Origin of the sequence: Thermobifida sp. (genome assembly GCF_017577275.1) — a bacterium.
Taxonomy (GTDB): Bacteria; Actinomycetota; Actinomycetes; order Streptosporangiales; family Streptosporangiaceae; genus Thermobifida; species Thermobifida fusca.
Map to the genome: position 1 here is coordinate 1 of NZ_PITY01000013.1, position 57,671 is coordinate 57,671.

The following is a 57,671-nucleotide window of genomic DNA, read 5'->3' on the forward strand; positions in this document are numbered from 1 at the left end:
TGTTCGACCGCAGTGTTACAGCCACCCGAACAGTATACAGCTTGGATCTATCTAATGTCTGAGGATCGAGAGGGATGGGCTAACCCCACGGCTGAAGCCGGGGGTCTGCGCCCAAGAATTTCGATCATGGTGGCTGCGCAGCGGTTGTACGCCTCCGAAGGGTTTGTCCGGCTACCGGAACGGGACTGGAGTCCCCAGCCGGGGGTGCCGCTGCTCGCCTACGGGCTGCGGCTGTCTGCCCGCGGGCAGGAGTGAACGGCTCGTCTGCGGCGGGGCGCGACGGACCACTGCCCGGTCTAGTAGGGCACCATGGTGAGCTGGTCGAGCAGGGTGCGGTATTCCCGCAGTGCCACACGCAGCCGTTCAGTGTCGCTTCCGCCTTCGCTGCGCCGCTGCCAGCTTGATTCGATACGGCGGCGGCGCTCGTTGAGGCGGGCGGTGAACTGTTCGATTGCTTCTCCGACGAGACTGTCCGCGGCAGCGACACTGGCCCGCGGATCGTCGACGAAACTCTTTTGGATCCGGTTCCAGCGGTCGTGGAATCGCTGCACGTCAGTGAACGCCTCCGGCTCGCTGCGGGGCAAGGGTCCGGAGAACGCTTGAGTGGTATCGGTGCCTTCCGGGGCATAGGGCTGTTCTTCCCCGTGGCGCGGTTCCGGGGTGTGAGCAGCAGCGTAGACGTTGCGGGATTCGTCGCTGTGGTGCTCCACGGTGGTCGTCTCCCTTAGTGGTGTCGCGGCCGCTACCGGCGGCGGTGGCGGCCGGTGTTGGCGGTGGCAGGGTGTGCGACGGCGTCGGCATACTCCGGGGCAGCGTGCTTCCCAAAGACCCGTTCACCCGGGGAGACGTGTCCCAGCACTTCAGCGAAGAGTTCGCGGTAGCGGGCCATCGCGTCACCGAGTTCTTCGGTGGTTGCTGCTCCGGTCCGGCCGCGTTCCGCGGCCTGGTGCACGCGCTGGTATTCGTCGACGGTGGCCGCGGGTGCGACAGGCTGGTCCACGGGATAGCCGCGGTCGGCCATCGCCTGGGCGAGGAGCCGGTCGGCGGTGGCGACGGCGGCGGCCGGGTCGTCGACGAAACGCTCCTGGGCGCGCGCCCACTCGTTCTCGTAGTAGGCGCGTTCGCTCTCGGTGAGGGTGCGCAGGCTGGGGGCGGGTGGTCGGTGCCCTGAGTCCTGGTGCTCGGGCTGTTCCCGCTGGCGGGGCACGTGGGCGGTGTCAGTGCGGGGCTGCCGGTGCCGCGGTCCGCCGCGACGGGTTTCCCGGAAGACAGCGATCGCGGCGGCGGCGATCAGCACCAGGCCGAGGAACACTGCGAGACCAATGATGTCGTCGGTATCCATCGTGGTGCCTCTCGACTGGGGTGGTTCCTTGGCGGGCAGGTGCCCGACGGTAGGTCTTCACGCTCTGCGTCTGCCCGATCCAAGCCCATAAAAACCCGAAAGACCTGCGGTAACGAGAATTGCCACCAGAACGGAGCGGGAGGAACACGGAAAGATACCCACAAAAACCGCACGGAAATGTGTTCCGCAGCGGCCCGCATCCGCATCAGGTGGTGGCGGGCTCACCCCCAGTCGCTGCCCCGTCGGCCCACAAGGAAAAAGCTCTCCCTTTCCTGGCGGAAAGGGAGAGCCGGTTATCCCTTGACGCACACCACTTGCCGCAGGTGCGTCACCACTTCCACAAGATCAGTCTGGGCGGCGATCACCTCGTTGATGTCCTTGTACGCCGCGGGGATCTCATCAAGGAAATACCGACGGGCACCTACTAAGCCCTGAGGGCAGCCACCCACGACCGCCCCACGGATGACCTGCACAGGAGCCCCTCAATGACCGACACCACCTCGCCTGCCCTCACCGGGCAGCCCACCAACTACCCCCTCGGGCGTCTACCGGTCGAAATCGACCCCCGTCGACGAGCGCCAGAACCAGACGAAGTCCACCATGACGCGCTGGCCCCTGCTCCTCATCGCTGCCCCGCCGCAGTAGCCACCTGGTCTGGCTGGGTCGAGTTGGGACGCATGACCGGTTTCGGCGAGGTAGCTCCCCTGCCCGGTATCTGGGACGAGCTGGTGATCAACACCGCCATCACGCTCCCGATCGGTGTGGAAGCCTATGCCGTATATGCGATCGGAGCGTGGATGTCCCTCCGTCGTCTCTCCAGGGGAACCCGCCGGTTTGCGGCTATCTCCGGCAGACGCTGCGTGGCCGAGTGATCCGGTTCCCGGTCCAGGCCGCCCCCGGTGGCATGCCACCCGAGGAACGGCACGGCACGGCACGGCAGCCGGTGGCATGCCACCCCCGCCCTCTGTTAGGCGCTGGCAACCGTGCCGGTTGGCACGTGCGTTTGGCAGGCATGGTTTGGCGGAGGGGCGTGCCGACGATTACCGGCGTGTCATCGCGACCGGGCCTGTGTTCGTGGAGAGCGTGCGGTACCGCCGCCGTCGCACGGCATGGGTGGCTGCCGGGGTTGTGGCAGCCGGTGGCATGGTCGACGTCCTGGAGGTGGGCGTGGTCGTGCCAGTTGGCATGCTGGCTGCCGTGGCTGCCACTGGCACCGCCATCGAGGCTCGCCGCCGCCTGCTAGTGGCGAGCCGTTCTCACTGCTTCCTGGCAGGCGTGGCATGCCGACTGAGAACGCGGTGGCGCATGCCCTGCCGCCGCTCGCCTAGGTGGCAGTGTCGCCCCTGCCAAGTACCGGCTGGCAGCTCCGGTCTTGGCGGGCGCTGCCGCCGAGGGGGCGGTTCTACTGGAGCACTTCATTGGTGCGTTCGGTGGGGAGGATCGGCTGTGGGCCGAGGAACTGCGGCAGCGGAACCGGTCCCCGTACCGGAGAGCGACAGCGCTCTCGCGAAGATGCTGCCCCTATGGGATCGGTCCTCGGCAGACGTGGTGCGCGGACGAGACGGGGCGGGGTCGCAACCGGCAGGGGGTACCACCGCGCCGGCTTTGAGCAGGCCCTAGACCGAGCCCTGGGTGGACGCTAGAGGTGGGCTGGCCCTCTAGCTCCTCGATCTCGCCTGACCTGGGTTTTAGGGGGTATGGGTGGCTGGTGGATCTAGTGTGGAAGCCGGGTTCGGGCGTTGAGTCGGAAACGGTGAAGCCCTCCCACAAACACCTAGTGGGAGGGCTTCACCGTGCCCATGGCTGGACAGCCCTTCGCGGCCTAACAGGCCCGACGACGAGACCCTGTCCCTATCCTGGGAAGTTGCCACACTTTTCAGGAAAGGCAGGACCTCTATGTCCGAAGGGTACCAAGAGGCGTCATTCGGAAAGCGTGTCCAGGCTATTCGAGAACGGAACGGCATGACCCGTGCCACCCTTGGCGGACTCGTGGGTCGCTCTGCTGAGTGGGTTAAGAGCATCGAAAAGGGGCGTCTTCAGATGCCGCGCCTCGACATGCTCACCCAGTTGGCTGCGGCACTTGGGTGCGACCTTGCGGAGCTGGTCGGCGGAAAGCACCCGATCATCGTCGCCCCCTATGTGAAGGAGGCGCATCCCGCCCTTCTGGAGATACGGGAGGCGCTCACCTCCTATCCGATCGGGCGGGATGAGGAGCCTGCTACTGCGGCAGAGCTTGCCGAGCGGGTGCGGCACGCCTGGATGGTGTGGCATGGCAGCCGCGCCAACCACCGGACCCGTATCGCTGCGCTCCTGCCGCCGCTGCTGGCAGACCTGCGATACGCCGCTCGCGTGCATGAGGGCAAGGAGCGGCGTTCGGTGCTGGCGTCGCTGGCCGAGGCGTACCACCTTGCGCAGTTGTTTCTCAGCTTCCAGCCTGCCCCGGACCTAGTGCTGCTGACGGGTGACCGTGGCATGGAGGCCGCGTTGGAGGCCGACAACCCGAGAGCGATCGCGTCGGCGGCGTGGTACATGAACCACGTCTTCCGTGACGCTGGGGAGAGGCACGAGGCTCGGGTTGAGCTGGCCATGCAGGCCGCACGCCTGCTGGACCCCGAGAAGGACTCCGACGAACTGGCGCGGTGGGGACTGCTGCACCTGGCGGTCGCCCTGTCCTACGCGAAGGTTGGACGCGCTGGCGATGCGTGGCGCTACTGGGACATCGCGTATGAAGCGGCCCAGAAGCTGGGGCGGTCGTATGCGCACCCGTACCTGATCTTCGGTATGGGCATTGTCGAGGGCTATGCGGTGACGATGCATGACGACCTCATGCAGGGCGGGAAGGCGGTGGAGGCCGCCGCGAAGGTCGACCTGGGGCTGATCCCGTCGGCGACCCGGCGGGCGTTCCACATCATCGAGACGGCGCGTGGGCACTGGCAGCGCGGCGAACAGGCTGCCGTGGTTCACCTGCTGAACAAGGCTCATCGAGAGAGCCCGGAGACGATTAGGTTCAACATCTTCTCGCGGAGGGCCGTGTCGGACATGGTGTCGAACCCTCCGTCGATGTTGCGCGAGGACGTGGACAGTCTGGCCCAGAAGCTGGGGGTCGTAGCCCGGTAGGAGTCCAAACTGTACCCCTTGAGGTAGGGGTACCGACTGTCCCTTGAGCCGCCTGGTTCAGCCATACGGTCTTGGCATGGCCATTATTGGTTTAGGAGCAGTAGTGCGTTCCGACCCGGACCGGGCGGCTCGTGCTTTCTGCCGCCGCACTCCTGGGTGGAAGTGCCGATGGATTCCAGAGTCGGGGGTGTTCGAAGCGTGGACCTTCCGGCGTGGTCAACGGATCGTTCTCCGCGATGCTGATCTGAGCGTCTTGGAGGCTGTCGCCGACGGACGCTTGAGCTTGGAGGAGAGGCTCACCGAGGACCTCGCCAAGTTGATCCGCGAGGGGATCGAGAAGGGCGTGTTTGCGTCCTCCGAGGTCCCGGAAAGCCTGCTTGGTTCTTGGGGTGATGTCTTGCACCCGAGCGCCGGGGAGGGTTCGGGTTGATGCGCTTCGTAGCTTTGTACGGAGGTCCCCTCGACGGCGCTTGTGTCCCTGCCACGCCGATTGAAGCCTACGTTCGCCAGGGGGTTACCCGCATCCTGTTCCGGGAGCGAAGACCGGGAGGAGCTGCCGGGTTGTATCAGCTCGTCCACGGCCGGTGGACCTTTGACAGCAGGACGCCTCTACCCGATTGACGACAAGGAATCATGGAAGACATCCCCTGGGAAGACGAGAACCGCGCTGACCTGATCACCACGGACGAAGCCTTGGAGCTGCTCGCGTACTACGACATCCCCGAAGAAACCATGCAGGAGTGGGTGAAGAGCGGAACGCTCGAACAAGTCCTCACTTCTGACGGTGCGGTCCGGTATCGCCGGAAGGATATCCTCGCACTTCAGCAGCACTACTTTCCTGCCGGTGGGGAGCCGGTACCGGTTCCCTCGGCATTGATCGATCTGCGGTCCGCTGTCCTGCGCACCCTGGTGGTTCCGGGGGCGGTGCACATCGAGGTCACCGGTGACGACAGCGTGCACCTCTACCTCGGGGAGAGTGTCCTGGTCGTCCGGGAAAGGGAGCTCGGCAAGACCGGGGTTGACCTTCTCTACCGAATCGGCCAGGCGTTCATCGAAGCGGCAGCCCTCGCCCGCGATCCCGACCGCCTGAAGTCGTGGAAGAGCAACAAGCAGCTCCTCCGCTTGTTGACCAAGGAAGCCACCCGGAAAGGGCCCACCCAGGAGGGAGGGTAGGGTGCCAGCGGCCACGGCCGCCACCGCGGTCCTGCTGTGCCGGGGCCCGTGACGCCGGCGGGCGCCGGCGCCGCGGGCGGGGCGGGTCACCCCTTGACGCACACCACTTGCCGCAGGTGCGTCACCACTTCCACAAGATCAGTCTGGGCGGCGATCACCTCGTTGATGTCCTTGTACGCCGCGGGGATCTCATCGATCACCCCTGTGTCCTTGCGGCACTCCACCCCCTCGGTCTGTTTGATCAGATCCGCCTGGGTGAACCTCTTGCGGGCCTGGCTGCGGCTCATCTTGCGTCCCGCGCCGTGGGCCGCCGAGTTGAACGACGCCGGGTTGCCGAGGCCGCGCACAATGTAGCTTCCTGTCGCCATCGACCCGGGGATGATCCCCAGGTCGCCGCGGCCGGCGCGGATCGCGCCCTTGCGGGTGACCAGCAGGTCCACGCCGTCGTAGGTTTCTTCAGCCACATAGTTGTGGTGGCAGGAGATCCACTCGGGGAACTGCACCCCCGGGAACTGTTTCCGCATCACCGCGCACGCCAAGCCCATCATCACGTCCCGGTTGCGCCGCGCATACTCCTGCGCCCAGAACAGGTCGTTGCGGTAGGACTCCATTTCGGGGGTGCCGGTGAGGAACACCGCAAGGTCCCGGTCGGGCAGGTCCTGGTTGTGCGGCAGCTTCTGGGCCTCTTCAATGTGGTAGCGGGCAAGCTCGTTGCCGATGTTGCGGGACCCGGAGTGCAGCACCACCCACACCGCGTCGTTCTCATCAAGGCACACTTCGAGGAAGTGGTTGCCGCCGCCGAGGGTGCCGAGCTGGTGCAGGGCCCGCTCCCGCAGTCTCTGCACGCGGTCGGTGAGGGTGTCAAAACGGTCCCAGAACTCGTCCCAGTCGCGGCTGCGCACCTCGGGCAGGCGGCGCGGATCCACCGGGGTGCGGTGCGAGGCGTGGCCCACAGGCACTGCTTCTTCCAGGCCGCTACGCAGCTTCCGCAGGTCGTCGGGGAGATCCTCGGCGCGCAGCGAGGTGCGTACCGCGGTCATGCCGCAGCCGATGTCGACCCCGACCGCGGCCGGGGAGACCGCGTCCCGCATCGCGATGACCGACCCCACGGTCGCGCCTTTCCCGTAGTGCACGTCCGGCATGACCGCCAAGCCGTGGATCCACGGCAGCTTGGTGACGTTGTACAGCTGGGCCATGGCTTGCGGTTCGACCGTGTTCGGGTCGGTCCACATGCGGATCGGAACCCGATTTCCGGAAACCTCGGTGTAAGCCATGGGCTACCTCCTCATGGGTGACGACACGGGAGCATGCCGACTGCTGCAGCGTGGGCAGACGCCCCACTATGACGCCAGATCCGCCTTTGCAGAGCAAATGGTTTTCCCCGCCCCTACCCGTGGTCTGCCGAGGCGCACCCGCGGGCGGTACCGTGGGTGCGGCACGCTCCCGGGTGCCAAGGGTGTGGACGGGGTGCTGATGGGGCCGGTGCCTGGCTGCCCCGCACGGGCACGCCGCGGGGCACGGCCTGGTCGTCGCGGCGGACGTCCGCCGTCGGGGTTAATGATCAACGCCGCGAAAGCCGCGAATCTTCCCTTCTCTTGGGGCTTCCGCACCTCCAGCAGACCTGCCCTCTCCCCCACTGCGGACTGCGGGAGCCCGCCCGGCTGGCTTGTCTGTTTGAGGCTCTGCTTGGTTCGTGGTTTCCCTCATTCTGGACGGCGACGCTGTCCGCCGCATGACGAGCGTATGGAGCGTGGCGAGGACTGCGAGCTCCCCTCCACCTTGGTTGCGTCTGCTTACGCACGTGCGCTTCCTCAGCGGCAGGCGTGGCACTGCGGAGCGGCTCTGTGGAGGCCAACGACGCCTGCTTCCCGGTGGGGACGATCCTTATTTCTCCCCTGCACGTGCGGCAGCGGATCAGCGAGAGTTCCCCTGCCCGGGCCACACACGGCAACACCGAGCGTTACACGACCAAGTGCTGTCGGGACTGTGACTCTGACTCTCTCAACCTGACCGCCTCGACGGGCAGGGAGGGCTGCGACCTGGATGGCGTGTCACCGTCGCTACGAACCGCCACCCGATGTCGATCAACGTGCGGTGGGTGATCGCTCCCAGTTGTGGGGAACGTATCCGTGGCCTTCCAGCCAGGCGCGGATCCCTTGGGCTGGATAGTCAATGGTGTTCTCGGGCAGGTGGTGCGGATCGGCCCACACGAGTGGGCCGCACTTGTGCGGTTCGGCGTTGACCGGTTCGCCTTCCCAGTGGGTGGCAACGAAGAACGCGCCGAGTCGCGCTCGTCCGGGACGTCGATAGTGGTGGACGATGGTGGCGAGGCGGAGCGTGTCGGGGTCGACGGTGATGCCGACTTCTTCTCGAAGTTCGCGGGCCGCGCCCTGGTGGAGGGGTTCTCCTTCTTCCAGGTGGCCTGAAGGAAGGCGCAGCATCCCGTCGCAGTATCCGGTGTTCTGCCTTCGATGAGCAGGATTTTCCCTGCGCGGCAGGATCACGTGGACGTCGACGATGCTGCGGTAACGCTCCGGCATGGCTGGTTTCGAGGGCAGTGAGGGGTTGTGTCGGTGGGACGACAGCGCTTCACGGGTGCCTCAGAGGCCAGAAACCGCATTTTCCCATCTGTACTGCGGTTATGGACCATTAAGGACACCAAAAGACCTTAATATGGGTTTTGCGCTTGTTGTCGACCAGTGGGGAGGCCTCAGCGGCCGCATGGCCGCAGGCTGGAGAGTCTGCTGTCGACGCCAAGACTGTGCTTGGGGCGTACTGAGGCGGTACACCTTGGCAGGTGCCGTACCCGGCCGGCCGTCTTGCCTGCGCTGGGGTGGTGGGTCGGGTCGCTCACCGCTTCCCGATCGCGTGACAGCCTGGACAAGCAGAGCAGTCGCTTCGCTTGTGGGCCCCGTGGAGTACCCGTGCCTTCGACACCCACTCCCCTCGTGTGACACACTGCCACACTTCACTCACAAAAAGTTTGAGTGTCTCGGTGACTTCTTTCGCATCTCTCTTTCACGAGATGCAAGACACGTTTTCTTTTCGTCGGAGACGCGATTTTCCCACCGCGGCACTGCCTAGCGCTCTGTGACATCCTTCATCGCTAAAAAATCAACAACCACGCCCAAAGTGTGCAAGCAGCGCAAATAGTGCGGCACAATAGATCCCGTCAGCGATCTCAAGTGTTGGTGTTGAGGGCGGACAATCGCTGACAAAGCTCTGGGGGGTATATACCCCCCAGAGCTTTTCTCTTTTGGGCTGCGCGACGCGCTGGGGAGGCCGTGGAGTTCTCGGGTTCGCGCCCGCGACTTTCCGCGAATGGGCAATGGCGCGGTGCAGCGCTGCACCGGAGACTGCGGGGTTACCCCGGCCGGCACGACTCCCCCGACCTCTCCCGCTGACGGAACCCGCTGGCCCGCCCAGGGCACGGGACGCGCTCCCCTCGCCCCCAGCAGAGTAAGCGTGTTGCGGTCCGTCTTACTGGACGCACCCTCCGCAGCGCTCACCGCCAGGAGTCAGAACACGGGAGTACCGCAACGGATCAAACCCCGGATTCCACGGCGGCGGCACTGGACAAAAACACACTCATCACGCTCCGGAAAAGGAGCACACGACCAGACATACCCTCATCTCCTTACTCAGGACCAAACTCTCTCCTATTCGCTGTGAATCGGACTTCAAAAATCACGCATTATTCCCTCCGCCTCGTTTACTGAAATACGATACTCCGGTAGTGCTCTAACGAACGGGATATCCAGTCGCCGTGCGCGCGGCAGCGCTCCCCCTGCTCCTATTTCCGAAAACTCCTCCAACGGGAACGGAGTCAGCCCGCTTTTCCCTCACGTCGGCAGTGCAGCCAGAGCACGGCGGCAGCACCCCGGAACGGGGTCGGGGAACGCGCCGACTACGCATGCGCGCTGGATACTCAAGGCAGCCTCAAAGACCACATCCAAGCGCTGCAGAACTGGATAACTACAGGTCAACTCCAGGAATCTCGCGTTCCTGCCCCTCTTCCCGACGACGGCTCCCAGCCCTCCCGAAACGGGCTCGGCCACGAGTCCGGCACAGCCTGTCCAGGCATGCCACCAACGCACCACCCCTCTCCATCAGGAGGGACCGCAGGGGTTTCCCCTTCTCACATCGCTTCGCATCAGGATTTTCTCGAAAAACGAGAAAATGTCTCATACTCACCGTTTCACACCGGCGACAACTTTCCGTAACCGCACCCCGACACAGCGGAATAAACCCCTGGTGTTGAGCTTTCGCCTCAAAACACAGACATGCTGCAGGTCTGACCTTATTCAGAGAATCTGGCATTCAGCAGCATTCCTGGCAGGTCCACAAAATCGTCTCTTTCCTAAGACGGGAGAAGCGTCGGAAACCTTGCCTCCCCTGCCCTGGTTTTCCACCGCCTCCCGGCCGGTATTCCGTTTTAGGCTGTTCACGACCTCCGCTTGCGGAACAGTGCCGCGACCGGGAAGAGCACCGCGAACCCTACAAGCGAGGTGACGACCACCATCACCACGATGCGGGGGTCGGCGAAGCTCTGGGTGGCCACTACGGTGGCCGCCGCAATGTTCCGCTGCGAAGTTCCCAGTCCGAGCACCTCCCGGAACCGGGCATCCGAGCCGCCGAGCAGGTAGCCGATCCCGAACGCGCCCCCGATAACCAGCAGCGCGGGCAGCAGCGCCCCCTGCACCACCAAGTCGGTGATGGCTGTGGAGTTCGCTAGGACTGTGGCCGCCACGAGCAGCAGCAGGGCGACCGTCGACGTTTTCGTCAACACGGGCCGCAGCATCTGCTCCCATGTCGGACGCCACTCCCGCAACACCATTCCCACCGCGAGCGGCAGCAGCATGGTCACCAGCAGCGGGACCGCGATCGCTCCCGCAGAAACCGTGGTTCCCGACACGAGCAGCGGCACCACGATCGGCATGGTGAGGACGGTGACCGGCAGCAGCACCACGAGCAGTGCGGTGCTGGAGCCCATCTCCCCTTCCGCGACTTCGGTGAGTTTGATGAGGAACGGCGCCCCGGCCGCGGTGGCGACGAGCAGCAGCCCGGTTGCTAGCGGCGGGGCGAGCGGCATCAGCCGGGTCACGGCGACGGCGAGCAGCGGCACCAGCACGAAGTTGGCGGCCACGGCCCGCACCACGCGGGAGGTGGCGCGCAGCCGCTGTACAAGCTCTCTTGCGGGGTTCCCCAATCCCACGGACAGCATGGAGGACACGGAGAACACCACGACTGCCGCGTCGATGAGGACGGGGAGAAGACGCATCAGTCCGGCTCGCTCACGGCCGGGGCTCCTTCGGTGCGGGGCCGCGGCAGGCCCACGTGGGTGGTCGGGAAGGGCAGCAGTTCCGCGTCGATCCGCTCCCAGGCTTCCCGCAGTTCGGCGAGCACTTCGGGATGCTGTCCGGCAATATCAGCTCGTTCCCGGCCGTCCACGGTCACGTCGTAGAGCAGGTGGTAGTCGCCGTAGTGGCGCGGCCAGTTGCCGAGCACGGCGCGGTCCCGCCGGTCACGCAGGTATTTGAACCGGCCTCGCCGCAGCGCCCCCTGGTTGGAGGTGCGCCAGAACAGGTCGTGGGCGGGAAAGTCGGCGCCGTCGACCAGCCACGGCAGCAGGTCCACACCGTCGAGCGGCCAGTCGGGGTGCGGTTCGGTTCCCGCGGCGGCGAGCAGGGTCGCTGTCCAGTCCATGGTGATGACGGGATGGTCGCTCACCTGGTTTCCGGCTATCGCTTCCGGCCAGGCCACGATGAGCGGGACACGGATGCCGCCTTCGGTGAGGTCGCCTTTCTCCCCCACGAACGGCCAGTTTTTCGACCAGCGTTCCCCACCGTTGTCGGAGGAGAAAACGACGATAGTGTTGTCGGCGGCCCCGGCCCTGTCGAGAGCGGCCAGGACCTGTCCGATGCCCGCGTCCATGGCTTCCACAAGTTCGCCGTATTTAGCGATCGAACCGCCGTCCAGGTGCATCAGCGGGGAGTGCTCCCATCTCTGCTGGTAGCGGCGGCGGATTTCTTGTCCGACTTCGTGGTCGTCGGGTCCTTCCCACGGCCAGTGGGGCGCGGTGTAGTTGAGTTGCACGTAGAACGGCCGGTTGCGGTGCGCGGTGATGTATTCAGCGGCCCGCTCGGAGATGATCTCCGTGTAGTAGCCGACTTCCTCAACCGGGGTCTCCCCTTCGTACAGGTCGGCTTTGCCAAGAGTGTCGACGTGTTCGAAGTAGTCGAGGGCCCCGTCGAAGTTCCCGAAGAAGGTTTCGAAGCCGATCCGCAACGGGCTGTACCACGGCAGCCAGCCGCAGTGCCATTTACCGAACATGGCGGTGGCGTACCCGGCCTCAACGAGAAGTGAGGAAAGGGTGGGGTGGCCTTCCGGGATGCCGTTTTCCGGGGAACGGGTGACGAGCGGTTCTTCGAGGCCGGCTTGCAAGCGTCCCGGGTAGCGCCCCGTGTACAGACTGATCCTGGTGGAGGAGCACCAAGGTGATCCCGCATAGCCGTGGGTGAACCGGATGCCTTGGGCGGCCAGCTGGTCGAGGTTGGGAGTGCGGATAGTGGTGGAACCGTAGCAGCCCAGGTCGGCCCAGCCGAGGTCGTCGGCGAGGATGAACAGGATGTTGGGGGGTTGGTCGGGCCGTCCCTGGCGAGTGCTTTCGAACGCGCGTTCCCTGTTTCCAGGCACGGTGACTCCCTTCATTCCCAACTGTCGGTGCCGCCCCGGCTACCCCGGTTGGGAAGTGGTATGCGCCGCCACCGTGCAGACTCAGCGGGGCTGCTGATGGAGTGGGCTCGCGGGCTCCGCGGACGGTTTCGCCGCCATCATCCGCTCGTTGCCACCTGGGATGGGTGCTGGTTTCGCGGCGTTGGTTTCTCTCGGGGGTTCTGGTGCGATGGTGGACACTGTTCTTCGGGGAGCCCTGTTTGCGGACCATAAGCAACCCACGAGCCGCTGGTGTCCTCCATCGTTGTCGCGTTTGCGGTGTAACCGTTCTGCGAGGTTACTGGCCTGCTCGCTTATTTCCGGTGCAGGGATTCCCCGTAGCGAGGGCCGCGATGAGGAGGAGGCCGCGTCCTGTTTCGGCTTCGACCCATTCGGCCGCGGTGCGCTCGCAGGGGATGCGGGGCGTGGTGTCGGTGGTGCCGTCGTCGACGACGGCTAAACGCAGCCGGTTGTGGGCGGGCCGGGTGAGGGAGCGCACGACCCGGCCGCCTTCCTGACCGGAGCGGGTGTGTTCGACAGCGTTGGCGAAGGCTTCGCTGGCGCACAGCTCCACCGCGTCAACGAGGCCGGCGGGCAGGTGCGGGAGTGCGGCCAGGTCAGCGCGGATCTCAGCGCGCACCCGGGAAGTGTGGGAGAGGTCGCCGGGGTAGATCCGGCACGGCCAAACCCCCTTCACGGAAGGCGCGGATGGTGGATGATGCGGCATCATGGACATGTCGGCAACTCCTGTCTGAGAGCGGTTGGTTGCTGGCCACGCTCCGGGGGTGGGGCCAACACCCGCCGGAGCCCTAGCCATGCACGAAGACGGGTCGCTGTTCGGATTCGCGGATCGTTCATAGCGGCCACGGACACGGGTGCGGCGTGTCCGATGCCTGCTCGGTGAGGCGGTGCTGCACAGTCCCGCTCAGAGGTAGAGAACAGCAAGGACGGCGTGGCGGAGAGGTCGAAGCGGTTTCTCGCGGTGTTTCTGGTGTTGGTGACGTTGAACCCGTTGCCACGCGGGAACCCAGAAGACCTGGAAATCAGGACAGGAAGATCAAATCTCGTGTGTATCCGAGCACGCGATTACCGACGTCTCTAGACTCCGTTCCTGTCTCGAGCAATCCGCTGCTCTTCCTCCCGCTGTCCTGATACAGATCTGCCTGATCTACAGCAAGAAGCCGCCGTTCCTGCAAGTAGTTGCTGCTCTCCAGCCATGAGCTTTCTCCCGCAGCTCGAGAGTGAGATCCCCTCTCGAGATCATTTTTTCACCTACAGTAAAGTGAATGAGAGTTACAAATACAAGTCTCATTTGAGAGTTGTCCAAGTTGTACCCACATGCGAAGAACAGGCAGGATTCAGGGATGGACCGCAATCCGACACTCGCCCAGTGGCAGCTCGCGCAGGAACTGAGGCGATTGCGCGGCGATCGCAAGTTCAGCGAAGTCGTGAAGGCAGCCAGAACCACTGGTGGCAGCCTGGCGAGATGGGAGACGCCGGGAGATCGCGGTGCTGTCCCAGGCCCAGCCGCGTTAGAGCGCCTTCTCCAGATCTACGGGGCCGAAGACCAACTAGAACGCCTGCTCTCCTTGCGAAAGGAAGCGCGGCAACCAGACCGATGGCAGCCCTACGGCCTAGAGCGTAGCTACCGGACATACGCGAATATCGAGTCTCAGGCGACCTCGATCGAGTACTACCAATCCCAGATCGTTCCTGGAATTGCCCAAACTGAGGCGTATGCTCGCGCGGTGATTGAAGCGACACTCCATCCCAGCAGTGATGTGGACCGCGAGGTCCAGGCCCGAATGGAGCGTCAGCGTGTTCTCTCAAAGCCGGAGCGTCCCGATCTTTGGTTGATCATCGCCGAAGGAGCTCTTCGGCAACAGGTGGGAACGTCTCAGGTGATGGCAGATCAGATTGACCGACTGATCGAGTTGTCTCAGGAACCGGGTATCACCTTGCAGGTGTTGCCTTTCACTGCAGGCGCACACGTAGCGATGCGCCTAGCTGGGTTTGTAATCATGAGTATTGCTCAACATGGGATCACCACCGTATACATCGAAGGTCAGAACTCAGGCATGTTCTTCACAGACTCAGAAGATCTCGCTGAGTACGGGATGATCTTCAACCGGCTCCGCGCAGCTTGTCTGGATGAAGGACGGCCGACTCGTACCCTGCTGGAACGCATTGCACGTGATCATCGGAGAGGAGAAGGGTAAATGCATCCTGTTCCTGAGAGCGATTGGTTTAAATCCAGCTATTCCCAAGGTGAAGCTGCCTGTGTCGAAGTTGCTCACCTTCCCACCATCCCCTCCCGCAAGCTCTCACACAGTGCTAGCTCGGCGGCTGGGGCGGCGATCCGTGACAGTAAGCATCGGGAACTCGGCTCACTGGTGTTTCCTCACTCCGAGTGGCAGGCGTTCCTCGACGCGGTGAAGGAACGCGGTTTCTGACACCCTCACAGAGCTTCCTTCACAGCAATTTTCCTTCCTAATGCTTGCTGTGGTACGGCTATATCTCTGGGGCCATGACCGTCCGTGACGATACGTTTGAGGAGGTCGATTATGTAACGAGGATTGTCAGCCCAGTCGTTGGGATCGTTGACGATTCCTGATGCCTTGTCAGTCTTAAATTGGCAGCGGTCAATAATCCATTCAATTGCGGATCGTGCACCGAGCTGGTAGCGATAGGCTTCTTCCGGGATATTGGGAAGCGTAATCCAAGTGTTGTAGATAATTGTAGAGCGGCCCACCTTTCCCTTTACTCGGGGAAATTCCATCTTGGCAACTCGGTACAGTTCTCTTAGAGGAATTTCCAAAGATCTCGGTTTTACTTCCTCAAGAATACCACCATAAGGCTCAACTTTTTCATGATTTAGATGCAAATCGGTTGATTTACGTCCAGCCTCAACAAATCCGTAAAAGTTTTGAACTTTAGGAATGCAAGGAAGAGACTTTTTCAAATCAGACGTAAAAAGATTCCTATATTCAGGAGAGCGAAGAATACTATAAATATAGTAGAAAATTTCGTCTTTGACTGTGTTAGGATTATTATAAACAGCTCGATGCCCTATTAGAGCAGCATTGGTAATGTTATCTACTCGCTCACATCTTTCATTCCCCAAAGTTTAAACCACTGTCAACACTTAGATCTCGATAGGTGTATCGAGCAAAGTACAGACCGACACTCTTCGCACCGACAGCAAGAAGATCAGGAACAACATGGGAATCAGACAAGATTGACATCTTTTCCAGGAAACACCAATTCAACAATTCGAAACTGCAACCAACAAAATAAAGATTGCAATTAATGATTCATTCATCCCAATAGAACAAAAATAAAATTAATCAAAACATTAGAATCAAAACCCGCAACCCACATCAAACATATGGATGTTAACGCAGCACACATACGTGTACTGTGGTGGCATGGACAGGACCGCGCACTCTGCTGACGAACAGTTGGTCACCGCGGCGGACATTGCCCGGCTCGCCAGGGTGACCAGGGCTGCCGTGTCGAACTGGCGGCGCCGCCACGACGACTTCCCCGCTCCGGTCGCGGGTACCAAGTCCAGCCCGCTGTTCGCACTGTCGCAGGTGCGCGCCTGGCTGGACCGCCAGAACAAGGGGTACGAGGAATCCGGGGAGGTCCGGCTGTGGCATGCGCTGCGTGCCGAATACCCGGACTCGATGGCCCGGGGGATCTGCGACATTGTCGAAGCGCTGCGCGACGACGCAGAACGCGACTCTGCTGCCCTGCAGATCGCCCGGGAACTCGCCAAGGAAACCTCGACCACCGAAGTGCTCACCGCCCTGGTGGACCGGCTGCGCAACTCTCCGCAGCGCGGCGATACCGACACCTCCTCCACGTCCCGCCTGGTGCGGGCCATCACCCAGGTGGCGGGGAAGGACGCGACCAGCGTGTTCGACCCGGCGTGCGGACTGGGGTCGCTGCTGCTGGCTGTGGGCGCGCCCGACGCGCAGCGCACCGGACAGGACATCGACCCGCATGCGGCTCGGCTCGCTCAACTCCGCGCCGAGCTGGAGTACTCCACGACCGCCGAAGTGCGGGTCGGTGACTCGCTGCGTGCCGATGCCTGGCCGGACCACCGGGTGGAGCTTGTCGTCTGCGACCCGCCGACCTCCAACGCGGATTGGGGGCGTGAAGAGCTGCTGCTGGACACGCGGTGGGAGCTGGGGCTGCCGCCGCGGGCCGAGGCTGAACTGGCCTGGCTGCAGCACGCCTACGCGCACACCGCACCCGGCGGGCGGGCCATTGTCGTCATGTCCACGTCGGCCGCCTACCGCCGCACGGGTCGTCGGATCCGTTCCGAGATGGTGCGGCGCGGCCTGCTCACGGACGTGATCGCGCTTCCCGCCGGGTTGGCGTCCGCGCACTCCCAGCCGGTGCACTTGTGGGTGTTGCGGCGCCCCACTTCGGAGTCGGATGCCGCCACCGAGGTGCGCATGGTCGACATGTCGGATGCCGACCTGGAAGGGCCGTTGGAGCCTGCAGAGCACCAGCAGGCCACGGTGCCCTTGATCGACCTGTTGGACGACCTGGTCGACTTGACGCCGGCGCACCACATCGTCCAACCGGTTCCCGACCACTTTGCGGAATACCAGGCAGTCTGCGACGAGCTGCGCGAGGTTCTCGACGCGTTGGCGCAGACCCTGCCCGCGTTGGCGGAAGGGGACCGGGATCTGGGCGGTGCCCAGCTGCGGGTCGGTGAGCTCATCGACAACGGCCTGGTCGAAGTGGCCGGGGACAAGCTGCGGTCCACCAGCGACCAGTTGGACACCGACTTCCTCAACGGGTTCCTGCGGAGCGCGGCGAACGTGCGCCGGTCGACGAGCGCCAGCGGCGTGTTCCGCACTGATGCCCGGTCGGCGCGCATGCCGCAGATGGATGTGGCGGAGCAGCGCCGCTACGGGGAAGTGTTCCGCACGTTGGACGAGTTCGAACGGCAGGCGAAACGCGCGGCGGAACTGGTGTCGCAGACGGTGCGGCTGGCACGTGAAGGCCTCACGAACGGGGCCCTGGTACCCACTGATCCGGAGCGGGAGTAGTCGCCCCGCCCTGTGCGGGTGGACACGGCCCATTGGGTAAGCGCTCTCCGCGGTCTTCTCGGCTGGGAAGGCCGCGGGGGCGCTTTTCTGTTGCGTGGGCACCCCGGCCGGGGTGCGCCGGTGTCTGCGCGGAGTGGTCAGCCGCCGATCGCGGACATGGGGCGGCTCGGCTGCAGGAAACTGGGGTCGTTGATGCCGTGGCCGGGCAGTTTCGTGGCGACGGCGGCCCGCCATCGTTCGGCGAGTTCGGTGTCGCTCGCGCCCGCGCGCAGCGGGCCGCGCAGGTCGGATTCTTCGCGGGCGAACAGGCAGTTGCGGACTTGACCGTCCGCGGTGAGCCGCACCCGGTTGCAGGCTCCGCAGAACGGGCGGGTCACGGAGGCGATCACGCCGACGGTGGCCGGGCCGCCGTCGACCAGGAACAGTTCTGCGGGGGCGCTGCCGCGCTGGGCGGTGTCTGCCGGGGTGAGGGTGTAGGCCTGGCTGAGCCGGTCCAGGATCTCGTCGGCGGTGACCATGGTGGCGCGCTGCCAGCGGTGCTGGGCGTCGAGCGGCATCTGTTCGATGAACCGCAACTGGTAGCCGTGTTCCAGGCAGTAGGCGAGCAGGTCGGGTGCTTCGTGGTCGTTGATGCCGCGCATGAGGACCGCGTTGACTTTGACCGGGGTGAGTCCGGCGTGTGCGGCCGCGGCGAGCCCGGCGAGCACGTCGTCCAGCCGTCGGCGGCGGGTGAGTTTTTCGAAGGTGTCGGCGTCCACCGTGTCCAGGGAGACGTTGACCCGGTCCAGGCCTGCCTCGGCAAGGGCGGGGGCGAGCCGGGCGAGGCCGATCCCGTTCGTGGTAAGCGCTATCCGCGGGCGGGGTTCCAGGGCGGCGGTGGCGGCGACGATGCCGGGCAGGCCGCGGCGCAGCAGCGGCTCCCCGCCGGTGAACCGCACTTCACGGATCCCCAGCAGGGTGACCCCGATCCGGATGAGGCGGACCACTTCGTCGTCGGTGAGCAGCTCCGGCGCGGGCAGCCAGTCCAGTCCTTCCGGCGGCATGCAGTAGGTGCACCGCAGGTTGCAGCGGTCGGTGAGGGAGACGCGCAGGTCGGTGGCGACCCTGCCGTAGGAGTCGGACAGCACCGGGGTCACCTCCTCGGAAGCGGCGGCTGGGCCCCTCTACCTTAGACAGCCCGCTGGCGGCGCACACGTGGGCGGTGGTTGGGGTGGAATGCCCCGTTATCGTCGGTGGGCGACAAGGCACGGACAACAGGAAGGGGCGTGGCGTGATCAGCGTGCGCGACTGGAACCTGCCCGGCGGGCCCAAGGGCGCAGAGCGCCTGCACGTGCGGGCGTGGGCCCCGGCTGCCGGCGACCCCGCCTTCTTGGTGGTGCTGGTGCACGGCTACGGCGAGCACATCGGGCGCTACGAGCATGTGGCGCGCTGGCTGTGCGAGCATGGCGCGGTCTGCTACGGGGTGGACCACCGCGGGCACGGCACCTCCTCGGGGGAACGGGTGCTCATCGACGACTTCGCGGGGATTGTGGAGGACGTGCACCGGGTGGTCACCCAGGCGCGCACCGCCTACCGGGCGCTGCCGCTGGTGGTCGTCGGGCATTCCATGGGCGGGCTGATCGCGGCCCGCTACGTGCAGACCCATCCAGAGGAGGTGTCCGGGCTGGTGCTGAGCGGGCCGGTGCTCGGCGAGTGGGCGGTCGTCGACGAGCTGCTGGCCCACGACGAGATTCCCGAGGTGCCGATCGACCCGGCGACCCTGTCGCGTGACCCCGAGGTGGGCGCGGCCTATGCCGCCGACGAGCTCGTGTGGCACGGCCCGTTCAAGCGGCCCACTCTGGAGGCCTTCCGCGTGGAATTGGCGCGCGCTACGGCGGCGGGGAAGGTGGAGGCACCCCTGTTGTGGCTGCACGGCTCTGACGACGCTCTGGTGCCGTTGGAGGGCACGGTGCGGGGGATTCTCACCCTGGCGGGGCCGGACACGACGGCGCGGATCTTCCCGGGGGCGCGGCACGAGGTGTTCAACGAGACCAACCGCGACGAGGTGCTCGGGGAAGTGGCGCGGTTCGCGGCGCGGATCGCCGCGCAGGCGCGCGACAGCGGGTGAGCTGGTATTTCCCTACCCCGGTTGGCGTTGCCGGAAGCGGACACGCCAGGATCGTCCCCATGACGCGACCGATAACCCCCGGTGAGTCCCCCGCTTTTTGGCGGTCGCTAGTCCACCGGACCCTCATCACTCCCCTGCTGCCGCAGCCGAGGCTGCGGCGCCTCGTCCAACTGTGTGTCGGCTTGTACCTGTTCGGGCTCGGCCTGGCCGCCCAGGTGGCGTCCGGGCTGGGTGCCGCCCCGTGGGATGTGCTGCACCAAGGCCTGCACCTGCGGACCGGCTGGTCGATCGGCACGTGGGTGATCATCACCGGCGTCATCGTGATCCTGCTGTGGATTCCGCTGCGGCAGCGCGCCGGGTTGGGCACTCTGCTCAACGCGACGGGGATCGGGGTGGCGTTGGACGTCTCGCTGCTGTGGCTGCCTGCCCCGGACGGGCTCGTGGGGCAGGTTGTGCTGCTCGTCGTGGGGATTGTGGCTGTGGCGGCGGGCGGCGGCATGTACATCGGTGCCGGGCTCGGCCCGGGGCCGCGGGATGGTCTGATGACCGGGCTGGCGGAGCGCGGCATGTCGATCTCGGTGGCCCGCACCTTGATCGAGGTGTCGGTGGTGGCGGCCGGGTTCGTCCTGGGCGGCACGGTGGGGGTGGGCACCCTGGTGTTCGCGCTGGCAATCGGGCCACTCACGCAACTCTTCTTGCCGCCATTCCACGTGGATCGGCGTGTGGCGGGATAGCGTGGAGGCGGTTCCCCGGAACCTTCACTATCAGCGAACAGGACATTACACGCGAACTACGCAATGAGATTCTTTCATACCCTTCTTTCCACCGAAATCTCCCCCTTCCGGGGCGTTGTGTCGGGAACGTGACCTATACATCGGTCTAGGTGGCAGCAGACGCTCTCCGGCAGGACTAACGTTGCCTGCAACGGAGTCCGGGAGCGCAACACGGAGATCCTCCGCTACCGCGTCCCCGTTTTTCAGTGACCCGTCCATACGGGGCCATCCACGAATGTTTGATGGGGGTGATCGGCGTGTCCGCACTGATCGAGGACTACGCAATGATCGGCGACATGCAGACCGCTGCCCTGGTCGGGCGGGACGGGTCAATCGACTGGATGTGCCTTCCACACTTCGACTCCCCCGCATGTTTCGCCGCTTTGCTGGGAGACGAACAGAACGGCCACTGGTGGATCCGTCCTGTCGGGGTTGACCCCAGGTCTACTCGCCGCCGCTACCGCCAGGACACTCTGATCCTGGAAAACGAGTGGGATACCCCAACCGGTACCGTGCGCCTCATTGACTTCATGCCCCCACGCGGTGGCCACCCCCACCTGGTGCGGATCGTCGAAGGCGTCAGCGGCACCGTGCAGATGAAGACCGCTATCCGCCTGCGCTTCGACTACGGCAACGTGGTGCCGTGGATCCACCGCGTCGACAGCGAGGTGGTAGCTGTCGCCGGGCCCGACTCGGTGTGGCTGAGCGGCCCCGTACCGCTCGAAGGCCACAACTTCATGCACGACGCCGTCTTCACGGTCACGGCAGGCCAGCGCATCCCCTTCGTCATGGCCTGGCATCCCTCCCACGTCGAGGAATCCGACCACCTCGACGCGGAGAAAGCCCTCGCCCAAACCGAGCGTTTCTGGCGCGACTGGGTGTCCAAGTGCACCTACCAGGGCCGCTACCGGGAAGCCGTGGTGCGCTCCCTCATCACCCTCAAGGCGCTCACCTACCGGCCCACCGGCGGTATCGTGGCGGCGCCCACCACGTCGCTGCCTGAAGACATCGGCGGGGTCCGTAACTGGGACTACCGCTACTGCTGGCTGCGGGACGCCACCATTACCCTGGAGGCGCTCATCCGCAGCGGCTACACCGACGAGGCGCACGCCTGGCGGGAGTGGCTGGTGCGGGCCGTGGCCGGCGAACCCCAGCACATCCAGATCATGTACGGGGTGCGCGGCGAACGGCGACTCGCCGAATGGGAAGCCGACTGGCTGCCCGGCTACGAGAACTCTCGGCCGGTGCGGATCGGCAACGCCGCCGTGAACCAGTACCAACTGGATGTCTACGGCGAAGTCATGGAAGTGCTCTACCTGGCGCAAAAGGCGGGCATGGCCGCGGGAGAGCACGTGTGGGGCCTGCAGCGTTCCCTCGTCAACTACTTGGAATGGTGTTGGTCGGAACCCGATGAAGGCCTGTGGGAGGTGCGCGGGCCGCGCCAGCACTTTGTGCACTCCAAGGTCATGGCGTGGGTGGCGGCCGACCGGGCTGTGCGCATGATCGAAGAGTACGGCATGGAAGGCCCGCTGGAGCGGTGGAAGGCGCTGCGGGACACCATCCACGCCGAGGTGTGCGAATACGGCTACGACGCGGAACGCAACACCTTCACCCAGTACTACGGCAGCCGGGAGCTGGACGCCGCACTGCTGCTCATCCCTGAAGTGGGCTTCCTGCCCTACGACGACCCGCGGGTCATCGGCACTATCGAGGCGATCCGCGAAGAGCTCATGGTCGACGGTTTCGTGCTGCGTTACCGCACCGGCATCGAAGACGGTGCCGACCAGTTGCCGGGTGACGAAGGTGCCTTTCTCGCGTGCAGTTTCTGGATGGCGAACGCGCTGCTGTCCATTGGCCGGGAAAAGGAAGCGCGGGAACTGTTCGAACGGCTGCTGTCGCTCCGCAACGACGTGGGACTGCTCGCGGAAGAATACGATCCGCGGCTGGGCCGCCAGGTCGGCAACTTCCCACAAGCGTTCAGCCACTTCCCGCTGGTGACCACGGCACTCAACCTGTCCCACCACGACGGATACCGGCGCAGCGAAACTGACTGATTAAATTCCGCCACAATGGGTTAGTAGGGGTGGCCATGGGAGTGATCACGGCCATGGCCACCAATCTCACAGATTTCGCGGTACAAAGCTGGCCGCAAGGGGTCGCGCTGCTCAGCGCGCTTGTGCTCTGCTCCCTGATCGGTTTAGAACGGGAATGGCGTAACAAGAACGCCGGCTTGCGTACCAACACGCTCGTCGGGCTAGGGTCCGCGCTGTTCATGCTCGTCGGTAAGTACGGGTTCGGCGACGTGATCGTCGACGGGCTGATCATGCTGGACCCCTCCCGGGTCGCCGGGCAGATCGTGTCCGGTATCGGCTTCATCGGCGCCGGGCTGATCTTCGTGCGCCGCGACATGGTGCGCGGGCTCACCACCGCTGCGGCCGTGTGGGTGTCGTGCGCGGTCGGTATGGCGTGCGGTGCCGGACTGTGGCTGCTCGGCCTGTGGGTGACCGTCGCCTATTTCATCGTCGTACTCGGCTATCCCCCGCTGCTGCGGCTGCTCACCCGTTCCCAGCCCGCCATGTCCCTGTTCCGGGTCACCTACGACGACGGGCGCGGCATTCTGCGCTCGATCCTGGCACAGGCCACCCAGTACGGGTTCACTGTCCACAATGTGGCCACCCAGCGGCAGATCACCCGTGACGGGCGAGCCGTCGTCGACGTGGATTTGGTCCTCGCGGGGAAAACCCCCACAAGAGACCTGGCCACGGGACTGTCGGAAACCGACGGGGTGCACCGGGTACGGGTCCTCCGCCCGGACGAGGCCGACTAAAGCCTCCACACGCTCAACCACACTCCCACGGCCAGGCAGGGCACGACCAACAGCGCGAACAGCAGTCCCGGCCCCGCCCACAACGCCCCGGTGCCGTAGGCGGCGTAGACCAGCAGCGCCACCACGCTCCGCCCCGCCTCCGCCAGGGACGCGACCGTGGCACGTACTCGGCTGCTGACCTGCTCGTGCATCCGGTTTTCCACGGCCACGGCCGCCCATGCACCCGCCCCGAACCCGGCCGCGACCCCTACCATGCCTGCAGGGTGGCCGCTGAGCGCTCCAGCCACGAGCAGCAGCACGCCCGCGCACAGGATCGGACCCGTCCACCGGGTGCCGCGGCCCGCACACCACTGGCCTAGGGCAGTGCCCGCACTCACCAGCACCACCAGTGGGGCCACCGCCCAGTCCGCGGCCCCGGTGGCGCGGGCCAGCAGCGGAAGATACTCGTCCAACGCGTCCACCACGGTGAGCGCTGCCAACGCCCCCATCACACCTACCAGGGCGGGGGTGTGGCGCAGGCGCGTCCACGCACCACTCCAGGCTCCCCGCTGCCGCTGTTCGCCGGCGACGGGACGTGGCGGGGAGTCTCAGGGAGGAGCCCTGCAGCAAGCGCGGCGAGCACACACGCGGCGACACTCGCTGCCCCCACTGCGGCATAGCCGCCGATGAGCAGCAGCGGTCCAGTGAGCAGGCCGGAGGCGAGCACAGCCCCCGTAGCCAAAGCTCGGGAGCGGCCGATCAGCCGCGGATAGTCGGATGTCCTGCCCGCGGCGGCGAGAGTGTCGTAGACGAGCGCCTGGAACGCGCCGGAGCCTAACGCGCCACCCGCACCCCACAGCACGAAACCCGCGGCGAACACGGGAAAGGAAGGGAATAGGGTCCACAGCGCGAACGCCGCACCGGCGAGCAGCGGTGCTGCAGCCACCAGGGGGCGGCGCGCCCACCGGTCCGCGAGCAGCCCAGACGGAACCTCGAACGTGAACGCCACCAGCGTCCACAGCGCAAACAGCGCGGAAATCTGCCCGTCAGTTGCCCCGGTGTCGGCGAACAGCAGCGCATACACCGGGTAGAGCGGAATCAAGTCCTGGAAGAACGCGTAGGCGTAGACGCCCCACGTCAACCGGGCTTCGGGTGCGGGTCAATACTGCCAAGCCATGGGCCCACTCTAATCCACAGTTTGGTGGGCAGGAGACGGCGCCACGCCACCTCAGCTTCCCCTTCCGCCCTGCAGCCAGGCAGGAGCGTTTTGCTACCAATTCCGGACGCTTTTGAACCTATCTCGAGTGTCACAGTAGTCCTGGCATGTCCCGACGACGGCACACCGACTCCCCAGTAACCGGGGTGCGGCACCGAACACACGGCCCGCCCGTCGGATCTGACTGAATAGGTTGAGCACACCCCGCAGGCTCCCGCTGGAGGGCTGACGTGACAGGGCAGGTACTAGACGGCCGCTACCGGCTCGTCGAACGACTGGGCTCTGGAGGCATGGGAGAAGTCTGGCGCGGCCACGACGAACGGCTAGGCCGCACAGTGGCGATCAAACTCATCCACCCGGGGGCGAGCGTAGACGACGAAGCCGTCGCCCTCTTCCGCCGGGAAGCGCAAGTGACCGCACGACTCGCCGGACACCCCAACATCGTCATCCTCTACGACTACGGCACCGACGGGGACACCGTGTACACGGTCATGGAACTCGTCACCGGCTGCTCGTTGAGCGCCCTGCTGCGCGAACGGGGACGCCTCCCCGTGGAATTAGCGGTGCGGTGGGGCGCCCACGTGTGCGCGGGACTGGCCGCCGCGCACGCGGTCGGCGTGGTCCACCGTGACATCAAACCCAGCAACCTCATGGTGGTGGACGCGGACGCCCCTGACGGAGGCACCGTCAAACTCGTGGACTTCGGCATCGCGGGATTCCACGAAGCCGCGTTGCACCAGCGCACCCTGCCGCCCACCGGGGAACCGTTCGGCACCCCCTTGTACGTGTCGCCCGAGCAGATCCAAATGCTTCCCGTGGGGGCCTTCAGCGACCTGTACTCCTTCGGGGCGGTGCTGTTCCACATGCTCACCGGGCAGCCCCCGTTCCACGCCGCCGAACCGATGCCGGTGCTGCGCATGCACTTGACGGAACCTCCGCCCAACCCGGCTGAGCTGCGCCCCGACGTGCCAGCGGAACTCGCGGAGCTCGTGCTCATGCTGCTCGCAAAAGACCCCGGCCAGCGGCCAGACAACGCCCTGTGGGTCCGTGACCGGCTGCTGTCCCTGTCTGGCACCTCTCCCCCAGCCTCAGCGGCCTCCCCGACCGAATCAGCGTCGCGGGAGGCCCAGATGCGACGGCTCGAGCAGAGCTGGGTGGAAGCAGAACGTCTCGCTGCAGCGGGGCAGGCCGCTGCAGCAGCGCAGCGGATCGGTGCCCTCCTCGGCGAGCTCGCCGCCATCTACGGGGCTGACCATCCCGCCACGTTGGAGGCCCGCCGTCGCCACGCTTCCCTCACCAGCCGAGCCGGGGACCCGGAGCGGGCCGCCGCCCTCTTCGACACTCTCGTCGCTGACCTGGACCGGATCTACGGCCATGCCCACCCGGAAACGTACGCTGCCCGGCACCATCTCGCTGCCGCCACCGAGCAGGCGGGGCGCCGGGCCGAAGCCGCGGTCCTCCGCAGCGAACTCGTTGACGCGCTGACCGCCCAGTACGGGCCGCAGGCCGCCCGCCTTCTCCACCCTCGGCTGTTTTACGCCGTGGACCTTGCCGAAGCAGGCGATTTCACGGGCGCCGAAAAACTGCTGCGGGATCTCGCCGCCGCACTAGAGCAGCAGCTTGGTGCCCACACTCCCGCGCTCCAGATCGTCCACCACTACCTGGATGTGGCCGCTGCTTTCGCATCAGAGACGGCTGGCGCGGAGCCGCCCCACCCCAACCGGTTCAGGGAGAGCACGCGGCTGGACGGCCGACCACCGCCCCACCCGCTGCGGCAGCGGCTGACCCGCTGGCTGCGCTCCACCACTGAACTGTGACCAGTGTCCGACTTGGCGCGAAACCGCCGCTGTTGTCTTAGCCCGCCGCTATGGTTTCCGCCATGCCACGACCGTTGCACGAAATCATGGAGAGCGGGTGGGCCGAGGCACTGGAGCCCGTGGCCGACCGTATCGCGCAGATGGGTGACTTTCTGCGGCAGGAGGTGGCCGAAGGCCGCACCTACCTGCCTGCTGGGGAGAACGTGCTGCGCGCCTTCCAGCAGCCTTTCGACCAAGTGCGGGTGCTCCTTGTCGGCCAGGACCCCTACCCCACGCCGGGGCACGCTGTCGGGCTGAGCTTCTCCGTCTCCCCCGAAGTGCGCCGCCTGCCGGGCAGCCTGCGCAACATTTTCCTCGAATACACCCAAGACCTCGGGTATCCGATGCCGTCCAGCGGGGACCTCACCCCGTGGGCGGAACGCGGCGTGCTGCTGCTCAACAGGGTGCTGACCGTGACCCCGCGCAAACCGGGATCGCACCGCGGCAAAGGCTGGGAAGCCGTCACCGACCAGGCGATCCGCGCCCTCGCTGCACGCGGCAAACCACTCGTGGCCATCCTGTGGGGCCGGGACGCGCGCAGCCTACGCCCGCTCATGCCGGACGTGCCGTGCGTAGAGTCCGCCCACCCCAGCCCCATGTCGGCGCACCACGGCTTCTTCGGTTCCCGCCCGTTCAGCCGCGCCAATGCCCTGCTGGAACAGCAGGGCGCCGAACCCATGGACTGGCGGCTGCCCTAGCCGAGTCCAAGGGCTGCGGCCCTAGGCGCGAGGAAGCCTTGCTGGCTGGGGTAGTGAAGGGTACCGCCCGATCTGCCCTCGCACCCCAGCCGAAACAGCAGAAGGTCCGCGGCGGCACGTTCTGCCCGTGCGGAAGCAGGCCCCGTGGACCGCAGCCTCCCCCTGGCCAGCAGGGTTCGCCAAGAATCCCCGCGTGCGGGACGTGCGGAGTCCCGTTCCCGGTCAGGGGGAGGTCACGCACAGTTCGTTGCCTTCAGGGTCGGCGAGCACCACGGTCCCCTCGCCGTCGGGTGTGCGGGTGTCGACCACGAAAGTGGCGCCCAATTGGATGAGCCGGTTGATCTCCTTGTCCCGGTCGTCTTCCACCGGACTCAAATCCAAGTGGAGTCGGTTTTTCACCATTTTGCTCTCCGGTACCCGCTGAAACGTGAGCTTCGGCTGACCGTCGGGGGTGTCCACGCACACCCGGGCATCACCGGGCCTGCTCCCCGGAGCGATCACGGCGCCCAGCGCTCCCGCCCAGAATTCGGCCAGCGCGTAGGGATCAGCGCAGTCGAAGGTCACTGCCCGGATCACCGATCGCATTCCTATTTCCTTCCAAAAGTGGACGCAGCCGCATGAGCTTGTGCCCATCATGGAATTTGGGCAACCGTCACGGAAACGCCACAATAGAGAGCCCCTCCCACGCCATCGTCGGAAGGCAGCATCGTAGTGAAGAAAACCCTCTCCTATGCCGACGCCCTGCGGATCCTCGGCGGGGAAGACGGCTCGTCCCTCGGGGAATTAGGAGAAGCACTCACCAAAGGGACCCTGAGCGCGCTGGGTGTCCCAGACGTGCTGGGGTTGCACGATCGCCTGATCCGACACGGCCAAAACGCCATAACCGGCATCCGGGAGAAACTCACCGGGGTCAGCCGGTGGGACCGCACCGAACGTGTCGCCGCCGCTGACCTGATCCTGCGGATCACCGCGTTCTTCAACGCGTTAGCGGAGCTCCTGGAGCAGCACCATTGCCCGTTCACGCTGCGGGACCTGCGTTTCACCCGGGACGAGCAGTACCGCCTGTTCTCCGATGTGCTGCGCGGGATCGAGCAGGACACGCCGACGCTGCCTCCAGCGTCGGGCGGCCCTGAGCTGGCCACGCCTTACCGTAAGGCCGCAGGCGTCCTCCTTCTGTTCCTCCGCGGACTCGAGGTGTGGGATCGTCTCGACGACGCTGAACGCACTCGCGTCACTGAGACTCTGGAAGAACTCCCTTCGCGAGCGTGCCGCCGCCATATCGAGCTGTACCGAAAGCTCGCCGCGGACGTTCCGGAATTCGGGGTGTGGGCCAATTTTTCTGCTCATGAGAAAACCCAGGAGCAGATTACGGAAATCAGCACCGGACTGGATGAACTAGCCCAAATACTCCAGAAACTGACGACATCCCGGAGTCGACGCCGACTTACCGAACTGGAAAACCTCTACCAGGCGGTACTGGACAAACCAATACTCGACGCCAGTGAAGCCCCCAATGGGGTCGTTCTGCCATCGGTGCGCGACGCCTACCTGGACCTGGGAGGTCTTCTCCGATTCACCGACGAGAACGCCACCCCTTCGTCTGAGGCGTGGTGGCACGAAGCCACCCGATACGACAACTTGCAGCCCCTGTTGGCGTCGCTGCTCACCCAGCGCGAATGCCTGCTGCGGCCGATCGTTCTACTCGGCCATCCCGGGGCAGGCAAGTCACAGCTCACCCGGATGCTTGCTGCTCGGCTGCCGCTCGGGAACTTCCTGCCGTTGCGCGTGGAACTGCGCTCGGTTCCCGCTGATGCTCCCATCCACACCCAGATCGACGAGGGAATCTCCGCAACCTTGCACGCCCGCACCTCATGGCGGGATCTGGCCGACGAAGCCCAGGATGCGCTGCCCGTGGTGATCCTCGACGGCTTCGACGAACTCCTCCAAGCCACCGGGGTCAACCGGTCCGACTACCTCGAACAGGTGCAACGCTTCCAGGAGCACCAAGCCGACCTGGGTCGTCCCGTTGCTGTGATCGTCACTAGCCGAACCGTGGTAGCTGAACGCACCCGCTTCCCCTTCGGGATACCGGTGATTCGTCTGGAGCCGTTCACCGACGCGCAGATCGCCCATCTGACAGACGTCTGGAATCGGGCCAATACTGCCGCGCTAGCCGAGCGGGGCTTGCACCCGATCACTGCCGACAGTCTGCTGCGCTACCGAGACCTTGCGGAGCAGCCGCTGCTGCTCTTCATGCTGCTGATCTTCGACGCCGATGCGAACGCACTCCAGCGGGAGACTGCCGACCTAGGTCGGGCAGGCCTCTATGAGAAGCTCCTGACTTCATTTGCGGAACGCGAGGTCCGCAAACACCATCCTCACCTGTACGGAGAGGAGTTGGCTCAGGCTGTCGAAGATGAACTGCGCAGCCTCGAAGTCGTGGCCATCGCAATGTTCGCTCGCCACCAGCAGTGGGTGAGTGCCGAGCAATTGGAAGCCGACCTGGCAGCACTGTTTCCCGGAGCCGGGGTCCATGCCGAAGAAACTGGATTAAGCGGTCATATCACGACGTCTCATCAAGTCCTGGGCCGGTTCTTCTTCGTACACGAAGCACGCGCCATTCAACAGGGAGATACTCGCAGCGTCTACGAGTTCCTCCACGCCACGTTCGGGGAGCACCTGGTCGCGCGGGCCGTCGTCAATGAACTCGCCCGCTTGGTCGAGGACCGCGCCTACTACGCGCGTAGGCGCGCCCCGCTCCCGGAGAACAGCGACTTCCTCTTCTACGCCTTCACCTCGTTTGCCGCACTCGCGGGACGCGCAGCCATCGTTGAATCTGCCGCGGAACTGCTCGCTGTGAAAGCCGCCGATGCCCGGGAACGCGCCGCATACCGCTCCCTGTTGGTGGACATGTTCCGGGAGGCTCCTTATCCGCGTCCCTTCCCGAAGCGGGATTACCAGCCCTTTAAGGCGACCATCACGCACCGTCTTGCTGCCTACACTGCTAACCTCGTCACTCTGCTTGTGCTCATCGCCGACGAGATTGACCTGTCCGAACTGTTTCCTGACTCCGGGCCTCCCTGGCTGCCCTGGCGAGAACTGGTCGGAACGTGGCGGTCCCTGCCCGGTGATGACTGGTACGGCTTGTTGGACACGGTACGGATGCGTCACCTGGGGCACTGGGGTGAGGACGAGACGCCGCGTGCCTTGCTCTGCCGAGAACAGCGGACACCCGTGAATGTCGGCGAATGCGTGGGCTTCGAGCTGCGGGTCAACGCCAGCGGACGGTTGGAGATCACTAACCCGTACCGGCTCACGGTGCCCTACCCCAATGAGACTTCGCGCATGCTGCGCTCTGTAAGCCTCCTCATGCAGGGGTGGTCGGCACGCCTGGTGCTCATGGTGGGCCCCTATTTGGAGCATGGGGGATCCACCATAGGAACCTGGGCCTGGGCTATGGAGGAAGCTGTCTACTCGGATCCTGACGAGGAAGAAGCTGAAGACGCTCACCTTCCTATTCCGGTCTCGTGGATGCCGAGCAGCGACATCCTCGAACTCCGGCTGGGCCCTTGTGGGGTCCCGGAGACCGCTGCAAGCCGACTCTTCCGCTACCAGCGGATCTTGGAGTGGTCCCTCAGCAGGGGATTTGTACTAGGCCGCCACGAATGGGCAGCCCTACGCCAGGCTGGGGAAGAACTCGCTGCCATACAGGATGCGACCACAGATCCCGTGTTTCGGGAGGTTTACCAAAACTTGCGTGTGATCATCGAGGCCCACTTGCACCGCGTTGAAAAGGTCATGCCCAAACGGAAACTCCTCGAGCCGGTATTGGAGACGCTCCGCCCTCATCTGAACGACCCTTCGGTCATCGACCGGGTCTTAGACCTTGCTACTAGCTAGTAGCGATATCCGAAAACGCTATTGCAACGACGCTCGCAATAGCTCTTCACCGTCTCGTACCCGTTCCGTTATCACGAAAAATCCTAAAAAGCCCCGGGCGGCCCCTATGGAGGGCCATGATGGTTGCCGGGACTCGGTAGCCTGCTGCCGGCAGCCGTTCTGCGGTGCCGGGCACTTTGGCGAACTTCGGTGGTGGCATTGCGCGAACCCGTCCGATACTGCGATGCGATCCGGCTTTTGGGTGCCGACGATCCGGACGTGGTCGAGTTGATCGACCAACTTGTTGCTGACGAAGCCACTGACCTTCTCGCCGCGCGCACCGAACTCGTAGGGTTCACCCACCAGGCACTCAACCGCTTGGACCGGGAAGCCCACCTGCTCACCCGGGTGGAGCGCACCCGCTACATTGCCGCCGCGCACAGCGCTATCGTCGTCACCGCGTTCTTCGAATCCCTCGACGACACAGAACTCCCGTTCCGGTTGGACAACGGGCTGGACGACGCTGCCGCAGGCGTAGCGGACCGCAAACGGCTCGGCGAGTTCGTGGCGCTGCTGGTGGCGTCCGCGCCGCCGCTCCCCCGCCCGCAGCGCAGCACCGCCGACGGGCGGGCCCGGGTGCGCCGCTTCTACCTGCGCCGCTGCAAACAGTTGCCGTCGGTGCTGCGCGGCATGCCGCTGTGGGAGGAGCTCGACGAGTCGCAGCGCAGAGCGATTACGGAACGGCTCGGTGCTTCGCTCGCAGACCGGTGTGTGCGCCGCTATGAAGAACTGCGGGACAAGCTCGCTGCGAGCTTCCCCGAGTTCGGGGCGTGGGCGAGCTTGTCGATGGTCCGGGCTCGCACATCGGTGACGGACGTGCCTATGGGGCTGTCCCGGTTGCAGCACCGGTTGCAGTCGATCAGCACGGGGCGGGTGCCGAGCGCGGTGCGGGGCGCACTGGCCCGCGCCCACGAGGAGCGGCTCAACGTGCCGCCGGTCCGGCACACGGGCGGCACCCATATCCCCCCGCTGTCCATCTCCTACATCAACCCGTGTTTCCGGGTCACTGAGATCACCGCGCACGCGCGTCCCCACGATGCGGCGTGGTGGGAGGAGCACACCGAAGTCCGCGACGATCTCGCGGAATTCCTGCTCGGGTATGTCACGTCCCCCCGGGCTCTCACCCATCCGCTCATCGTGGTGGGGCCGCCGGGGTCCGGGAAGTCCGCGTTGGCGTCGGTGCTGGCGGCGCGGCTGCCCGACAGCGATTTCACGGCGGTGCGGGTCAGCGGCCGCAACCTGCCCGCCGACGGGTACGACCGGGTGCTGGCGGACCGGTTCGCTGAAGCGTTGGCGGCGGCCGGGGGCGGCAACTGTGATGCGCTGCCGGTGCTGATCCTCGACGGGTTGGAGGAGGTCACCACCCGGTCGTTGGCGTCCCGCAGCGACCTGTTGGCCGGTGTGACGCGGTTCCAGCGGGAGCGTGCCGCGGGCCCGGACCCGGTGGCGGTGGTGGTGACCTGCCGTGACTCGACGGCGGCACGGATGCGGTTCCCGTTGGGGAGCGTGGTGCTGCGGTTGGAGGATTTCACTGACGCGCAGCTCGCCACCTGGTTGTCGATCTGGAATCGGGTGAACTCCAGCTACTTCCACCACCACGGGGTGGCGTCTTTGGACTGGGAGACGGTGGAGGCGCACTTCCCGTTGGCGCGGCGTCCCCTGTTCCTGCTGATGTTGGCCCTCTACGACGGGGTGGGTAACGCGTTGCGCCGGGTGAATGCGCCGCTGCGCGAAACCGCGTTGTATGAGCGGTGGCTGCGTATGCTCGCCGACTCCACGGACCGGGCGGATCCGGTGGCGACCGAGCGGCCCGCGGAAGCGGAAAGCGACCCGGAAGTCCGGTCGGGGCGGATCGAACAGGCACTGCTCACCGCGTCGTTGCTCGCATTGTCGCTGTTCCACCGGGGCGGTGAGGTGGTGGACGGGGCGACGGTGGCCGCGGACCGGGACGCGCTGGTGCGGTGGCCGCCCCACTATGCGCGGCCGTTGGATCCGCTGCGGTTGCCGTGTGTAGGGGAGACTCCTCCGGCGGAGGGGGCGCCGACCGGGTTGGCGTTCACCGACCCGGTGCTCGGCGACTACCTGGTGGCGCGGCTCGTCGCTGAAGAGCTGGCGGAGCTGGCTGAGGCGCGGATGCGGGAGTTGCGGTCGATCCGTCCCGCGCCGGTGGACGACTCGTTCCTGTACGCCCTGCTGTCATTTACGCCGCTGTCCGTGTCCGGGGAGGTGCTCCGGTTCCTTGCGGACCGGTTGCGGTTGCTGGCCCCGCATGTCCGTGACGAGCTGCGGCTGGTCTTGGCTGAGCTGTTGCGGGAGGCGGGACGGCACCGGCGGGAGGCGCACTACGGCGGCTACCGTCCTGTTGAGTTGGGGGCGGCATGCCGGGACGCGATCTACACCGCGAACCTGCTGCTGGTGCTCATGGGGGTGCACGGCGGGGCGGTGCCGCTGCGGGAGCTGTTCGGGGCGGGCGCGGTGCGGCGGTGGCGGTCGCTGGCGCACCTGTGGCGGTCCCAGTTGCCGCCGGAGCAGTGGGCCAGTCTGGCGGAGTCGCTGCGCGTGCACGAGGACAGCCGTGGCGGGCTGGTCGTCTACCCCTGTGAAGGGCTGCCGCTTGACCCGGATCCGGGGGCGCAGACCTATCTGGGTGAGGTGGCGCGGGATGCGGCGCTGCTGGCGGACAGCGGCACCCAGCAGTTGCTGCACGCCTTGTCCCCGCTGATCCGTTTGTTCGGCGGGGATGTGACGGCCCGTGCTGCCGGGGAGGTGTCGGACGCGTACGCGGTGCTGGCGTTGGCGTTCACCGCGGCGGAGACGTCGGACGAGGACTTGGTGTCCTACTACGATCGGGCGTTCTCTTTGGCGGCCATGCTGGATTCTGATAACCGGCTGCGGTTCATCGTGTTCCTGCTACGGCAGTTGCGGGGGCACACCCACCGGTTGGGAGCGCGTCTGGTGCCGCTCGTGGCCCGGTATGTACGCCCGGTGGGGGTGGCACGGAGTGCGCGGGCGTCGGTGCGCCGGTTGGCGGAGGAGCACAACGAGCATGTGACGGCGATCCGTGACGTGCTGGCGGGCCGCTGGTGACCCGAGTCCCATCCCGGTCACGGTCGGTGAGCGTGGGGAAATAGTTCTTCCGGACGGTAGTGGCGTGGGAGCGGCCGCTGCTATTTCTGATACGTCACTGTGTGGGATCGCCGAGAAAGAGGATGCCGTGGACCCCGAGGACGTGTTCGAGCTCGCTGAAGCCGTGGTCGAAGGCGACACCGAGGAGATCGTTGAGGAAACCTTGGAGATCCTCTTCGACGTCGACCTGTAGGTCGCGGGCGTGGTGACGGCTCCGGGAAGCCGCTTCCCGGGGCCGTCACCATGCCCGGGGCGAGGTCAGGCGGTGGATACTGCTCGCTGGACGAGCTCCGGGAGGACGGTTTCCACGGGGTCGCGGAGGACAGCGTCGGCCACCTCGTCGTAGGGGGTGGGTTCGGCGTTGATGATCACGAGTCGGGCGCCGTGTTCGCGGGCGATGTCGCACAGGCCCGCCACCGGGTGGACGGTGAGCGAGGTGCCGACGGTGAGGAACAGGTCGCAGTCTTTAGCAGCGGTGATGGCGGCGTCCAACACGTCCGGGTCGAGACGCTGCCCGAAGGAGATCGTGGCGGCTTTCTGGATGCCGCCGCAGGCGAGGCAGCGGGGGTCGGATTCTTCGTCGAGGCGGGCGAGCACGTCGGGGGTGGGGACGCGCCGGCCGCACGACAGGCATTCCACTTCGTGGATGGTGCCATGCACTTCGAGGACGCGTTCGGGGGCTAGCCCGGCTTTCTGGTGCAGGCCGTCGATGTTCTGGGTGATGACGGCGAGCAGCCGCCCGGTCCGGTCCAGGTCGACGAGGGCCCGGTGGGCGTCGTTGGGTTCCGCGGTGAGTGCGGGACTGTCGCGGCGCATCCGCCATACTTCGCGCCGCACGTTGACGTCGGAGCGGTAGATGTCGATGTCGAACATGGCGGCGGCCCCCGGGTTGCGGGTCCACAGGCCTTGAGGTCCCCGGAAGTCGGGGATGCCTGAGGCAGTGGAGATCCCGGCCCCGGTGAGCACCGTCGTCCGCTCGCTTTCGGCGAGCCATTGTCCGACGTCGCTGATGTTCACGGTGGCAGCCACGGCTTTCCCCTTCGTGTCGAGTGGGACCGCGCGGTTCGGTGGCCTCGGCTGGGGGTCAAACCGAGGCCCGGTGATGGTCTGGTGCGGGTATGCCGATCCCACCCTAGTCGCGGCCAGGCCGTGCTCGTGCCACAGTGGGCTGCTTGGGGACACCGCTCCGCCAAACATCCCAAACATGACAAAATCAGGCCCCATATGAAACAGCCGCCGCACATTCTCATGGTCAACGGGACGAAGATTCAGCGTCCCGTCTTCGTGTTGGGCGCACCCCACTCCGGGGTGGATCTCATTGCCCGCGCGTTGCGCAGTGTTCCCGGGTTTTACGTGGGCGGGGGCCATCCCACGGTGATGGAGGCGGTGCATGCCGTGGCGCGGCAGCCGTCGATGGTGCATACCCGAGAGTCGGGGACGGCTGTCTTGCTGCGGGACGCGTTGGCGGAGTCGTGGATTCTCACCCCCGCCACGTGTGTCCGCTGCCGCGGGTTGGCGGTGTCCCCGCGGGAGGCGGTGGAGCCGTGCCGGCATGCCGCGGAAGCCCACCGTTACGGGGATGCGGGCCCGGACCTGCTGTACAGCGCCACCGCACTGGCGCGGGCGTTCAGCGATGCCGTGTTCATCCAGGTGATCCGGGACGGGCGGGACGTGGTCGCGGACATGTTGGACGATGAGAGTCAGCTTGCGTGGCTTCGTCCCGGAATCGCCAACGTGGACGAGGAGTTCCCCCACCCGTTTTTTGGGGTGGAGACGGAGGAGGAGCGGGAGGAGTATCCGAACCTGTCGTTGGCGGCCAAGTGTGCGCTGCGGTGGCGCAGCGCGGTGCGGTTGTCGGCTCGGCTGCGCGCGGAACTGTCCACGGACCGGTTGATGACCGTGCGCTACGAGGAGATTCCTGGCAAAGAGATCGAGGTCGCCCAACGCTTGTCGGAGTTTGTGGACGCGCGGGTGTCGGCCGTGGCGCTGGTACGCACGGACGATGACGGCACCGGGTCGTGGCGGACCCGGTTGGACTCCCAGCAGCGCGCCGACGTGGTGGCGACGGCCCGCCCCGAGTTGAGTCGGCTCGGCTACCTGTGACCTGCGGCGGCCGTCGGCGGGCGGGCCGCATCGTGTTTTCTTCGCTGCGCACCGGTGCTCGCCGTGGGCTTGGCCGTGGGGTGACGGTTGTCACGGCACGCCTCAAGCGGGGTGGAGTGCCGTGGTGAGCAGCGCAGACACCGGGATTCCGCCTTCCGTTACGGGCGATATCTCCCACTTCACCAGACTTGTCCTTGTGATGTGTTTGTGACCTGATGCTGGGGGCATGGCGAGTGACAGGTACGGATAAGGCGGTCTTGTCCGCTCCGCCGAGGCTGTGCCTCATCGGGAGGACAGCGGCACCGGCCCTCTCACCGGGGCCGCCGTCGGAGCGGTCCTGCTGAACCAAGCCCGCGATGAGGAGGTCGACATGACCACCAACAGCACAACGGCACGCCGCCGTAGCCCCGCCCACCGGCGCGGTGGGGTGGTTCGACCCCCTGCGCCCCAGTCCCGCCCCACTGGACAGGCGGAGCGGCTGTTGGCCGCACTGGCCGACCATCAGGACGATGAGGAGACCAGTGCGCGGATCCGTGACGAACTGGTACGGCTGTACATGCCGCTCGTCCGCCGTGAGGCGCGCCGCTACCGCAACCGCGGCGAACCCATGGACGACCTCTACCAGGTCGGCATGCTCGGCCTGATGAAAGCCATCAAAGGCTTCGACCCGTCCTATGGCAAACCGTTTGTCGCCTACCTGCTGCCCATGGTCACCGGCGAGTTGAAACGGCACTTCCGGGACACGACGTGGGCGGTGCGCGTGCCGCGCGTACACCAGGAGCGGCGCAGCGAACTCAACCGGGTGATCGCCGAGTTCACCCAGAAACACGGACGCACTCCCACCACCCGGGAGATCGCGGACGCTTTGGAAATGGACCTCGAGTCCGCGATCGAACTGATCGACGCGTCCTCGGCCTACAGTGCGCTCTCCTTGGATACGCCGTTCGGTGACACCGAGGACGAGTCCGCGCTCGGCGACACGCTGGGGGTGGCCGACGGCGACTTGGAGACCGTGGTCGACAAGACGTCGCTGAAAGACGCGTTGGACCGACTGCCGGAGCGGGAACGCCGCGTGATCCTGCTGCGGTTCTTCGGCAATAAAACACAGAGCGAGATCGCTGCTGACGTGGGCCTGTCCCAGATGCACGTGTCCCGCCTGCTGTCGCAGACCCTGCGGCAGCTGCGCCGCGAGCTCCTCTCCTAAGCTGCTGCGGCCGCCTGGTCTGCGCCGTGGGACATCCGGGTGCGGATGTCCCCGCGGCAGGGCCGCCCCTGTCATCTGCCGAGGCGCTGTGCGTCCCGGAAACGCCAATGGCTATCGTTTCATCCGAACGCTGTTCGGATTCCCGTGGCGTGGGAGATCCAGACAGCGGGCCTACACGGATGGACCGCAACAGGGGTGGCAATGTCGGAGCTTCCGGGACCGGTGGCCGAGGCGCTCACAAGGCAACCCGACAAGGGAAGCACTCGGGTAGCGGGCTGTGACATTTCCTGGCTGTCGTGGGGCGACCCGGACCGGCAGCCGCTGGTTTTCCTGCACGGCGGCGCCGCACACGCATGGTGGTGGAGTTTCACCGCCCCACTGCTTGCCGACACCCACCGGGTGGTCGCCGTGGACTTGTCCGGCCACGGCGACAGCGGCCGCCGCGACGAATACCGTTTCGCGTTATGGGCACACGAAGCGCTCGCCGTGGCCCACGCGGTAGCGTCCACTACCCGGCCCGTGCTCATCGGCCATTCCATGGGCGGCATGGTGACCATGTTCGCCGCCCAGCAGCCAGACGCTGACCTGGCAGGAGCGATCGCGGTCGACGCACCGCTCCACCACCGGGGCGGCAGCGCCCACCGCACCTACGGGCGGCACCGCCGCTACGCCACCCGGGAGGAGGCCGTAGCCCGGTTCCGGCCGCTTCCCGAACAGCCGACAGCCGAACCGCGTCTCGTCCGCCACGTCGGCGAACACAGTGTCACCGACACGGGAGACGGGTGGACGTTCAAGTTCGACCCGCGGATCTTCGCGGACGGGCAGGCGGACCGCCCCGCGGACCTGGGGGCGGGCATGGACCGGGTGCGCTGCCCGTTCGGGGTGATCATCGCCGAACACGGCGTGGTGTCCGCAGAGGACCGGGAACGGCTGGCGGCTTTCGTGAAAGGCGGCCCGCAGCGCCCTTCCTCCTCCTACCTCGAAATCCCCGGCGGCTACCACCACCTGATGTTCGACCGCCCGCTGGAACTGGTCGACGCGATCCGGCAGCTCGTCACCGCGTTCGACGCTGAACCCGCAACCGGATAGAGGTCAGCGGATGTCGCGGCGGCGCCGGGCCCGGGCAAGAACCGCCGGGGCGCCATGGCGGGCAATACGGACCGTGAACACGACACCAGCCAGGAAAATAGCGGCCGGCACCGCCATGATCAGGACGAGGACAGCGAGTTCCGGAATTCCGAGTGCTCCCATGAGGCCATCCTAAATGCGGCCCGCCCAGATTCCCGCTAACCCCGGCCTTTCCCCGCCCTCTGCCGCGGCGCCCCGGCGGAAGGCTAATAACCGGAAAAGCACGAGCGCAGCACCCGGCTCCACCGGTTGGCACCCATCACCGGGTTGACCACGGCTATAGCCGCCGCATACTTGCTGAAACTCACCGCGCGCACCCCGTGGCAGTGCAGCAGCCGTTCTGTCGCGGTGATCCCACGGCGGGTCTTCACCTCCAGCAAGACCACGTCGTCCCGCATCCGCACCTCCTGCCCGGCATGCCAACACACAAGCCCCGTGTCACAGGTAATGCGTTCCGTCCCGGACAACGCCACCAGGGTGGTGCGCTGGTAGTCGGTGACCGCCACAGCGGTGAGGGGCCGCGGGACTGCGGCCCCGTAGTCGTACAGCACCTCGCCCAGAAAACGGGCGGCGGCAGGCGTCAACTCGTCCGGACGCCCGTCGTGCGGGGTGCGCCGCTTGTCCGTCACCCCCCGGGCGCCTTTCAGCTTGACTTCCAGCATGGTCAGCCCCGAGTCCAGGTAGCTGCGGGTGCGGATCTTGAACCGGCGGCGCCGCTGCTGCCGGTGCTGGCGGAACGTCACCAGGTCAGGCGTGTCGAAATAGGTGGAAGAGTAGCGGAACGCGGTACGCCCCTCCTCGCACAGCACCCCGAAGTCGTGCGCCAGGTGGCCGACGAGAACCGGCAGCAACCGGGCAGGGACCACGTATTTACGGCAGGAGCGCAAAGTCAGCGACGCCAAAGCGTTGACCTCGGCAAGAGACAGCGGACGCAGCGCGGCCGCGTCAGCCACCGCCGTCACCGCGCCACCTCTTCCACCAGACGGGACGTTTCCCGCTTCGCTTCGGAGCCGGTGGCGTGGAACCGCACGTCCACCACCATGAGGTCGCGGACATAGTCCACTTCCAGGACGGTGAGTGCGCTCACTTTCCCGCCGAGGCGGTGCTCCAAGTCGGCGCGGAGCATCTCCGGGTTGCGGTGCACCACGTCCAAAGTGACCGTCTGCCTGCGGGTGCGGGCCAGCATCCGCGGATGGTCGGCAACAAACACCGCGACCAACAGGACAACAGTGAGGCTCACTGCCATCACGGGGATTTCCCGGCCCAGCGCGCCGACCAGTCCCAACGCAAGCGCGGTGAAGTAGTAGGCAACCTCGGTCTGGGTGACCGCGTCCGACCGCAACCGGATGATCGACAGCACCCCGAACAGTCCAAAGCCCACCGCAAGGCCCACTCCGACGGTCATCATCGCCGCCATCGCCGCAAACACTCCCACATTGAGGGCGATGAAAGCGAACAGCAGATCCCGGCGTCCGTGACGGCGAAAGTAGAGGCCATAGCTGAGCAAGACGACGGCCACCAAGTCGACAGCGAGCGCAAACCAGATGTTCATGGCTCCGATGCTGAGCACCCGCCGTGAATTGATCATGAGCGGTTGATGAGGAGTTTTTCATCAACCGCCAAGCCGGTATCCCATGCCGCGGAGGGTTTCGATCCGGTGGGCGCCGATCTTCTTCCGCAACGCGCGGATGAACACGTCGACCACGTTGGAGCCGGGGTCGTAGTCGTAGCCCCACACGTGGGAGAGAATCTGCTGGCGGGACAGCACCTGGCCTGGGTGGCGGAGGAACAGTTCCAACAGGGCGAACTCGCGGGCCGTCAAGTCGACAGTGGCCTCAGGGGTGGAGGCGCGGCGGGTGCGCAGATCAAGGGCGAGGTCACCGGCGTGGAGCACGGTTGTTTCCGCGTTGTGCGCGCTCCGCATACGCAACCGGATACGGGCAAGGAGTTCTTCGAAGCGGAACGGTTTAGTCATGTAGTCGTCGGCACCGGTTTCCAGACCGGTCACCGTGTCCCGCACACTGTCGCGAGCAGTGAGGATGATGATCGGCAGCCGGCTGCCTTCCTCACGCAGCCGGCGCAGCACCGTGAACCCGTCAGCGTCCGGCAGGCCCAGGTCAAGAACCATGAGGTCGAAATTGCCGGTGAGCGCATAGTCGATGGCGGCGCCCGCGCGGTCCACCACGGTGCTGGTGAACCCGTTCGCGTTCAACCCTTTGCGGACGAACGAGGCGATGCGGTCTTCATCTTCGACGATCAGGATGCGTGCCATATGCCCGTGCTCCTTTCATCCACGGGGAGGATGAGGGTGAACGTCGAGCCGCGTCCCAGCGCCGAGTCCAGGTGGACTGTGCCGCGGTGGGCTTCCGCGATCGCGCGGACGATAGCGAGCCCCAACCCGGCGCCGGGACGGTGAGCGCGCGGACTGCCGGCGCGGGCGAACCGTTCGAAGATGCGCTCCTGGTCTTCGGGGGCGATACCGGGGCCGAAGTCGCGAACCCACAGGCGGACGGTCCGGCGGCCGCCGTCGTCGGTCAGGGAAGAGCCGAGGACGATCGTGTCCCCCGAGCTGCTGTGGCGGACCGCATTACTGGCGAGCTGCACCATGGCTTGGGTGATGCGCTGCGGGTCGACACGGATGATGCCTTCCCCGATCTCGTCGAGCCGCCAGTCCCGGTCGCCCAGGGCACGCACTTTAGCGTCGATGTCACTGGTCAACTCGGCGAGAGAAACGTCTTCCACGCGGAGGAAGTCGGGGCGTTGCGCTTGAGCAAGCACGAGGAGGTCTTCCACGATGCGGGCCATGCGGTCCAGTTCGTCGGTGACCAGCCGCACGACTTCGCGGCGCTCGTCCGGATCGTCCCCCATCAGTTCCAGGTGGCCGCGCACGATGGTGATAGGGGTGCGGAGTTCGTGGCTGGCGTCGTCCACGAAGCGCCGCTGGGTGGAGAACGCTTCCTCTAGCCGGTCGAGCATGGCGTTGAACTGTTCAGCGAGCGCGGTGATGTCGTCGTTGCCGGTGACGTCGATCCGGCGGGTGAGGTCTTCTTCAGTGATCTGCGCGGCGGTTTGGCGGATGAGACGCACCGGGGCGAGGATGCGTCCAGCAACCCACCAGGCGGCGCTGCCCGCAGCAACAAGCCCGGCTGCACTGACCAGCAGGAGGAGACGCAGGAACCGGTGGACCTCTTCCCGGTCGGCGTCGACGAAGTAGCCGGTGACAAACCATCCTTCGGGTGCGTCCACCCCCTCGGGCGGGCTGACGCGGATTTTGGCCCAGCGCAGCGCACCTTCAGGGGTGTCCACGGTGCCGCGCCCCGTGGGTGCGGTGAGGATGTCGGCCAAAGCAGCCGGGTCCGCGGAGACGTCGAAGAGGGGCTCTTGTCCTTGACGGACACGACCGGTAGGCACGGTGGCATCGGGGACGTCGTCGACGTAGCCGAAGATGATCTCGTGCCGGTCGGGGTATTGGCGGCTCAAGTGGGCGCGGAACAGGGTGTCGAGGTCAGTAAAGCTTGCGCCGGTGCGGGGGTCCACGCCTGCGGCAGCGAACTCTTCGAACTCGGCGATCTCCTGGTCGAGTGCCCGGTCAACCCGTTCGCTGACCTCGGTTTCCAGGGTTTGCCAGACGATGAAGTTCACCAAGACCAGCACCGCGGCCATCAGGAGGACGACCCACGCCATGATCCGCACCCGGGCGGGGATGCGGAATGGGCGGCGCGGCTGGGCGGGTTCAGTCGTCATCGTCGTCGCCGTCGTCATCATCATCGTCGTCATCGTCGTCATCGGTGACGGCGGGGGGAGGTGCTACCACGTCGTCCTTGGTTGCTTCCACTGACTGTGGCGGCGACGGTTCCGGGGCGGGCGAGACACTGCGGGAGGGCGCGGATTCGCCCACGACAACCTGGCCGGGTGGTTGCGGCGGTGGTTCGGCACTGGATCTCAGCCACAGCAAGGCCGCAATCACAGCCCACACCACGATGAAGGAAAAACACGCGAGGAGGACACCTCGGTATATGGCTTTCATGTCTGCCTATCGTGGTGCGCATGCCTTGAACCACCATGAAACAGAGATGAGGCTTTTTTCATCCTCGCAGGTGAGGACGGGCCTTAGGGGTCTTTCCCCGGGTTGTGGCCGATTGTGACACGGTGGCTTCCGACACGCCGGGATTGGCGGCAGCACAAAACCGTCAGCGCGGGGATGCCATGCGCAGACGATGTTGGATGGCGGTTCGAAGGCGAAGCGGGAGCGGCATGCCTAGGTGCGGACTGTGTTGGAGTGCGGGAACGCCTGGTTTTCCCGAGGACAATGGTGTGCCCGCTGTCGGCGTCACAGCGGGCACAGGGAACAGGGATGCTGGTGGTCTGTTGCGTGAGGACGCTGGGACCGCACCGCTACGGGGTGGTGTCGTGCGGCTGCGGTCACTCTTTTCGGCGCACAGCCAGCGCCTGTGCGACCGCAGCGGCCACTGGCGCGTGGGCGGTCGCGTAGTCGTCCGCCGCGGACTGCACGTCGCCTAGTTCTTCCTCGAGGAGCAGGAAGGACGGCACTGGGGTCGCAGCGCCGAGTTCAGCGAGGATCGGGCGGAGGGCGATCTCTGCCAAGTGGCGGTGGGCGGGTGCGCCCGCGATGGCCACCGGAATCGCCACCACTCCCTCCAAGCCACCGGAGGGGATGGTGTCGAGCAGGAGTTTGAGGATGCCCGTGATGCTCCCCTTGAAGGTGGGGGTGGCGAGCAGGAGGATGGTGGACGATTGCACGGTCGCCACCGCTTCAGCAGCCTCCGCGGACAGCGACCAGGGAACCAGGAGGCCTGACGCCAATTCCGCCAGGTCGATGGTTGGCGCGGTCTCCGCAGGTGTTCCGCTCTCTGCAAGGGTGGTAGCAAGCGCGTTGGCAAGGCTTTCCGCGGCGAGGCGAGTGCGGGAACCAGCCCTGGGGCTGCCGACGACGGTGACGATGCGCAGTGGTTGGTGGTCTGGTGTGCCGTGTGCAGTCACGCTGTCTCCTCAGGTGTCTCGGGGTTCCGGCTCGCTTCCCCGCTGAGTGCCTCGGCAGAGGTGTTCGGTGCTTTCCACTCCCTACCCCCCGTAAAACAAACCTTTGTTCAAAGACGTTGGTCGACACGCCCCGCACAAAAAGCGACAGACCGAAAGCCCATTGATACTGCAACTGACGCGCTCCCGTCCCAGAAATCCATGGAGTAAGACTCGGCGGGCAGCGTCAACAAATATTTGTTCTTTACGCCGGGCTTCGACCGTTGCCACTAGGCACGTACCAGCAACAACACACGCCGCTACTGTTGTCAGTTTTAAATTCGACAGGAATGTTTCCCCAAAACAAGAAATGACTTCACCTCAAGGAGCCATTGCCTATATCCCCCCCACATGACGTGGCCGACGGCTCTCTTCGAGTTCGCTGACGACGCTCGTACCTGCCCCATGGCAAGGAAGACAGTCGTCGGCGCCGTCAATCCGCACTGGCGGTACGTACCGCGGATTACTGCGAGTGGTATGGCAGTGTGGCTGTCGGCCCTCCCCCTCATGGACACGCGTCTGCTTGGAGCGGATCGCGCGGGGAAGTCCTTGCGGGCTGTGGAAGAAGTTCGAACAGGCTCATGCCTGGTGGGTCCAGCATGGCTGTCCAGAAGTGTCGGGGTTCGGGTTGACGGTGGGGCCGCGGAGTCATGTGGTGTGGCCCGGTTATTCAGGCGGCCCTCATGTCACCATTGAGGGGACGATGCTCGGGAAAACGGTCTAGAGTGTTGTGTGCAGCGAAGCTGCCCACAATCCAGATAACGAGGAGATAACGCCTCGCAAAATTGCAGGTCATCTTCTGTGAGCCCCACGCACGTGGGGATGGACCGTTTATTCCCGCACAGTTCGCGGTGTCTCCGGAGTGAGCCCCACGCACGTGGGGATGGACCCGGTTTCGGCGACGGCGGATCATCGGCGGGTCCGTGAGCCCCACGCACGTGGGGATGGACCACAGGGATTCAAACCATTCGTCGTCGTCGTCGAGTGAGCCCCACGCACGTGGGGATGGACCGCTTACGCGGACTATCTCCGCCGCACCCGGGCCGTGAGCCCCACGCACGTGGGGATGGACCGCCACGGAACACCATTCCACCGCGTGCCACACAGTGAGCCCCACGCACGTGGGGATGGACCGCTCGTCGTTGACCGTGAGCCCGTCCCCGCGTAGTGAGCCCCACGCACGTGGGGATGGACCGCGCACGGATACGGTCGACGTTGAGGGCGACGAGTGAGCCCCACGCACGTGGGGATGGACCTCACCCGTCGACTGTTCCGGTTCTGTCCCGGCCGTGAGCCCCACGCACGTGGGGATGGACCGCGCATCTGATGTGACCCCGTTCGCGGGCAGCAGTGAGCCCCACGCACGTGGGGATGGACCTCGTCCTGCTGGGGGGAGGGGGAGTCCTCAGCAGTGAGCCCCACGCACGTGGGGATGGACCGGGCGCTGGTTCTCCGGAGTGGCTCGTCGACGAGTGAGCCCCACGCACGTGGGGATGGACCCTGGTCGAGGTCGACGAGGTCAGCCGCTTCCTCGTGAGCCCCACGCACGTGGGGATGGACCGCAGGAGGGCCCGCGCTCGGCGGGCCCTGCTTGTCTCGTCTATCTGTCAGCGGCCTGTTCCCACAACCGCAGCAGTTCTCTGCTGCGGCCTAGGTGGCGCGCCATGTCGGCCTGAGCAACGCCGGCGTTGCGCAGGCGTCGGATGGTGGCTCCTAGGTGGCGGCGCGCCTCTGCCACCTGCAGTTCGGCTTTTTCCAGCTGTTGGTATGCGGCGTCGAGGGTCCGACGGGCTTCCTCGGTGAGTGTGGTTGGTCGTGGTCTTCTCATGCCGCCATGATAACCCCTCTAGGCCAAAACGACCGTGCCGGGTTGCATATGCCCAATCGGCTTGGCATACTGGGAGTCAGGCAAGACCAAGTCCGCCACACCAGGCGGCGAGCGCCGACAAACTGCAACGAAAGGCTCCTTATGCGCATCATCAACCTGACTCCGCGTGAGCCCCACGCACGTGGGGATGGACCGCCCTTCAGACGCATGTCTGGAGGGCTTTCTCTGTGAGCCCCACGCACGTGGGGATGGACCTCCCAGGGCCGCTACGGCTGCGTTTCACCTCATGTGAGCCCCACGCACGTGGGGATGGACCCACTTCCTCCACGACGGGGATGCCGTTGACCTCGTGAGCCCCACGCACGTGGGGATGGACCTGGCGGAGGAGGCCGCGGCCTATCTCCGTGGGCGTGAGCCCCACGCACGTGGGGATGGACCTGACCTGTTGCATCGGAGCGCCCTTCTCTCAGGGTGAGCCCCACGCACGTGGGGATGGACCGTTCTACGGGCCACCCACCACCAAGAAGGCGGAGTGAGCCCCACGCACGTGGGGATGGACCGGTGTGAACCGTGACCAGCGCGCGAATCCGGTCGTGAGCCCCACGCACGTGGGGATGGACCCTGAGCGCCCCGGCCGCATGGTCGCGGCTGGTTGTGAGCCCCACGCACGTGGGGATGGACCGGACGCCATGGTTGCCCCCAACTACCAGGAGGCGTGAGCCCCACGCACGTGGGGATGGACCGGATGCCGCGCTCCACATCCTGGACGACCTCCTGTGAGCCCCACGCACGTGGGGATGGACCGACGAACTTCGGTGACCACATGGGAACGCGTCGGTGAGCCCCACGCACGTGGGGATGGACCGTCCGTGGTGGGGATGGACTTGGTCCGGCATGCGTGAGCCCCACGCACGTGGGGATGGACCAGACCCGGGCCGCACTCGCGACCCTGCAGGAACGTGAGCCCCACGCACGTGGGGATGGACCTGCACTGTCTGTGGTGCGTCCGGAGGCACCATTGTGAGCCCCACGCACGTGGGGATGGACCCCGCCAGGACAGCCAGGTCACGCACGCACCGGCGTGAGCCCCACGCACGTGGGGATGGACCGCCGAGCGTGTCCCAACCGCGGACTCTGTCGACGTGAGCCCCACGCACGTGGGGATGGACCGATCGGGCTCCCGTCGATCGCGTGGTTCCACACCGTGAGCCCCACGCACGTGGGGATGGACCGCAGATCATCGAGAACTACCGGGACGCAATCAAGTGAGCCCCACGCACGTGGGGATGGACCGACGCTGCGGCCTTGATCTCATCCCAGTACATGAGTGAGCCCCACGCACGTGGGGATGGACCACCGGTGAGGCAGCGCAGTGGCTGATCGAGGTTGTGAGCCCCACGCACGTGGGGATGGACCGCAGATCATCGAGAACTACCGGGACGCAATCAAGTGAGCCCCACGCACGTGGGGATGGACCGCCGTCCTTGGCCTGCGTGGATGCGGATCACCCGTGAGCCCCACGCACGTGGGGGATGGACCGTGGCATGACGTGGTAGGTCATGCCGGGGATGGGTGAGCCCCACGCACGTGGGGATGGACCCAGACGTGCGGTCAGACGTTGCGACCAGCAGGTGTGAGCCCCACGCACGTGGGGATGGACCGCGAGCCTCCGTGTCGCGCCACACAACACGCGCGTGAGCCCCACGCACGTGGGGATGGACCGAGTGTCAGTCTCCGTGATCACCTCGAGTCGATCGTGAGCCCCACGCACGTGGGGATGGACCGCGGGGCGTTTCTTTTCTCGAACGGGTCCATCCATGCTCCCCGCGCACGTGGGGCTAGGCCGATTTGTTTCGTTCTGTGTGAGCGAAGGTGGGAGGTAATGCCTGGGGTTTGAAGACGGATGTTTTCTCTGCGGACGGCTTTAGCGCTGGTCGTTTCCTGGGCAGCTGGTTTTCGCGGGCGAGGCGAGCGCCTACACTCCGCGGAGCCAGCGTCCGGCGAGCGTGCCGTCCGATTCCACCAGCAGTCTGGGAACAAACGTCCGTTCGAGCGGCTTACCGGCAAGTAGTCTCAGCCGGTCGCCAGCCACGATGCGGGGTGCGAGCGTCAGGCACAGCTCGTCCACCAGGTCGGCGTCGACCAGGTCGTGCATCAGGTGCGGTCCGCCTTCGCACAAGACCCGGCGCAGGCCCTGCTGGGCGAGCGCGTCCAGTGCGGCACGGAGGTCGACGCGGTCCTCTCCGAGCACGAGGACCCGGTCGTCGCCCAGCGCCTGGCGGACCTCGTCCAGGGCAGCGGAGTCCGCGGCACGGCAGGTGAGCAGCATGACTTCGCCGGCGTCCTCCTGGTGTTCGAGGAGCGACGGCGGGAGGTTCGCAGAACGGCTGACCACCGCGATCACCGGGTGGGGGCGTTGCCCGGCGCGGCGTACGGCACGCCACCGCGCCGCGGTCCGGGCCCGCTGGTACTCTTCGGTGCGCACGGTTCCTGCGCCGGCGACGATCACATCGGACAGGGCGCGGATGAGGGAGAAGAGGATCCGGTCCGCGCCGGTGTTGATCGACCCGGAGCGGCCGTCGTCCCCGGTGACCGCGCCGTCCAGGGTGGTTACGAAGTTGGCGCGCACCCACGGCCGCTCTGCCACGGTCTCCTCCGGGTACGCGTACAGGGCGGCGAGTTCCGCCTCGGTGAGGTCCTGGCCGGGCTGGGCGACGGCAGGGTCCACCTCGTTCAGCAGGATGCGCACGACGGCTTGCCTCTCTTGTTCTCGGTGTTACCAGCGCCATTCAGCGACCACGTACATCACCCCGTACGGGTCGTCGGCGTAGTGCACCTCAACGCGCGGTGGGGTGTGCTGTGCGGCGGCGGCCCCGGCAAGCACCTGCCAGGCGGCCCGGCCTTCCGCGAGGAGGTCGCGGGCCAGGTCAGCGTCGAGTGCAGCCAGTTGCTGGGCGTCACCGCTGCGGAGGGCCGTGACGAGGCCGGCGTCGAACGGGTGGGCGCGCTCGTCAAAGTGGCCGGGGGCTTTGGGGCTGCGCCGTGCGCTGCCGTCCCCTAGCACGAGCAGGGCTGTGGGTCGGGAGGAGGCTGCGAGGTCTTGGCCGCGGCGCAGGCATTCCTCGGTGGGGGTGGTGTCCGCGACCGGGTGCAGTTCTACTGGCCCGGTCCACTGGGCGTCGTCTAGGAGGCGGAGGCCTACACGCAGGCTCCACGGCAGTCCGCCCGCCAGGTCGGGGCGGGTCGTGCCAGGGACGGCGGGTGCCCCGCCGATGAGGGCGACGTGTTCGGCGCCGTGCAGGACCCGGTCGACCGCGGTGCGGCACGCTGCGCGCAGTTCAGCGGCTGCGTCGTGCTGCCCGGTGAGTTCACGCAGAAGCAACGGAGGATGCGGACAGACCGCTGCGGCTGTGATCACCTGATCGTCTTCCCTACGCAAGTCCGCGCACAGCCCGGGAGGGGGCGCGGAGTCCTTTGATACTGCTGACCATGTCCAGCACCTGGCGGGTCTCGACCACCTGGTGGACCCGGTAGACGCGGGCACCGTGCCAGGCGCACACGGCGGTTGCTGCCAGCGTGCCTACCAGGCGCTCCTCGACGGGCAGGTCGAGGGTTTCCCCGACGAAGTCTTTGTTCGACAGGGACACCAGCACCGGCCATCCGGTCGCGGTCATCTCGTTGAGCCGGCGGGTGACTTCCAGCGAGTGGCGGGTGGTTTTCCCGAAGTCGTGGGCGGGGTCGATGAGGATGCGGGAGCGGTCGACGCCGAGTGCCACGGCGCGTTCCGCGAGTGCCACGGTGTCGCGGATCGCGGACTGGACGACGTCGTCGTAGTGGACGCGGTGCGGCCGGGTGCGGGGACGCACCCCGCCTGTGTGGGTGCAGACGAGGCCCACGTCGAATTCGGCGGCGACTTCCGCTAGGGCCGGGTCGTAGCCGCCCCACGCGTCGTTGAGCAGGTCGGCTCCGGCCTGGCAGACTTCGCGGCCTACTTCGGCGCGCCACGTGTCGACGCTGATGACGATGTCGGGGTAGGCGTCGCGGACTTTCGCTACGAATCCTGCGACTCGCCGGATCTCTTCGGCGACGGGGATCTCTTCGCCGGGTGCGGCTTTGACGCCCCCGATGTCGACAATGTCGGCTCCTTCTGCGACGACCTGGTGGACCCGGTCGAGGGCGCGTTCCTCTTCCCAGGTGGCGCCCCGGTCGTAGAAGGAGTCGGGGGTGCGGTTGACGATCGCCATGACGAGCATCTGGTCGTCGGTGAACGTGCGACTGCCCAGTCTCAGCATCGGCCCTAACCCCTCTCTCAGCGTCCGGCACTTGTGCCGACGGTTGCGCTCCTGGGACGGCTGGCGCGCGGGGTGGTCGCGGCTGCCAGGGTGCGGTGTCCTGTGGGAGCGGTGTGTGGCCGGGGGATGCGCGCCGCGTTCCAGGGTGGGGCAGCGGCATGTGTTGCTTCGCGGTTTCCGCGGTCCCACCCCACCACGCGTCGTCCTTTCAGTTGTGTCCTTCCCCCGCCGCGGGTACTAACGAGGGCTGGCCGCCATGCTACCCAGCGGGGTGTGCGGATGCCGCAGCAGCGCGGGGTTCTGGTGCGCCTGCCTGGTGTGCGGCGGCTAGGTGCGGGCGCGGCGCAGGATGGCGCGGGCCTGGCGCAGCAGCGGCTCGTCGATCATTCTGCCCTGGTAGCGGAACACTCCTGAGGGGGCTTGTTGGGCGGCTGCCACCACACCGCGTGCCCACGCCACGGAGGTCGGGTCGGGGGCGAATGCGGCGCGGACGGGGTCGACTTGGACGGGGTGGATGCACAGGCGGGCGGAGAACCCTGCTTGGGCGGCTTCGGCGGACGATTTGGTGAGTCCGGCGACGTCGTCCAGGTCGAGGTAGACGGTTTCGATGGCGGGGCGGTGTGCTGCAGCGGCGGCGAGGAGCACGTGGGAGCGGGCGTGCCGGGCCACATCGTGGTAGGTGCCGTCGGAGCGGCGGCTCGTGGTTCCGCCTAGGTCCGCGATGAGGTCTTCTGCGCCCCAGGTCAGCGCGGCGCAGGAGGGGGAGGCGGCGAGGCGTGGTGCGGCGAGGATTCCGGCGGCGGTTTCGCAGAGGGCGATGACGCGGGCGGGGGCGAGTGCCTCGAGGTCTTCGGGGCGTTCCGCTTTCGGCAGCATCACCAGGCGGGCTCCGGCGGCGCGTACTGCGGCGACGTCCGCTTCCCACCACGGGGTTCCTGGCGCGTTGACGCGTACGATCACCCGGTCCGGGTCGAGGTCGGCGAGTGCGGCGGTGACGAGGTCCCGGGCTCGGTCTTTGTGTTCGGGGGCGACGCTGTCTTCGAGGTCCAGGATGGCCGCGTCGGCGCGTGCCATGGCTTTAGCGTAGCGGTCGGGCCGGTCTGCCGGGCAGAACAGGAGTGCCGGGCCGGGCAGGTCTGCGAGGGTGTTGTTCATCGCTGCTCCTCGGGGAGGCGCAGCATGAGCGCGGTGCGTTCCACGCGGGCTACGAGGGTTCCGTCCTGGTTGTGGGCGCGGTGTTCGAAGCGGACGACGCCGTTGTTGGGCCGGGACTGGGACAGGCGTTTGTCGAGGACGCGGGTTTCGGCGTACAGGGTGTCGCCGACGAACACGGGGTGGGGGAAGGACACTTCGCCGAAGCCGAGGTTGGCGACCGTGGTGGCCTGGGTGAGCTGGTTGACGCTCAATCCGACCAGGGTGGAGAGGGTGAACAGGCTGTTGACGAGGGGTTTGCCGAACTCGGTGGCCGCGCTGAAGTGAGCGTCCAAGTGGAGGCTCTGCGGGTTCATGGTCAGGGTGCTGAACAGGACGTTGTCAGCGTCGGTGATGGTGCGTCCGGGACGGTGGACGTAGACCACCCCGGTCTGCAGTTCTTCGTAGTACAGGCCTCGTTGTTCGATGCGGGCTTCGCGGTGTGCGGTGGCGTCGCCTGGTTCCGCTGTCATCGGCTCCTCCTCATCCCGGCGGTCGCTTGTGGCTCCCTTCCCTGGGACGGCCCTACCCTATCGCCGCTGGCTTGTGGGGGAAACGGTCGCGTTGCGGGGAGTTGCGGGACCAAGGGCCCTGAGCGGGGTGCTTTGGACCGGGATTCGGGGGTAGTGCGCCGGGCAGGAGAGGGACGAGGAACGTCCCGGTACGTCCGGGGCGCACTGCGCCACTCCGTGAGGAAAGGTGACCGCATGACCATCGACGTCGGAGCCGACGCAGCCCACGCCTTGCTCACCGACGGCACGATTGTGCTGGTGCGTCCCGCCTACGCGGAAGACGAGCCGCAGGTCCGGGCGATGCACGAGGCGATGTCTCCGGAAAGCCGTCGGATGCGGTTCTTCAGCTCGGGTACTGCCACGATCAGCGAGTTGTCGCGTCGTATCTGCGCGGCCCCTAGTCGCGGCCATCAGGCGCTGCTTGCGGTTCTCGACGACGAGGTGATCGGCGCGGCCAGCTATGACACGATCGGCCGGTCGGATGTGGCTGAGGTGGCGCTTGCCGTGGCCGACCAGTTCCAGGGCAAAGGGGTCGGCACTCTGTTGTTGGAGCATTTGGCGTCCCGGGCCCGCAGGAACGGCGTCACCACTTTCTATGCGGATGTGCTGCCCGACAATCACGCGATGCTGCGGGTGTTTTCTGATATTGGTCTGCGCCCGCAGCAGCGTGTCGACCGGGGCATGGTGGAGGTGACGATTCCGCTTACCCCGGATGACCGCTACTTGGATGCGGTGGGCATGCGGGAAGCGGTTGCGGGCCAGCAGAGCCTGCAGCGGCTGCTGCGTCCCGCCTCGGTGGTGGTGATCGGCGGTACTCGGCGTCAGGTTTCGGTAGGTAACGCGATTCTCCGCAATATCCGCGCTAGCGGGTTCACGGGACGCTTGTATGCGGTGCATCCCCATGCCGCGGCTGTGGCGGACGTGTCTGCGGTTCCGTCCGTGGCTGACCTGCCGGAGGTCCCGGATCTGGCGGTGGTGTCGGTGCCGCCGGACGCGGTGCTGGATGTGGCCCGTGCTTGTGGGGAGCAGGGGGTGGGCGCGCTCGTCGTCATCACCGCGGATTTGGACACGGAGACCAGTCAGGAGCTGCTTGCCGTGTGCCGTCGGCACGGGATGCGGCTGGTGGGGCCGAACTGTTTCGGGGTGGCGTCGCTGAGCGACGGTGTCCGGTTGCAGGCGACGTTTGCTGCGGAGGCTCCGCGTCCGGGGCAGGCCGGTCTGGTCGTGCAGTCCGGGGGGATCGGTATCACGCTGCTGGAGCACTTGTCCCGGTTGGATGTCGGCATTTCCTCGTTCGTGTCTACTGGCAACAAGTTGGATGTCAGCAGTAACGACTTGCTGCAGTGGTGGGAGGACGACCCGGACACCGCGATGGCGATCATGCACGTGGAGTCGTTCGGGAATCCGCGTAAGTTCTCTCGGATTGCTCGGCGGTTGGGGCGGCGCAAACCGATCCTAACTGTGGTGGCGGGGCGTTCCACGGCTGGGCAGCGGGCCGCGGCCTCGCACACGGGGGCGTCGCTGACTCCCGCGTTGACGACGGAGTCGTTGTTCGAGCAGGCGGGGGTGGTGGCTGCGCGGAGTCTTGACGAGCTGGTGGGTACTGCCGCGTTCTTGGCCCACCAGCCGTTGCCGTCTGGGCCGCGGGTTGCGATCGTGACCAACGCGGGAGGCACGGGGGTGCTGGCGGCGGATGCGTGCGCGGATGTGGGGTTGGAGGTTCACGAGCTGAGCGAGGAGGTTCGCCTCGAGCTCGAGGAGCTGCTGCCTGCGGGGGCGGCGTGCGCGAACCCGATCGATACCACGCCTGCGGCCAGCAGTGACCAGTTGCGGGCCTGTTTGGAGCGGCTTGCTGCTGCGGAGGTGGACGCGATCATCGCGATCATGGTGCGGACTGCGCTGGCTGATCCGCTGCCGGTGGTGGCGACCATGGCCGGAGGGGTTCCGGTGGCCGCGGTCGCGCCCCACCAGGCGGAAGCTGTGACGCTCTTGTCCGCGGGAGGGCACTCGGTGCCTTCGTACAACGATCCTCGGGCGGCTGCTGCTGCGCTGGGGCATGCGTGGCGGCGGGCCCGGTGGTTGGCTCGTCCGGCTGGTTCGGTGCCGTCGCTGCGGGCGGTCGCGGTGGAGCGGGCCCGGGATATCGTGCAGGAATTCCTGAAACGGCATCCGGAGGGCGGTTGGCTGCCGTTGGATCAGACGATGGAGGTGCTGGGCTGCTACGGGGTCACGGTCGCGCCGTGGCAGTGGACCCACACCCCGGAGGAGTCGGTGCGGGCCTGGCGGGAGTTGAACAGCCCGGTGGCGTTGAAAGCGGACGTGGCCGGGGTGGTGCACAAGAAGCGGGCGGGTGCGCTGCGTCTCGACTTGTCGGGTGCGGAGCAGGTGCGGAACGCGCACGCGGAACTGATCTCCCGGTTCGGGTCCCGGCTTCGTGGTGTCTTGGTGCAGGCGATGGCGCCGCGCGGGTTCGAGGTGCTGCTTGGGCTGGCTCAGCAGCCTGTGTTCGGTCCGGTTCTGGTGTGCGGGTTGGGCGGCACGTATACCGAGGCGCTGCGTACGCGGGCGGCGCGGCTGGCCCCGTTGACTGACGTGGACGCTGCGGAGTTGGTGCGGTCGGTGCCTGCGCTGCGCACGCTCGGCGAGGGCGATGAGGAGAAGGCGGTGGATCTGGGTGCGCTGCGGGATATGGCGCTGCGGTTGTCCCAGTTGGCCGTGGATCTGCCGCAGGTCTCGGAGTTGGACATGAACCCGGTTTTGGCGACTCCGTCGAGTGCGATGTGTGTGGACGCCCGCATCCGGGTGACGGTTCCTCCCTCCAGCGACCCCTATCTGCGGTCGCTGCGGCCGCTGTGACCGGGGCGCAGCCTGGGGAGGGGGTGTGACGGCGGGCGGACCGTGAAGGGGTGACCATGGCCAGCACTGTCGGCGACCTGATGACCACGCATGTTGTGGCCGCGTTCGAGGAGGCGGGGTTTAAGCGGCTCGCTGTGTCGTTGCGGATGAACGGGGTGAGCGCGCTTCCGGTGCTGGACGCCGACCAGCGGGGTGGTGGGGGTGGTCTCCGAGAGTGACCTGCTGGCCTGGCTTGCCGCGCCGAACTTGGATGAGGCGGTGTTCGCGGGTGACATGCCCGAGGAGCCGGTTGCGCGGGATTTGATGAGCACGCCCGCGATCACGATCACGGAGGGTGCGTCGCCGCGGGAGGCTGCCGAGCGGATGCGCCGTCACCGGATTAAACGGCTGCCGGTGGTGACTGAGGACGGGAAGCTGCTGGGTATTGTCAGCCGTTCTGACCTGCTGCGTGTCTATTTCGTCTCTGACGGTGAGCTGCGGGAGACGGTGGAGCGGGAGGTTGTGCGCGGGGAGTTCGACCTGCCGGGGGTGGCCGTGTCGGTGGAGCGCGGTGTGGTCACGTTGGACGGCACGGTGCCGGTGCGTTCGCTTATTCCGCGGCTGATCCGCGCGGTGCGTCGGGTGGAGGGTGTGGTGCGGGTGCATGACCGACTCGCTTATGACACTGACGACTTAGTGCCGTTGCAGCGGGCACGGTGATCGTGGCGGGTCTGCCTGGGGGTGCGGGCGAGCCCGGCACGGTGTGGCAGCGTCCGGTCTGTTGTTGGGTGCCGGTGTCGCGGTTGTGAGGCGCCGGCGGCTTGGGCTGCGTCATTTCCGCTGGGTTGGGGGCCGCGGCGGGCGTTGGTGGGTGTGACGGCCCGTTGTTCCGGGGTGTTCCGCGCGGGGTGCCGGCGCTTTGCTGACGGGTGGGCTGTACCGGCGGGGCAGCGGGGTGGTCGGAGGTGTTGCCGTGCTCCGTGGCGGGGCGTGGTCGTGTCCTGAGTGTGGGCGGTTCAGCGGGGCGGGGAGCGTGGAACGTAAGAAATCCCACAAACCGCGGCCGCCCGCTCTGCTGTCTGTTGTGGTGTTGGCGCAGGTCAACTATCCCCACCCGAAGTTGTGCCGTAACAGACATCACGTACTATTCGGACAAAGCACCACATAGTGTGACATATCCCCCAAGACCCCCCAGGGACTCTCACACCCCATTGAGACCCCGGTGACATCTCCTCAAATCATGATAACAATAATAAACCTCATAATGAGCCTGTTCATTGTGTTGTGGGAGGATCCATGAGTACGTTCCGCTGGTCGGCAATCGGCTCGGCCGCACTTGCGCTCACCCTGTTCGCCACCGCCTGCGGCGGCGGCTCCTCCGCTGACAGCGAAGGCGGAGACCTCGTGGAAGCGGCCCAGAAGGAAGGCATCGTCACCTGGTACGTCTCCATCCCTGACGAGCCGGTGCAGGCCGTCGCCAACGCCTTCGAGCAGGAGTACGGCATCGCCGTCGAAGTCGTCCGGATGGGCTCCCCCGTCGTGGCGCAGCGCTACTCCACCGAGCGCGACGCCGGACAGGCCGTGGGCGACCTGGTCACCATCCCCGAAGCCCACGTGCTGGACGAGTACATCGAGAAGGGATGGCTCCGCACCCTCCCGGCCGACCAGCTGGAGAACCTGGACGAGTGGCCGGAAGAGGCCCTGCACAAGGACACCTACTTCCTGGTCAACTCCCAGCCCATCGGCGTGGCCTACAACACCGACAAGCTGTCTGAGGCACCACAAGACTGGGAAGACCTCCTCGACCCCAAGCTGAAGGGCGAGATCGACATGGCCGACCCCATGTCGTTCCTCTCCTGGGCCGCCTTCCTGAGCATCCTCAAGGAGGAGTACGGCGAAGAGTTCCTGGAAGGCCTGGCCGACAACGACATCAAGAAGGTGGACAGCGCCATCCCCGGCACCCAGCAGGTGGCCGCGGGCGAGTCCATCGCCACCTTCCCCAGCCTCCCCTCGGTGGTGAACCCGCTGAAGGAATCCGGTGCCCCCGTGGAGCTGGTCTACCTCTCCCCCACCACGGGAGTCGAGCAGTACACCGCCGTGTCTGAAGGCTCCCCGCACCCGAATGCTGCGCTGCTGTTCGCTGACTTCCTGATGTCCGAGAAGGGCCAGATCGCCCTCAACGAAGGCTTCGGTATCTCCCCGCTGGGTGACCTGGCAGGCACCCTGCCCAAGCCTGAGGGCTACGTCGCTCCGGACCTTGCCACTGCCCGTGAGGAACAAGAACAGCTCAACGCGCTGCTCGGCTTCTGACCTCGGCCTAGGAGAACGTTCCGATGACCGTGACCACGCACGCCACCTCGGCGCAGAGCTCTGCTGAAGGGCAGCCGCGCACCGGCGTGGACATTGTCGGCCTCCGCAAGCGTTTCCGTGCCCCGGACGGAACGATCGTGGCGGCCGTGGACGATGTCACCCTGCACATGCCCAAGGGCGACTTCTGCGTCCTCCTCGGCCCCAGCGGCTGCGGGAAGACCACCCTGCTGCGCTGTCTGGCCGGGCTGGAGCACCCCGACGAGGGCAGCATCACCATCGACGGTCAGCCGGTCTTCGGTCCCGGTATCCGCACCGTCGAACCGCAGGACCGCCCGGTGGGCATGGTGTTCCAGAACTACGCGTTGTGGCCCAACATGACCGTGGCCGACAACGTGGCTTTCCCGCTCACCACCGGTCCCCGCAAAAACCGGCTCCCCAAGGAGCAGATCCGTGCCCGGGTCGACGAGGTCCTCAAAATCATGGGCCTGTCCTCGCACGGGAGCCGGGCGATCGGACAGTTGAGCGGTGGCCAGCAGCAGCGGGTCGCCCTGGCCCGCGCGATCGTCGCCGGCACCGACGTGGTGCTGTTCGACGAGCCGCTGTCCAACATCGACGCCAAGGTCCGCGAGATCCTCCGCCGCGAACTGCGGGCCATGCAGCAGGACCTCGGGTTCACCGCGGTCTATGTCACCCACGACCAGGCCGAGGCGATGGAGCTGGCCGACCAGATCACGGTCATGCGTGCCGGGAAAGTCATGCAGACCGGGTCGGCCCGCGACATCTACGAGCGGCCCCGCAACCGCTATGTGGCCGAGTTCATCGGGACCGCCAACCTGATCCCGGTGACCTCGACCGGCAGCGAAGCCCACCAGGTGGGAACCCCAATCGGTCCGATACGGATCGCGGACCCCGGACCGGACGGCCCCGCCGACACTCCCCGGTTCGTGGCGAGCCGCGCCCACCGCTGGTGGATTGACACCGCGGAGCGGTCCGGGGAGAACGTCTGGTCGGGTGAGATCACCAACGCGGTTTTCGCGGGCTCCTACACCGAGTACGTGGTGCAGCTCGGCGAGACCAGTGTCCGGGTGTGGGCAGACGACAACCCGGAGCTCGCCCCAGGTCGGAAGGTGTGGGTCGGCGTCGACCCTGCCGCATGCGTTGTGGTGCTCGATCATGACTAGTACGTTGCAACGGCCCGAAACCGTTCCCCTCGGTGCCGCGCGGCCGCAGCGGGCCACCCGCTTCTCCAGCTTCACCCTGGTGAGCTGGGTGGCCGCGGCGGTGGTGGTCGCCTT

General features: G+C 66.2%; 51 protein-coding genes, 1 pseudogene and 2 CRISPR repeat arrays (1 of these 54 running past the window's edge). Of the genes and pseudogenes, 25 read left to right on the forward strand and 27 right to left on the reverse strand.

Going from position 1 to position 57,671, the window contains the following annotated elements:
- The first annotated feature begins 126 nt into the window (after window positions 1–126).
- Window positions 127–255, forward strand: coding sequence for a hypothetical protein (locus tag CW348_RS01710; protein WP_353801146.1), 129 nt, complete (start codon window positions 127–129; stop codon window positions 253–255).
- Between the two features lie 41 nt (window positions 256–296).
- On the opposite strand, the gene CW348_RS01715 is transcribed toward CW348_RS01710, so the two are convergent.
- The 3 genes and pseudogenes from CW348_RS01715 to CW348_RS15980 all read right to left on the reverse strand — a co-directional run.
- Window positions 297–710 carry a hypothetical protein gene (locus tag CW348_RS01715; protein ID WP_011291798.1) on the reverse strand — a complete coding sequence of 138 codons (414 nt, stop codon included), beginning with the start codon at window positions 708–710 and terminating at the stop codon, window positions 297–299.
- A 32-nt stretch (window positions 711–742) separates the two neighbouring features.
- A complete protein-coding gene (locus CW348_RS01720) occupies window positions 743–1,342 on the reverse strand; it encodes a hypothetical protein (RefSeq protein WP_011291797.1) in 600 nt (199 codons plus the stop codon).
- A 293-nt stretch (window positions 1,343–1,635) separates the two neighbouring features.
- A pseudogene (locus tag CW348_RS15980) lies at window positions 1,636–1,746 on the reverse strand (RtcB family protein); the annotation flags it as partial.
- Between the two features lie 81 nt (window positions 1,747–1,827).
- On the opposite strand from CW348_RS15980, the gene CW348_RS01730 reads away from it, so the two are divergent.
- The 4 genes from CW348_RS01730 (at window position 1,828) to CW348_RS01745 (ending at window position 5,632) form a co-directional block, all read left to right on the forward strand.
- Complete coding sequence (locus CW348_RS01730) at window positions 1,828–2,214, forward strand: hypothetical protein (RefSeq protein WP_011291796.1); 387 nt, start codon at window positions 1,828–1,830, stop codon at window positions 2,212–2,214.
- 1,024 nt (window positions 2,215–3,238) lie between these two features.
- The gene (locus tag CW348_RS01735) at window positions 3,239–4,459 is read left to right on the forward strand and encodes a helix-turn-helix domain-containing protein (protein WP_011291794.1); all 1,221 of its coding nucleotides are present in this window, start codon (window positions 3,239–3,241) and stop codon (window positions 4,457–4,459) included.
- 187 nt (window positions 4,460–4,646) lie between these two features.
- A complete protein-coding gene (locus CW348_RS01740) occupies window positions 4,647–4,889 on the forward strand; it encodes a hypothetical protein (protein ID WP_016188610.1) in 243 nt (80 codons plus the stop codon).
- Between the two features lie 203 nt (window positions 4,890–5,092).
- The gene (locus tag CW348_RS01745; protein WP_011291792.1) at window positions 5,093–5,632 is read left to right on the forward strand and encodes a hypothetical protein; all 540 of its coding nucleotides are present in this window, start codon (window positions 5,093–5,095) and stop codon (window positions 5,630–5,632) included.
- An 86-nt stretch (window positions 5,633–5,718) separates the two neighbouring features.
- Here CW348_RS01745 and CW348_RS01750 read toward each other — a convergent pair whose 3' ends face one another.
- From CW348_RS01750 to CW348_RS01770, 5 genes are all read right to left on the reverse strand, one after another.
- Window positions 5,719–6,906: an RtcB family protein gene (locus CW348_RS01750; RefSeq protein ID WP_011291791.1), complete on the reverse strand. Its 1,188-nt coding sequence runs from the start codon at window positions 6,904–6,906 to the stop codon at window positions 5,719–5,721.
- A gap of 810 nt (window positions 6,907–7,716) precedes the next feature.
- Window positions 7,717–8,172, reverse strand: a complete 456-nt coding sequence (locus CW348_RS01755) for an NUDIX domain-containing protein (RefSeq protein ID WP_278459606.1) — start codon at window positions 8,170–8,172, stop codon at window positions 7,717–7,719.
- 1,904 nt (window positions 8,173–10,076) lie between these two features.
- Window positions 10,077–10,913 carry a bile acid:sodium symporter family protein gene (locus CW348_RS01760; RefSeq protein WP_011291788.1) on the reverse strand — a complete coding sequence of 279 codons (837 nt, stop codon included), beginning with the start codon at window positions 10,911–10,913 and terminating at the stop codon, window positions 10,077–10,079.
- Window positions 10,913–12,328, reverse strand: a complete 1,416-nt coding sequence (locus tag CW348_RS01765) for a sulfatase (RefSeq protein WP_011291787.1) — start codon at window positions 12,326–12,328, stop codon at window positions 10,913–10,915. Before CW348_RS01765 ends, CW348_RS01760 begins: the two co-directional genes overlap by 1 nt.
- A 316-nt stretch (window positions 12,329–12,644) precedes the next feature.
- Window positions 12,645–13,163: an ATP-binding protein gene (locus CW348_RS01770; RefSeq protein ID WP_338114582.1), complete on the reverse strand. Its 519-nt coding sequence runs from the start codon at window positions 13,161–13,163 to the stop codon at window positions 12,645–12,647.
- 547 nt (window positions 13,164–13,710) lie between these two features.
- Here CW348_RS01770 and CW348_RS01775 point away from each other — a divergent pair.
- Together CW348_RS01775 and CW348_RS01780 are read left to right on the forward strand one after the other, a co-directional pair.
- Window positions 13,711–14,565: a helix-turn-helix transcriptional regulator gene (locus CW348_RS01775; protein ID WP_016188606.1), complete on the forward strand. Its 855-nt coding sequence runs from the start codon at window positions 13,711–13,713 to the stop codon at window positions 14,563–14,565.
- Window positions 14,566–14,799 (forward strand): DUF397 domain-containing protein, encoded by a 234-nt coding sequence (locus CW348_RS01780; RefSeq protein WP_016188605.1) that lies wholly within the window; start codon window positions 14,566–14,568, stop codon window positions 14,797–14,799. It begins immediately after the preceding gene.
- A gap of 5 nt (window positions 14,800–14,804) precedes the next feature.
- Here CW348_RS01780 and CW348_RS01785 read toward each other — a convergent pair whose 3' ends face one another.
- Entirely contained in the window at window positions 14,805–15,470 is a 666-nt protein-coding gene (locus tag CW348_RS01785; protein WP_146088114.1) for a type ISP restriction/modification enzyme, read from the reverse strand.
- Window positions 15,471–15,774: 304 nt separating this feature from the next.
- Between CW348_RS01785 and CW348_RS01790 the strand changes: the two genes are divergently transcribed.
- Window positions 15,775–17,415, forward strand: coding sequence for an N-6 DNA methylase (locus CW348_RS01790; RefSeq protein WP_016188603.1), 1,641 nt, complete (start codon window positions 15,775–15,777; stop codon window positions 17,413–17,415).
- Between the two features lie 137 nt (window positions 17,416–17,552).
- Here the strand turns inward: CW348_RS01790 and moaA are convergent, their stop codons facing one another.
- On the reverse strand, window positions 17,553–18,542 hold the full coding sequence (moaA, locus tag CW348_RS01795; RefSeq protein ID WP_061783535.1) for a GTP 3',8-cyclase MoaA: 990 nt from the start codon (window positions 18,540–18,542) through the stop codon (window positions 17,553–17,555).
- Window positions 18,543–18,685: 143 nt separating this feature from the next.
- On the opposite strand from moaA, the gene CW348_RS01800 reads away from it, so the two are divergent.
- The 4 genes from CW348_RS01800 to CW348_RS01815 all read left to right on the forward strand — a co-directional run bounded on the left by CW348_RS01800 (window position 18,686) and on the right by CW348_RS01815 (window position 23,122).
- Entirely contained in the window at window positions 18,686–19,522 is an 837-nt protein-coding gene (locus CW348_RS01800) for an alpha/beta hydrolase (protein WP_011291781.1), read from the forward strand.
- Between the two features lie 59 nt (window positions 19,523–19,581).
- Complete coding sequence (locus CW348_RS01805; protein ID WP_011291780.1) at window positions 19,582–20,256, forward strand: YitT family protein; 675 nt, start codon at window positions 19,582–19,584, stop codon at window positions 20,254–20,256.
- 281 nt (window positions 20,257–20,537) lie between these two features.
- The gene (locus tag CW348_RS01810) at window positions 20,538–22,349 is read left to right on the forward strand and encodes a glycoside hydrolase family 15 protein (RefSeq protein WP_016188599.1); all 1,812 of its coding nucleotides are present in this window, start codon (window positions 20,538–20,540) and stop codon (window positions 22,347–22,349) included.
- A 35-nt stretch (window positions 22,350–22,384) separates the two neighbouring features.
- On the forward strand, window positions 22,385–23,122 hold the full coding sequence (locus tag CW348_RS01815) for an MgtC/SapB family protein (RefSeq protein ID WP_011291778.1): 738 nt from the start codon (window positions 22,385–22,387) through the stop codon (window positions 23,120–23,122).
- Here CW348_RS01815 and CW348_RS01820 read toward each other — a convergent pair.
- Window positions 23,119–23,610 (reverse strand): hypothetical protein, encoded by a 492-nt coding sequence (locus CW348_RS01820; RefSeq protein WP_287462536.1) that lies wholly within the window; start codon window positions 23,608–23,610, stop codon window positions 23,119–23,121. The two genes, CW348_RS01815 and CW348_RS01820, sit on opposite strands and share 4 nt — an antisense overlap.
- Before the next feature lie 5 nt (window positions 23,611–23,615).
- Window positions 23,616–24,242, reverse strand: coding sequence for an MFS transporter (locus CW348_RS01825; protein ID WP_287462537.1), 627 nt, complete (start codon window positions 24,240–24,242; stop codon window positions 23,616–23,618).
- Between the two features lie 305 nt (window positions 24,243–24,547).
- Between CW348_RS01825 and CW348_RS01830 the strand changes: the two genes are divergently transcribed.
- Both CW348_RS01830 and CW348_RS01835 read left to right on the forward strand, forming a co-directional pair.
- Window positions 24,548–26,134, forward strand: coding sequence for a serine/threonine-protein kinase (locus CW348_RS01830; protein ID WP_016188597.1), 1,587 nt, complete (start codon window positions 24,548–24,550; stop codon window positions 26,132–26,134).
- Window positions 26,135–26,196: 62 nt separating this feature from the next.
- On the forward strand, window positions 26,197–26,871 hold the full coding sequence (locus CW348_RS01835) for a uracil-DNA glycosylase (RefSeq protein ID WP_038043641.1): 675 nt from the start codon (window positions 26,197–26,199) through the stop codon (window positions 26,869–26,871).
- A gap of 222 nt (window positions 26,872–27,093) precedes the next feature.
- Here the strand turns inward: CW348_RS01835 and CW348_RS01840 are convergent, their stop codons facing one another.
- A complete protein-coding gene (locus tag CW348_RS01840) occupies window positions 27,094–27,456 on the reverse strand; it encodes a VOC family protein (RefSeq protein ID WP_011291774.1) in 363 nt (120 codons plus the stop codon).
- Window positions 27,457–27,582: 126 nt separating this feature from the next.
- On the opposite strand from CW348_RS01840, the gene CW348_RS01845 reads away from it, so the two are divergent.
- Together CW348_RS01845 and CW348_RS01850 are read left to right on the forward strand one after the other, a co-directional pair.
- Entirely contained in the window at window positions 27,583–30,771 is a 3,189-nt protein-coding gene (locus CW348_RS01845) for an NACHT domain-containing NTPase (protein WP_104612984.1), read from the forward strand.
- A gap of 192 nt (window positions 30,772–30,963) precedes the next feature.
- On the forward strand, window positions 30,964–33,897 hold the full coding sequence (locus tag CW348_RS01850; protein WP_238569728.1) for an ATP-binding protein: 2,934 nt from the start codon (window positions 30,964–30,966) through the stop codon (window positions 33,895–33,897).
- Window positions 33,898–34,194: 297 nt separating this feature from the next.
- On the opposite strand, the gene CW348_RS01855 is transcribed toward CW348_RS01850, so the two are convergent.
- Window positions 34,195–34,965: an NAD-dependent protein deacetylase gene (locus CW348_RS01855; RefSeq protein WP_061783531.1), complete on the reverse strand. Its 771-nt coding sequence runs from the start codon at window positions 34,963–34,965 to the stop codon at window positions 34,195–34,197.
- Between the two features lie 195 nt (window positions 34,966–35,160).
- Between CW348_RS01855 and CW348_RS01860 the strand changes: the two genes are divergently transcribed.
- The 3 genes from CW348_RS01860 to CW348_RS01870 all read left to right on the forward strand — a co-directional run bounded on the left by CW348_RS01860 (window position 35,161) and on the right by CW348_RS01870 (window position 38,332).
- The gene (locus tag CW348_RS01860; RefSeq protein ID WP_011291769.1) at window positions 35,161–36,039 is read left to right on the forward strand and encodes a sulfotransferase; all 879 of its coding nucleotides are present in this window, start codon (window positions 35,161–35,163) and stop codon (window positions 36,037–36,039) included.
- Between the two features lie 370 nt (window positions 36,040–36,409).
- Complete coding sequence (locus CW348_RS01865; protein WP_104612988.1) at window positions 36,410–37,243, forward strand: RNA polymerase sigma factor SigF; 834 nt, start codon at window positions 36,410–36,412, stop codon at window positions 37,241–37,243.
- Between the two features lie 201 nt (window positions 37,244–37,444).
- Window positions 37,445–38,332: an alpha/beta fold hydrolase gene (locus CW348_RS01870; RefSeq protein ID WP_011291767.1), complete on the forward strand. Its 888-nt coding sequence runs from the start codon at window positions 37,445–37,447 to the stop codon at window positions 38,330–38,332.
- Between the two features lie 3 nt (window positions 38,333–38,335).
- Here the strand turns inward: CW348_RS01870 and CW348_RS01875 are convergent, their stop codons facing one another.
- The 13 genes from CW348_RS01875 to CW348_RS01935 all read right to left on the reverse strand — a co-directional run bounded on the left by CW348_RS01875 (window position 38,336) and on the right by CW348_RS01935 (window position 51,192).
- Window positions 38,336–38,494, reverse strand: coding sequence for a hypothetical protein (locus CW348_RS01875; RefSeq protein ID WP_169803302.1), 159 nt, complete (start codon window positions 38,492–38,494; stop codon window positions 38,336–38,338).
- An 83-nt stretch (window positions 38,495–38,577) separates the two neighbouring features.
- Window positions 38,578–39,333, reverse strand: coding sequence for a polyphosphate polymerase domain-containing protein (locus CW348_RS01880; protein ID WP_011291766.1), 756 nt, complete (start codon window positions 39,331–39,333; stop codon window positions 38,578–38,580).
- Complete coding sequence (locus tag CW348_RS01885) at window positions 39,330–39,959, reverse strand: DUF4956 domain-containing protein (protein ID WP_011291765.1); 630 nt, start codon at window positions 39,957–39,959, stop codon at window positions 39,330–39,332. The genes CW348_RS01880 and CW348_RS01885 overlap by 4 nt, the downstream gene beginning before the upstream one ends.
- Window positions 39,960–39,983: 24 nt before the next feature.
- On the reverse strand, window positions 39,984–40,643 hold the full coding sequence (locus CW348_RS01890) for a response regulator transcription factor (RefSeq protein ID WP_011291764.1): 660 nt from the start codon (window positions 40,641–40,643) through the stop codon (window positions 39,984–39,986).
- On the reverse strand, window positions 40,628–42,148 hold the full coding sequence (locus tag CW348_RS01895) for an ATP-binding protein (RefSeq protein WP_370492579.1): 1,521 nt from the start codon (window positions 42,146–42,148) through the stop codon (window positions 40,628–40,630). The genes CW348_RS01890 and CW348_RS01895 overlap by 16 nt, the downstream gene beginning before the upstream one ends.
- Window positions 42,105–42,398, reverse strand: coding sequence for a hypothetical protein (locus tag CW348_RS01900; protein WP_081430407.1), 294 nt, complete (start codon window positions 42,396–42,398; stop codon window positions 42,105–42,107). The genes CW348_RS01895 and CW348_RS01900 overlap by 44 nt, the downstream gene beginning before the upstream one ends.
- A gap of 395 nt (window positions 42,399–42,793) precedes the next feature.
- Window positions 42,794–43,372: an NADPH-dependent FMN reductase gene (locus CW348_RS01905; RefSeq protein WP_011291762.1), complete on the reverse strand. Its 579-nt coding sequence runs from the start codon at window positions 43,370–43,372 to the stop codon at window positions 42,794–42,796.
- 837 nt (window positions 43,373–44,209) lie between these two features.
- A CRISPR array of direct repeats spans window positions 44,210–44,969; the repeat unit is 28 nt; unit sequence GTGAGCCCCACGCACGTGGGGATGGACC.
- A 39-nt stretch (window positions 44,970–45,008) separates the two neighbouring features.
- Window positions 45,009–45,236, reverse strand: a complete 228-nt coding sequence (locus CW348_RS01910; RefSeq protein WP_287462550.1) for a hypothetical protein — start codon at window positions 45,234–45,236, stop codon at window positions 45,009–45,011.
- 166 nt (window positions 45,237–45,402) lie between these two features.
- A CRISPR array of direct repeats spans window positions 45,403–47,081; the repeat unit is 28 nt; unit sequence GTGAGCCCCACGCACGTGGGGATGGACC.
- Between the two features lie 130 nt (window positions 47,082–47,211).
- Entirely contained in the window at window positions 47,212–47,985 is a 774-nt protein-coding gene (locus CW348_RS01915) for a pyrimidine reductase family protein (protein ID WP_011291757.1), read from the reverse strand.
- Window positions 47,986–48,012: 27 nt separating this feature from the next.
- The gene (locus CW348_RS01920; RefSeq protein ID WP_234351665.1) at window positions 48,013–48,618 is read right to left on the reverse strand and encodes a hypothetical protein; all 606 of its coding nucleotides are present in this window, start codon (window positions 48,616–48,618) and stop codon (window positions 48,013–48,015) included.
- A gap of 49 nt (window positions 48,619–48,667) precedes the next feature.
- Window positions 48,668–49,528: a dihydropteroate synthase gene (gene folP / locus CW348_RS01925; protein ID WP_011291755.1), complete on the reverse strand. Its 861-nt coding sequence runs from the start codon at window positions 49,526–49,528 to the stop codon at window positions 48,668–48,670.
- A gap of 327 nt (window positions 49,529–49,855) precedes the next feature.
- A complete protein-coding gene (locus CW348_RS01930; RefSeq protein WP_104612851.1) occupies window positions 49,856–50,683 on the reverse strand; it encodes a CoA ester lyase in 828 nt (275 codons plus the stop codon).
- Entirely contained in the window at window positions 50,680–51,192 is a 513-nt protein-coding gene (locus CW348_RS01935) for a MaoC family dehydratase (RefSeq protein WP_011291753.1), read from the reverse strand. The genes CW348_RS01930 and CW348_RS01935 overlap by 4 nt, the downstream gene beginning before the upstream one ends.
- 234 nt (window positions 51,193–51,426) lie before the next feature.
- Here CW348_RS01935 and CW348_RS01940 point away from each other — a divergent pair, with 234 nt between their 5' ends.
- The 6 genes from CW348_RS01940 to CW348_RS01965 form a co-directional block, all read left to right on the forward strand.
- Complete coding sequence (locus CW348_RS01940) at window positions 51,427–54,087, forward strand: bifunctional GNAT family N-acetyltransferase/acetate--CoA ligase family protein (protein ID WP_104612852.1); 2,661 nt, start codon at window positions 51,427–51,429, stop codon at window positions 54,085–54,087.
- Between the two features lie 56 nt (window positions 54,088–54,143).
- Complete coding sequence (locus CW348_RS01945; RefSeq protein ID WP_287462557.1) at window positions 54,144–54,305, forward strand: hypothetical protein; 162 nt, start codon at window positions 54,144–54,146, stop codon at window positions 54,303–54,305.
- Window positions 54,289–54,786, forward strand: a complete 498-nt coding sequence (locus CW348_RS01950; protein WP_287462559.1) for a CBS domain-containing protein — start codon at window positions 54,289–54,291, stop codon at window positions 54,784–54,786. The genes CW348_RS01945 and CW348_RS01950 overlap by 17 nt, the downstream gene beginning before the upstream one ends.
- A gap of 576 nt (window positions 54,787–55,362) precedes the next feature.
- Entirely contained in the window at window positions 55,363–56,376 is a 1,014-nt protein-coding gene (locus CW348_RS01955) for an ABC transporter substrate-binding protein (protein WP_011291750.1), read from the forward strand.
- A 23-nt stretch (window positions 56,377–56,399) separates the two neighbouring features.
- Window positions 56,400–57,557 (forward strand): ABC transporter ATP-binding protein, encoded by a 1,158-nt coding sequence (locus tag CW348_RS01960; protein WP_016188586.1) that lies wholly within the window; start codon window positions 56,400–56,402, stop codon window positions 57,555–57,557.
- On the forward strand, window positions 57,550–57,671 hold the 5' portion of the coding sequence (locus tag CW348_RS01965) for an iron ABC transporter permease (RefSeq protein WP_104612853.1). Its footprint extends 1,615 nt past the window's final position; 122 of the gene's 1,737 nt are visible here — the first part of the coding sequence; it begins with the start codon at window positions 57,550–57,552; the stop codon falls past the right edge of the window. Before CW348_RS01960 ends, CW348_RS01965 begins: the two co-directional genes overlap by 8 nt.

Bases quoted from the DNA above. Each gene is read 5' to 3' on its own strand.
- CW348_RS01710 (WP_353801146.1), top strand. From the start codon at position 127: ATGGTGGCTGCGCAGCGGTTGTACGCCTCCGAAGGGTTTGTCCGGCTA.
- CW348_RS01720 (WP_011291797.1), bottom strand. From the start codon at position 1,342: ATGGATACCGACGACATCATTGGTCTCGCAGTGTTCCTCGGCCTGGTG.
- CW348_RS01730 (WP_011291796.1), top strand. From the start codon at position 1,828: ATGACCGACACCACCTCGCCTGCCCTCACCGGGCAGCCCACCAACTAC.
- CW348_RS01735 (WP_011291794.1), top strand. From the start codon at position 3,239: ATGTCCGAAGGGTACCAAGAGGCGTCATTCGGAAAGCGTGTCCAGGCT.
- CW348_RS01745 (WP_011291792.1), top strand. From the start codon at position 5,093: ATGGAAGACATCCCCTGGGAAGACGAGAACCGCGCTGACCTGATCACC.
- CW348_RS01750 (WP_011291791.1), bottom strand. From the start codon at position 6,906: ATGGCTTACACCGAGGTTTCCGGAAATCGGGTTCCGATCCGCATGTGG.
- CW348_RS01755 (WP_278459606.1), bottom strand. From the start codon at position 8,172: ATGCCGGAGCGTTACCGCAGCATCGTCGACGTCCACGTGATCCTGCCG.
- CW348_RS01760 (WP_011291788.1), bottom strand. From the start codon at position 10,913: ATGCGTCTTCTCCCCGTCCTCATCGACGCGGCAGTCGTGGTGTTCTCC.
- CW348_RS01770 (WP_338114582.1), bottom strand. From the start codon at position 13,163: ATGGCTAGGGCTCCGGCGGGTGTTGGCCCCACCCCCGGAGCGTGGCCA.
- CW348_RS01775 (WP_016188606.1), top strand. From the start codon at position 13,711: ATGGACCGCAATCCGACACTCGCCCAGTGGCAGCTCGCGCAGGAACTG.
- CW348_RS01780 (WP_016188605.1), top strand. From the start codon at position 14,566: ATGCATCCTGTTCCTGAGAGCGATTGGTTTAAATCCAGCTATTCCCAA.
- CW348_RS01790 (WP_016188603.1), top strand. From the start codon at position 15,775: ATGGACAGGACCGCGCACTCTGCTGACGAACAGTTGGTCACCGCGGCG.
- CW348_RS01805 (WP_011291780.1), top strand. From the start codon at position 19,582: ATGACGCGACCGATAACCCCCGGTGAGTCCCCCGCTTTTTGGCGGTCG.
- CW348_RS01810 (WP_016188599.1), top strand. From the start codon at position 20,538: ATGGGGGTGATCGGCGTGTCCGCACTGATCGAGGACTACGCAATGATC.
- CW348_RS01815 (WP_011291778.1), top strand. From the start codon at position 22,385: ATGGGAGTGATCACGGCCATGGCCACCAATCTCACAGATTTCGCGGTA.
- CW348_RS01820 (WP_287462536.1), bottom strand. From the start codon at position 23,610: ATGGGGGCGTTGGCAGCGCTCACCGTGGTGGACGCGTTGGACGAGTAT.
- CW348_RS01835 (WP_038043641.1), top strand. From the start codon at position 26,197: ATGCCACGACCGTTGCACGAAATCATGGAGAGCGGGTGGGCCGAGGCA.
- CW348_RS01840 (WP_011291774.1), bottom strand. From the start codon at position 27,456: ATGCGATCGGTGATCCGGGCAGTGACCTTCGACTGCGCTGATCCCTAC.
- CW348_RS01860 (WP_011291769.1), top strand. From the start codon at position 35,161: ATGAAACAGCCGCCGCACATTCTCATGGTCAACGGGACGAAGATTCAG.
- CW348_RS01865 (WP_104612988.1), top strand. From the start codon at position 36,410: ATGACCACCAACAGCACAACGGCACGCCGCCGTAGCCCCGCCCACCGG.
- CW348_RS01870 (WP_011291767.1), top strand. From the start codon at position 37,445: ATGTCGGAGCTTCCGGGACCGGTGGCCGAGGCGCTCACAAGGCAACCC.
- CW348_RS01875 (WP_169803302.1), bottom strand. From the start codon at position 38,494: ATGGGAGCACTCGGAATTCCGGAACTCGCTGTCCTCGTCCTGATCATG.
- CW348_RS01885 (WP_011291765.1), bottom strand. From the start codon at position 39,959: ATGATCAATTCACGGCGGGTGCTCAGCATCGGAGCCATGAACATCTGG.
- CW348_RS01890 (WP_011291764.1), bottom strand. From the start codon at position 40,643: ATGGCACGCATCCTGATCGTCGAAGATGAAGACCGCATCGCCTCGTTC.
- CW348_RS01895 (WP_370492579.1), bottom strand. From the start codon at position 42,148: ATGACGACGATGATGATGACGACGGCGACGACGATGACGACTGAACCC.
- CW348_RS01900 (WP_081430407.1), bottom strand. From the start codon at position 42,398: ATGAAAGCCATATACCGAGGTGTCCTCCTCGCGTGTTTTTCCTTCATC.
- CW348_RS01910 (WP_287462550.1), bottom strand. From the start codon at position 45,236: ATGAGAAGACCACGACCAACCACACTCACCGAGGAAGCCCGTCGGACC.
- folP (WP_011291755.1), bottom strand. From the start codon at position 49,528: ATGCTGAGACTGGGCAGTCGCACGTTCACCGACGACCAGATGCTCGTC.
- CW348_RS01930 (WP_104612851.1), bottom strand. From the start codon at position 50,683: ATGAACAACACCCTCGCAGACCTGCCCGGCCCGGCACTCCTGTTCTGC.
- CW348_RS01935 (WP_011291753.1), bottom strand. From the start codon at position 51,192: ATGACAGCGGAACCAGGCGACGCCACCGCACACCGCGAAGCCCGCATC.
- CW348_RS01940 (WP_104612852.1), top strand. From the start codon at position 51,427: ATGACCATCGACGTCGGAGCCGACGCAGCCCACGCCTTGCTCACCGAC.
- CW348_RS01945 (WP_287462557.1), top strand. From the start codon at position 54,144: ATGGCCAGCACTGTCGGCGACCTGATGACCACGCATGTTGTGGCCGCG.
- CW348_RS01955 (WP_011291750.1), top strand. From the start codon at position 55,363: ATGAGTACGTTCCGCTGGTCGGCAATCGGCTCGGCCGCACTTGCGCTC.
- CW348_RS01960 (WP_016188586.1), top strand. From the start codon at position 56,400: ATGACCGTGACCACGCACGCCACCTCGGCGCAGAGCTCTGCTGAAGGG.